The sequence below is a fragment of the Micromonospora sp. NPDC049049 genome, from assembly GCF_040649115.1.
GTDB lineage: Bacteria > Actinomycetota > Actinomycetes > Mycobacteriales > Micromonosporaceae > Micromonospora.
Genome location: NZ_JBEZEX010000009.1, coordinates 1 through 57,671, shown reverse-complemented (window position 1 = coordinate 57,671; position 57,671 = coordinate 1). Strand labels below are relative to the sequence as shown.

Sequence of the window (57,671 nt, the reverse complement as noted above, 5' to 3'; positions counted from 1 at the left end):
CCGCCCGGGCCCGCCCCGCGCCGAGTCGACGCAACCGGATCACCAGTGTCTGGGTCCTCCTCTGCGCCGTCGCTCCGGAGCTCGACGAGTGGTCCCGGTTCTTCGCCGCGGGGGCCAGCAAGCGCGCCGCCGCCGAGGCCGGCATCCCCCGGGTGGTCAGCGCCCGGGAAGCCGACGATCTGCTCCGCGCTGCCGAACAGTTCGTCACGGTGGTGGAAACCGCGCTCGGCGTGGCCCACCAACCGGCCCTGGACGGCCTCGCCGCCTGATCCCGCCGTGCCACCGGCCGCCCCGCGAGGGGAGCCGGGCGGCCGGTGGCACGGCGTGCCGGTCCTGATCTGATCCACAGCAACGACGGGGGAGTTGGTCCAATGGCGGGCCGCATGGTGGCTGGTTCCGCCGCGCTGGCCGATCTGGTGCGCCCGGCGAGCGCGCCCGACCCGGTCGGTGGCCACCGGGTGCTGCCGGTGGTGCCCGAGCTGACCGGTCTGCTGCCCAACCGGGGCCTGCGCCGGGGCAGCACCATCGCGGTCGCCGCCGGCCAGCCCCGCCGCAGCGGTGGCACCTCGCTGATGCTGGCCCTGCTCGCCGAGGCGTCCCGGGCCGGCTCGTGGTGCGCCGTGGTCGGGGTGCCGACGTTCGGCGCGGGCGCGGCGGCTGAGCTGGGCATCGCCCTGGACCGGCTGGCCCTGGTGCCGAATCCCGGCCCCGAGTGGGCCACCGTGGTCGCCGCGCTGATCGACGGGGTGGACGTCGTGGTCACCACCGTGCCGGCCTCGGTCTCCGCCTCGGTCGCCACCCGGTTGGCCGCCCGGGCCCGGCAGCGCGGCAGCGTGCTCGTCCCGTACGGCCGGTGGGACGGCGCGGACGTGACGCTGCAGGTGGTCCGGGGAGTCTGGGAGGGTCTCGGGCTGGGCCGGGGGCGGTTGCGCCGCCGGGAGATCACCGTCTCGGCGCGCGGGCGCGGGGCGGCTGCCCGGCCCAAGGAGATCAAGGTCTGGCTCCCGGGTGACGAGTTGACCCGGGTGATCCCTCGTACGCTGCCGTCGCCCGTGGGCCGATCGGCCGCGCCACTCGCGCTGGTCGGTCAGGGGTGACCGGCGCGCCGGCACGCACGCTGCTGCTGTGGTGCCCGGACTGGCCGGTGCTCGCCGCCGAGATCGTCGACGGGGTGCCGGCGACCGGCCCGGTCGCCGTGCTGCACGCCAACCGGGTGGTCGCCTGCTCCGAGCGGGCCCGTGCCGAAGGGGTGCGTAGAGGGCTGCGCAAGCGGGAGGCACAGGGGCGCTGTCCGCAGCTCACCGTCGTGGAGTACGACCCCGGCCGGGACGCCCGGGCGTTCGAACCGGTGGTCGCCGCAGTGGAGGAGTTGGTCGCCGGCGTCGAGGTGGTCCGTCCGGGCGCCTGCGCGGTGGTCGCCCGGGGGCCGGGCCGTTACCTCGGCGGCGAGGAGGCGGCCGCTGAGCGGATCATCGAGCATGTGGCGCAGTCGTGCCTGGTGGAGAGCCAGGTCGGCATCGCCGACGGGGTGTTCGCGGCCGGGTTGGCCGCTCGCGCCGGCCGGGTGGTGGCACCGGGTGGGACACCGGAGTTCCTGGCCGGGTTGCCGGTCGAGGCGCTCGGGCGGTCGGCGCTCGCCGACCTGCTGCGCCGGCTGGGAGTACGCACGCTCGGTGACTTCGCCGCCCTGCCGGCCGGCGACGTGCTGGCCCGGTTCGGGTTCGACGGTGCGCTGGCTCACCGGCTGGCCGCCGGGCGGGACCACCGCCCACTCGCCGTCCGGCAGCCGCCGGCCGACCTGACGGTGACCGCGGTGCACGACGACCCGATCGACCGGGTCGACGCGGCGGCGTTCGTGGCCCGGGCGCTGGCCGAGCAACTGCACGAACGGCTGGCCGGACACGGCCTGGCCTGCACCCGGCTCGGCATCGAGGCGGTCACTGAGCACGGGCAGGAGCTGCACCGGGTGTGGCGGCACGATGGTCTGCTCACCGCCGCGGCCATCGCCGACCGGGTGCGTTGGCAGCTCGACGGGTGGCTCTCCGGCAGCAACGGCCGGGCCGGTGCCCGACCGGCCCGGCCGACGGCCGGCATCATCCGGCTGCGACTGATCCCGGACGGGGTGATCGCCCAGGCCGGTCTGCAGGCCGGCCTCTGGGGGGAGACCGGCGAGGAGCGGGAACGCGCGCACCGGGCGTTGAGTCGGGTGCAGGGCATCCTCGGCCCGGAGGCGGTGGTCACCGCGGTGCTCGGTGGTGGGCGCGCGCCGGCCGACCAGGTGCGACTGGTGCCGTGGGGCGACGAACGCGTCCCGGCCCGGCCCGAAGCTCCGCCGTGGCCGGGCCGGCTGCCGCCGCCCGCGCCCGCCGTGGTGCTGCCCAGTCCGCTCGCCGCGACCGTGCACGACGCCGCTGGCGAGCCGGTGGTGATCAGCGCGCGGTTGGCGGTGAGCGCCGCGCCCGCCCGACTGGTGGTCGGCACCGGCCAGCCGGCGGAGATCGTGGGTTGGGCCGGCCCGTGGCCGGTGGACGAGCGGTGGTGGGCGCCGGCCGAGGCCCGCCGCCGGGCCCGGTTCCAGGTCAGCCTGGCCGACGGTGCTGCCCTGCTGCTGGCCGTCGAGGCCGGGCAGTGGTTGGTGGAGGCGATCTATGACTAAGTCAGGTCGATCCCTGCCCGGCGTCGGCTGGCTCCGTGCTGGCCGGGGAGCAGATGTCCTGATGAGCGTGATGACTCACAGACATCAAGATGCCTGTGAGTCATCACGCTCATCGCACCTCTCGCCGCCGTCGGGGCGACCGCCGTCGTGTTCGTCGTCGACCCGGTCGCCCAGCATCCCTCGGCCGAGCAGTACCGGGCCGAGCAGTACCGGGCCGAGCAGTACCGGGCCGAGCAACGCGGCCGGAGCGGCCGGATGAGCTTCCACAACCCGAAGATGCCCTGGTCGGAGCTGGAGCGGGTGCTCTCCGGGCGGCCCGGCGGCAAGCGGGGGAGCCGGGGCGAGCGGCACCTGCACGTGGTGGACCCGCTCGCCGTGGACGCCGATGGCGGCGACTCCCCGGCCTGGAGCCGCCGCCGCGAGCAGTACCAGCCACCGGAGCTGACCCGCCCCGACGGCGTGGTGCCCTACGCGGAGCTGCACGCGCACACCAACTTCAGCTTCCTCGACGGCGCCAGCCACCCGGAGGAGCTGGCGGAGGAGGCGGCCCGGCTGGGGCTCACCGCGCTCGCCGTCACCGACCACGACGGCTTCTACGGGGTGGTCCGCTTCGCCGAGGCGGCTCGTACGCTGGGCCTGCCGACCATCTTCGGCGCGGAGCTGTCTCTCGGCCTGCCCGGCCCGCAGAACGGCGAGCCCGACCCGCACGGCGCGCACCTGCTGGTGCTCGCGCACGGCCACGAGGGGTACGCCCGGCTGGCCACCACCATCGCCCGCGCCCAGCTGCGCGGCGGGGAGAAGGGCCGCCCGGATTACGGGGACCTGGAGGAGGTCGCCGCCGAGCTGCGTGACCATGTGCTGGTGCTGACCGGCTGCCGCAAGGGGCACGTGCCGGGGGCGCTGCTCACCGAGGGGGTGGACGCGGCGGCCCGCGAGTTGGACCGGCTGACCGCGCTCTTCGGCGCGGAGACGGTGGCCGTGGAGCTGACCGACCACGGTCATCCCGTCGACGCCGACTGTAACGACGCGCTCGCCGAGCTGGCCGCCGCGGCCGGGTTGCCGACGGTGGCCAGCAACAACGTGCACTACGCCAGCCCCGGCCGGCGTCGGCTGGCCACCACCGTCGCCGCGGTCCGGGCCCGACGCAGCCTGGACGAGATCGACGGCTGGTTGCCCGCGGCGGCCACCGCCCACCTGCGCAGCGGCGCGGAGATGGCGGCCCGGTTCGCCGCGTACCCGGGTGCGGTGGCGCGGGCCGCCGAGTTCGGCGCCGAGTTGGCCTTCGACCTTCAGCTCGTCGCGCCGCAGCTACCGGCGTACCCGGTGCCGCCGGGGCACACCGAGATGAGTTGGCTGCGGAAGCTGACAGCTGACGGGGCACACGAGCGCTACGGGCCGCCGCAGGCGCACCCGACGGCGTACGCGCAACTCGAGCACGAACTGAACATGATCGAGGAGCTGGGTTTCCCCGGCTATTTCCTGGTGGTCTACGACATCGTCACGTTCTGCCGTGACCAGGACATCTACTGCCAGGGTCGGGGTTCGGCGGCCAACTCGGCGGTCTGCTACGCGTTGCGGATCACCAATGTGGACGCGGTCCGGCACCAACTGCTCTTCGAGCGGTTCCTCGCCCCGGAACGGGACGGCCCACCCGACATCGACGTGGACATCGAGTCCGACCGCCGGGAGGAGGTGATCCAGCACGTCTACACCCGTTACGGCCGGGAGCACGCCGCCCAGGTCGCCAACGTCATCTCCTACCGGCCCCGGTCGGCCGTGCGGGACGTGGCCAAGGCGTTCGGCTACTCCCCGGGGCAGCAGGACGCCTGGAGCAAGCAGATCGACAGGTGGGGTTCGGTCGCCACTGTCGATGTCGAGAACATCCCCGAGCAGGTGGTGGAGTACGCCAACGAGTTGCAGACGTTCCCGCGGCACCTGGGCATCCACTCCGGCGGCATGGTGATCTGCGACCGGCCGGTGATCGAGGTCTGCCCGGTGGAGTGGGGGCGGATGCCCGGGCGCAGCGTCCTGCAATGGGACAAGGACGACTGCGCCGCGGTGGGCCTGGTCAAGTTCGACCTGCTCGGCCTGGGCATGCTCTCCGCCCTGCACTACGGCTACGACATGATCGGGTCCCGGCTCGACCTGGGCGACATGACCCTGGACGACCCGGAGGTCTACGACATGCTCTGCCGGGCCGACTCGGTCGGGGTGTTCCAGGTGGAGAGCCGGGCCCAGATGGCCACCCTGCCCCGACTCAAGCCCCGCGAGTTCTACGACCTGGTGGTCGAGGTGGCGCTGATCCGTCCCGGTCCGATCCAGGGCGGTTCGGTGCACCCGTTCATCCGCCGCAAGAACGGCCAGGAGCCGGTGACCTTCGCGCACCCGCTGATGCGCAACGCCCTGGAGAAGACCCTGGGTGTGCCGTTGTTCCAGGAGCAGCTGATGCAGCTCGCCATCGACCTGGCCGGCTTCGACGCGGCCGAGGCCGACCAGTTGCGCCGGGCGATGGGCGCCAAACGGTCGGTCGAGCGGATGACCCGGATCGCCGACCGGCTCTACGCCGGGATGGCTGAGCGGGGCATCACCGGTGAGCTTGCTGACGACGTCTACCGCAAACTCACCGCGTTCGCCAGCTACGGCTTCCCGGAGAGCCACGCGATGAGCTTCGCCTACCTGGTCTACGCCAGCTCCTGGCTCAAGCGTTACCACCCCGCGCCGTTCCTGGCCGCGCTGCTCAACGCTCAGCCGATGGGTTTCTACTCGCCGCAGACCCTGGTCGACGACGCCCGCCGGCACGGGGTGGAGGTCCGTCGTCCGGACATCAACGCCAGCGGGGCGCTGGCGGTGCTGGAGTCCACCCCGGAGACCCGGTGGGGCAGCGGGCCGGGGGAGCCGCCGCACGCCTGGGGGCTGGGCGGCCCCGCCGTCCGGCTCGGCCTGTCCAGTGTGCGCACGCTCGGTGCCGACGTGGCCGAGCGAATCGAGGCCGAACGGGTCGCCGCCGGGCCGTACCGGGACATGCCGGATGTGGCCCGGCGGCTCGGTCTCACCGCCGCGCAGTTGGAGGCGTTGGCCACCGCGGACGCCTTCGCCTGTTTCGGGCTGACCCGGCGGCAGGCGCTGTGGGCCGCCGGTGCGGCGGCCCAGGACCGACCGGGCCGGTTGCCCGGCACGGTGACCGGCGCGGCGGCGCCCACGCTGCCCGGGATGGAGGCGGTGGACCGGCTGGTCGCCGACGTGTGGGCCACCGGGTTGTCGCCGGAGAGCCACCCCGCCCGTTTCATCAGGGGTCAGCTCGACGTGCTCGGCGCGGTGCCGATCGCCCGGCTCGGCCGGGTGGAGCCGGGGCAACGGATCCGGGTCGGCGGCATCGTCACCCACCGGCAACGTCCGGCGACAGCGGGCGGGGTCACCTTCCTCAACCTGGAGGACGAGACGGGGATGCTCAACGTCACCTGTTCGCCGGGGCTGTGGCAGCGCTACCGGCGGGTGGCGCGGACCAGTGCCGCGCTGGTGGTCCGGGGGCGGTTGCAGCGGCACGAGGGGGTGACCAACCTGGTCGCCGACCGACTGGACGCCATCGAGCCACCGGTGCGTCCGGCCTCCCGTGACTTCCGCTGATTCAGTGATCCACATTACGGTTTCCCGAGCCGTCGAGCGGGAGACTCGTCCCGAGCGGGCAGAGCGGCCCGTGATTCGTGAGGGGGAACGACAGTGACGGGAAATCACGCGTACACCGGTGGAATCGCCAACGCCCGGCGGACCCGACTGGGCACCGGCTGGGTGCCGTCGCACCTCGCCGACCCCCGCGAGTACGAGGTGACGAACGGTCCGGTGGCCAACGAGCGCCGGTCCCGGGCGGAGGACGAGGCCGAGGGCACCGAGGCCTGACCGGCCGCCGCGCCACGCACCGATCGGGCGTGTGGTGGGCGCCCCCGCCACACGCCCACACCACCACCGGGCCGAGTGACTAGGCTCGGCCGGGTGGAGCAGACCCGAGGCCGGTTCGCCGAGCCGCCGCTGACACCCCGCACCGCCGTGATCTGGTCGGTGCTCCGTGCCGAGCTGGACCGGCGCGGCGACGCCGAGCTCACAGTGCTGGACGTGGGCGGCGGCACCGGTGGTTTCGCCGTTCCGCTGGCCCGCGCCGGGCACCGGGTCACCGTCGTCGACGCCAGCCCCGACGCGCTTGCCGCGCTCACCCGCCGCGCCGCCGAGGCCGGGGTGGCCGACCGGATCGCCGCCGTGCAGGGCGACGGTGACGCCCTCGCCGGGCTGGTCGAGCCGGCCGGCGTCGACCTGGTGCTCTGCCACGCCGTCCTGGAGGTTGTCGACGACCCGACGCCGGTGGTGACCGCGCTGGCCACCGCGCTGCGCCCGGGTGGCGCGGCCAGTGTGCTGGTGGCCGGCCGGGCCGCCGCCGTGCTGGGCCGCGCGATGAACGGGCACCTGGACGTCGCGACCACAGTGGCCGCCGATCCGGCCGGCACCGCGGGCCCGCGCGACACGTTGCGCCGACGCTACGACGCCGCCGGCGCCGCCGCGCTGCTCGGCGCCGCCGGGCTGGTGGTCGAGGAGATCCACGGGGTACGCGTGCTGGCCGACCTGCTGCCGGCCGCTGTCGCCGACGGGCAGTCCGCGGCCGTGGTCGAGCTGGAGCGTGCGCTGGCCGCCCAACCGCCGTACCGGGACCTGGCCGCCCAACTGCACCTGTTCGCCCGCCGGCCGGCATGATCGCCGAGGCCGGTGGCCAGCCGGCACCGCTGGAGATCCTCGGGCCGGGCCACGGCGGCGGCCGCCTCACCGACGTGCTGCCCAGCGCGCTGGCCGTGCTCGGGGTGCCCGGCTCGACCGACCCGCTCGGGCTCCGACCCGCGCTGGCCGGGGTACGCCGGATCGCGGTGCTGCTCGTCGACGGGCTCGGCTGGTACCAGCTGCCGACCGCGGCGCCGTACGCGCCGACTGTCGCCGGGCTCGCCGCGACGGTGGCCCGGCCGCTCATCGCCGGTTTCCCGTCCACCACCCCGACCAGCCTGGTGTCGCTGGGCACCGGTGTCGCGCCGGGCGCGCACGGCGTGCTCGGCTTCACTGTGCGGGTGCCCGGCACCGATCGGGTGCTCACCCACACCGACTGGGCCGCCGATCCGTCGCCGCTGCGCTGGCAGCCGGTGCCCACCCAGTTGGAGCGGGCCCGCGCTGCCGGGGTCACGACGAGCGTGGTGAGCCGGCCGGAGTTCGGCGGCAGCGGGTTGACAGTGGCAGCCAACCGGGGTGGCGACTTCCGGGGCGCCGCCGGCGCGGAGGCGGTGGCCACCGCCATGCTGGCCGCGCTGGCCGCCGGGGCCGGGCCCACACTGGTCTCCGGCTACCACGCCGACCTGGACCGGCACGGCCACGTCAGCGGCGTCGACTCGGCACCCTGGCGGGTCGCCGCGACCGAGGTGGACGCCCTGGTCGCCCGACTGGTCGACGGGCTGCCGCCGGACGCGGCGCTGCTGGTGACCGCCGACCACGGGCAGCTCGACATCCCTGCCGCGCACCGCTTCGACCTGGACACCGATCCGCGACTGCGCGCTGGCGTGCGGCTGGTGGCCGGCGAGGCCCGGGTCCGCTACCTGCACGTCGAGCCGGGCGCGGTGGACGACGTGCGGGCCGCCTGGTCGGAGGTGCTGGGCGCCACGGCCCGGGTACGCACCCGCGACGAGATGGTGGCCACCGGCTGGTTCGGGCCGGTGGCCGAGGAGCACCTGGGCCGGATCGGCGACGTGGTGGTGATCTGCAACGACACGTACGCGGTCATGGCCAGTCGCACCGAGCGGCCGATGGCGTCGAAGTTGGTGGCCTACCACGGGTCGGACACCGCCGCGGAGCTGACAGTGCCGCTGCTGGTCGTCCGGGGCTGATCCCGGGGGCGGTTCGGCCCGCTGGCCGATGGTGGTGTCGTACCTCCGGGTTAACCTGCCGGGATGGGCCGCAGCCAGTCGTTGCCCCGGGGCGACGATCCGCGCTTCGGGCCGGACGCCGACGACTCCGCCAGCCCGATCCTGCACGTCGACATGGACGCCTTCTTCGCCGCCGTCGAGGTGCGCCGTCGCCCGGAGCTGCGCGGCAGGCCGGTGGTCGTCGGCGGTGTCGGCCCGCGCGGGGTGGTCAGCTCGGCCAGCTACGAGGCCCGCCGGTACGGCGTCCGCAGCGCGATGCCGACCAGTCAGGCCCGGGCCCGCTGCCCCCACGCGGTCTACCTGCCACCGGATTTTTCCGCCTACACGGCCGCCTCCCGGGCCGTCATGCAGATCTTCCGGGACGTCACGCCCCTGGTCGAGCCGCTCTCCCTCGACGAGGCGTTCCTCGACGTGACAGGTGCCCGTCGGCTCTTCGGCTCCCCGGCCACCATCGCTCGGCTGATCCGCCGCCGGGTCGCCGACGAGCAGGCGCTGACCTGCTCGGTCGGGGTGGCGCCGACCAAGTTCGTGGCCAAACTGGGCTCTACCCGGGCCAAGCCGGACGGCATGCTGGTCGTGCCCCCGGGGCAGGTGCTCGATTTTCTGCACCCGCTGCCGGTGGACGCCCTGTGGGGGGTGGGGGAGCGCGCCGCCGAGGCGCTCCGCCGGCTCGGCCTGACCACAGTCGGCGACCTCGCCGAGGCGCCGGTGGGCATGCTCCGCCGAGCCGTCGGTGCCGCTTCGGCGTCGCACCTGCACGAGTTGGCCTGGGGGCGCGACCCGCGCGGGGTCAGCCCCGAGCACGTCGACAAGTCGATCGGCGCCGAGGTGACCTTCGACGTCGACGTGGCCGACCCGTTGGAGATCCGCCGCGCGTTGCTCGCGCTCAGCGCGAAGGTCGGTGTCCGTTTGCGCGGCTCCGGGCAGGTCGGGCGCACCGTCTCACTCAAGGTCCGGCTGGCCGACTTCCGCACGGTCAGCCGGTCTCGCACCCTCGACGTCCCCACCGACACCGCCCGCGAGATGTTCGACACGGTCTGGGCGCTCTACACCGCATTGGACCCGGGCGAGCGGATCCGACTCGTCGGTGTCCGGGTGGAAGGGCTCGCCCCGGCGCAGGGTGCCCCCCGGCAACTCACCCTCGGCGCGCCCGAGCGCGGCTGGCGCGAAGCGGAAGCTGCCGCGGACGCCGCCGCTGCCCGTTTCGGGCGGTCCGTCATAGGTCCGGCCAGTCTGATGGGCGACCGTGATCCCCGTCGAAACGAAAATCCACCCCGCCCATAGGTCGTCCCGCTTTCCGACGCGCGACCCCCCTCGTAGACTTGCGGGTAAGCAGCCGGTTGGCTGCCACGGTCTGACGGCCCGAATGGGCCCGACCAACGTGACCGGGGAGGAGTGCCGTGCCGCTCTCGGAGCACGAGCAGCGGCTGTTCGAGCAGATCGAGCGGTCGCTTGCCGAGGACCCCAAATTCGCCTCGGCCGTGCGCGCCAGCGATCCGCGCTTCCATGCGCGGCGTCGCCTGCTCGTCGCCGCCGGCGTCATCATCGCTGGCTTGGCTCTACTGGTCTATGGCGCGGTGATCAAGACTCCACCACTGGCGGTGGCGGGCTTCGTCGTCATGCTGGCGTCGGCCGCGTTCGCGGTGCAGTCGCACCGGCGGGCGCAGTCACCCGACCTGCACGTGGTGGGCGGCACGACGAGTCGTCGTCGTCCCCGCGGTGGCCGATCCGGTCGCCGGTCGTCAATCCTGGACCGCATGGAGGACAGGTGGCGGCAGCGCCCGGAGGGGCACCGCTGAGCCGGTCCCGCCGCTGAGGCGGACCGTACGCCGCGACGAGCGGTCGCCGGGCACAGCCCCCGGCGACCTCCGTCGTATCCGCACGCCCTCTACCGCTGCCCGCCCCGCCGGCTCCCGGCTCGCGCCGTGCCGCCGGCTCCCGGCTCGCGCCGTGCCGCCGCGCTGGGCGTGCCGCCGCGCTGGGCGTGCCGCCGCGCTGGGCGTGCCGCCGCGCTGGGCGCGCCGCACGCCGGCAGCCCTCGCATGATCAGGTGATGAAAAGTAGCTCTCTGGGACGTTCCGTGCCTACTTCTCATCACCTGATCTTGCTTCTCATCACCTGATCTTGGAGACGCTGAGCCGGGCGCAGGGATGCCGGGCCGGGCTGGGACGGCGGCGGGTGTGCCGCCGTCCCCTGCCAGGGAACCGGTCGGTCAGCGAGCTGCCCGGCCGGCCAGCAGCCGTCGAGGGTTCCACCGCAGCAGTCGGTACCGGGCCTGCCCGGTCAGCGCCACCATCCGGCTGGAACTGTCGGCCATCGTGGTGCGCCAGCGCAGCAGCACCGAGGGCGGCAGCACGGCGGCGCGCAGGCGGGTCCGTCGGTCCGCCCGTGTCGCGAGCGCCGCACGGACCGCGCGCAGCGCCGGCAGCAACGGCTCACCGGTCAGCGGATCCCGCGCGTAGCGGGCCCGCTCCTCTGCCCGGCCGAGCAGCCGCGCCGACCCGATCGCGTCGTCATCGTCGAGGGAGTCCCGGACCAGCCGGTCCGCGGTCGCCCTGGGCGTCTCGGTCGGATCGACCGGGACCCGGAAGTCCACAAGCGTGTCGAGCAGCTCCGCCCAGGCGGCGTGCGCGTCCGCGCGGGCCCGGTTGGCGTCCGCGCTGACCACCACCGGACGTGCCCCCGGCTCGCTGTCGCCGTCGACCCTGGCGGAGGCCATCGCCCCGCTCGCCGCGCGGCCACTGCGTCGGCGGCGCAGGGCCATCCGGCGCAGCGCGGGCACCGCGAGCAGCACCAGCAGGGCCACCAGCCCCGCTGCCCACCAGGGCCAGACCGGTGGCTGCTCGTTCGGCGTCGTCCCGCCGAGAGAGAGCCCGTCGTCGGTGTCCCGGTCGGAGTTGTCCGGGCCGGTCGGCTCCGTCGAGGTGCCCGGGTCCGTCGGGGCGCTCGTGGCGCCGGAGCTAGGGCTGGTCGCCTCCGGCGCGTCAGTGTCCGGTGCCCAGGCCGAACGGGTGGAGCCGGGCACCCCGTACGCCGGGGTGGCGTCGAACGGCACCCAACCAGCCCCGTCGAAGTAGACCTCGGTCCAGGCGTGCAGGTTGAGGTTCGTCAGCGTGAAGGTGTCACCGTCGCGCTTGCTGCCGTTGGTGAACCCGAACGCCACCCGGGCAGGAATGCCGGCCGAGCGGACCAGCCAGGCCATCGCGGCGGCGTACTGCTGGCAGTAGCCCACCTTGTTGGTCAGGAAGTTGACGATGTCCTGACCGCTGCTGCCGCTCTCGGTGCTCAACCGGTAGCTGAAACCGTTGTCCGCCGAGAAGTGCTGGTAGATCGCCAGCACCCGGTCGTAGTCCGTGCGCTTGCCCTGGATCAGCCCCTTGACCAGCTCCTCCACCTCGGGCACCGGCCCGGGGGTGGCGGTCATCTGTCGGCGTACGGGGTGCTCGGTCGGCAGTGATCGCGCGGCCCGCAACGCCTCGGGCGTGAAGGTCGAGCGAACGTAGTCGAAGGAGTACTTCCGACCGCGGGAGTTCTCCCGGTTGGAGAAGACGACCTGCTGGTTGGCGTCGTAGAGCCAGTTGTCGCTGAGGTCGTCGGCGCGGGTCGGTTCGGCGTACACGGGCATCAGCGCCATGCTCAGACTCTTGGTGACCTCGACGGTCGCCTGGTAGGTGGTCTGCTTCACGCCGGGACCGGCCCGGTCGGCCGGGTTCGGCAGATCCCGGTTGACCGACCGGCCGCTGGGGTTGCGCGCCTGGAAACCAGCGGGTCGTAGCTCGTCGGCGACCGCGTAGCGCAGGTAGAACGGGTTCTGCTCGGACGTCTTGACCTTCACCAGGTCGGCTACCTGGGACTGGTTGAGCTGCCCGGCTAGCGAGGCGAACAGGTCGATCCGACCCGACGTCCCGCCCGAGCCGGACCCGTTGCCGTTGCCGTTGCCCGGCCCTCGGCTGAGCGAGTCGAGCAGCCCGCCGGTCATGCCGGGCACCGCCAGCGGCAGCACCACCGCCAGGGCCACCCCGACCGCCGCGAGCCGGCGGCCGGCGGATGCCAGCGGAGAGGCCTCCCACACGTCGACGTCGCGCCCGTCACCGGTGAACCGCCGCCCGAAGCGGCGCACCCGGTCGACGTTGTCGGTGACCAGCAGCCAGAGGTAGCCAGCGGCGCCCACCACGAACGGCACGGCGGGGACGCTGTCCACGTAGACGGCGACCGGCACCGAGTAGATGGCGAGCATCGGCAGCCCCGCCAGCGCGGGCCGGCGCAGCCCTACGGCCAGCACGTCCACCAGCACGGCGACCCCGCCGACGCCGAGCACGGCGATGAACAGCAACGGGTCGGTGTCCGGGACCTCGACCCCGTACGAGCGCATGTCCTGCATGGAGCCGGCGAGCAGGTCGCCGAAGTAGCCCAACGTGCCCGGCGTGGGCAGGATCGCGAACAGCTCCTGGCCGCTGGGGAACAACCAGGTCAGGGCGAGCATCAGCCCGGCCAGCATGCCCAGCACCTGAGCCCACAGCGGTGCCCGGGCGAGGCGGGTCAGCGCGGCCACCCCGGCCACCACGGCGACCGCGATGATGGACTCGATCAACCACGTCCAGCCCTGAAAGATGGCCGACAGCGGCGCGGCGGCCAGCAGCGTGGCAGCGGCCGCCACCAGGCCGATGTTCCGACTGCTGATCATGAGGGGAGCCTTCCGTTCATCGCACACCGCCGGCGACCGTCTCGGCCAGCGCGGCCCGCAGGGCGAACCCCTGGGCGCCCCGACCGACCTGCGGCCACAGCGCCGGCAGCCGGCCGCCGTGGTCGACGCCGACCACCCGCCAGCCACTCTGCAACATGGCGAGGACGGCGGCGGCGTGGGCGTGCTCCGCCTCGTTCCGCGCCTTCTCCGGCAGGCTGAGCCAGGTGGAGCTGTTCAGGAGGAAGCCGACACAGGTGGCGCCGTTGCCCCGCAGCCCGGCCAGCACCTCCGCCTCGGCGACGCTCACCGTGCCGAACAGGCCGATGATCAGACCGCCGTCGGCGCGTTGGCGGACCCGCTGCACGAGGCCGGTGACCTCGGCACGCTGGTCCAGTCGGACCTCCGCGAGGTGATCGAGCAGCGTGCCGTCCCCGCCGGCCTCCGAGGCGTCCACATCTGCCCCCGAGCCGGTGACCAGGCGCAACTTGTAACCGGCCTGCCGCAGGTGGACGGCGATGCTCGCGGCGGCCGAGACCGACCACTCGAAACTGGCGGTCGGCCCCTCGCCCCGGTGGCCGTACGCCCGGGTGTCCAGGACGACGGTGGCCCGGCTCTCCCACGGTTGCTCCTCGCGGCGCACCATGAGCTCACCGGTGCGGGCGGTGGACTTCCAGTGCACCCGGCGCAGGTCGTCGCCGCGCCGGTACTCCCGGGTCGCCGCGTCGTCCTCGCCGTGCACCGCCACCGAGCGGGCCCGGCTGTCGCCGCTGCCCGCGTACTCCCCGGGGAGCCGGACCGACGGCAGCGGGGTGACCTGCGGGATGACCGTCAGGTGGTCGGTGCTGGGAAAGGAGCGGGTGAGTTCACAGAGGCCGAACGGGTCGGTCATCCGGACGACCAGCGGGCCCACGTCGTAGCGGCCCCGCACGTCGGCCCGCACCGTGTACGCCACCGAGCTGGCCTGGTGTGCGCCGAGCCGCTCCAACACCACCCGGGGCCGGCTGCCCAGTGCGTAGGGCAGCCGGTCCTCCAGGAGCAGGGTGCCGGTCGGCAGCCGGGAGAGGTTCTGTAGGCGCAGCACCACCCGGGAGTTGGCGCCGACCGGAACCCGGTGCGGGTCCAGCGAACGGTTGCAGGCCAGCTTGTAGCGGCTCCGCCCGACGTAGGCGGCGGCCAGCAACGGCAGGATGGCCAACAGCACAGCCACCCGGAGCAGGTCCTTCTCGCCGAGGATGCCGGCTGAGATCGCCGCCGCGACCGCAGCGGCAAGGAAGGACCGCCCGCGGGTGGTCAGCCCGCGTAGCCCGGCACGCACGTCATGGCCTCCGCGGCTCGTAGGGTGCGCGACCGTTGCCGGTGGCGGGGGGCCGGGTGTCGTACGGATTGCGCTGCCTGTCGTGTGGTAGCGGCAGGCGGTGCACCAGCTCGGAGACGATCGCGTCGGTGGTGCGCCGGGCGAGCTGCGCGTCGGCGGTCGGGATGATCCGGTGGGCCAGCACCGGCACCGCCAGGGCCTGCAGATCGTCGGGGAGAACGTAGTCGCGGCCCTCCAGGGCGGCGACCGCCCGGGCGGTGCGCAACAGTTGCAGGGTCGCCCGGGGGGACGCGCCGAGCCGGAGGTCGGGGGCCTCGCGGGTGGCGGTGACCAGGTCGATCGCGTACTGCTTGACCGCGTCCGCCACGTGCACCTGCCGGACGGTGGCGATCAGCTGTCGGACGATGGCCGCGTCGGAGACCGCGCGCAGCTCGTGCAGCGGGTCGGTGCCGCCGTGCCCGTCGAGCATGGCCAGCTCGGCGTTGGAGTCCGGGTAACCCATCGCGATGCGGGCGGTGAACCGGTCGCGCTGCGCCTCCGGCAGCGGATAGGTCCCCTCCATCTCGATCGGGTTCTGAGTGGCGATCACCATGAACGGGGTCTGAAGCTGGTACGTCACCCCGTCGACGGTGACCTGCCGCTCCTCCATGCACTCCAGCAACGCCGACTGGGTCTTCGGCGAGGCCCGGTTGATCTCGTCGCCGACCACCAGGTTGGCGAACACGGCACCGGGGCGGAACTCGAAGTCGTGCGTCTCCTGGTTGTAGACGCTGACCCCGGTGACGTCGCTGGGCAGGAGGTCGGGGGTGAACTGGATCCGTCGCACCGTGCAGTCGATGGACCGCGCGAGGGCCTTGGCAAGCTTGGTCTTGCCGACACCCGGGACGTCTTCGATCAGGAGGTGACCCTCGGCGAGCAGGACGGCAAGGGCGAGCCGCACTGTGGCGGTCTTACCCTCGATGACCTGCTCGATGTTGGCCACGATGGCCTCGCTGGCGGCTCGGAACTCGTCGTGCGGCAACAGGCCGCCCACCTCGTCCCAGGTCTGTTGTGTCACGGGCCTCCTCCTCGTCGCCGTCACGGCAGCTCTGTAGAGAGCACCTGGACCCGCCGTTGGGTTCGCGACGTCGAGCCTCGTTTGCCGCAGGAATCTCACTAGTCTCTCAGGCTAACCATGTTTGTCGTTATCGCCGACCCCCGCAGGTAGTCCGTCGGTTACGCACCGATATTCGCCAGCTCGGGGGAACGGGTTCGACACTGCCCGGGGGCCGGCAGGGCTCACCGTGGAAGAGGTACACTGCGGGCATGGCCGGAGTCTTCCTGCTTCTTACCGGGCCGTGCTGATGCGCTGAACCCAGCGACAGCACGGCGGCCCCTCCTGCGCGAGGGGCTTTTTTGTGCCCTCCGCCGGCCCGGCCCGGTGGTGCCGAGACGAAGCGAAGCGAAGCGAGGAGAGACGATGAGTGAGGCAGCCGCACCGGCGGGCGACATCCCCCCGTTCCGGTACACCGCGGCCCTGGCCGACGAGATCGAGATTCGTTGGCAGGACACCTGGGCGCGCGAGGGCACCTTCCACGCACCGAACCCGACCGGCCCGCTGGCCGATCCGACCCACCCACGCGCCGGCGCGGAGAAGCTGTACGTGCTGGACATGTTCCCGTACCCCTCCGGAGCGGGCCTGCACGTCGGCCACCCGCTGGGCTACATCGGCACCGACTGTTACGCCCGCTACCAGCGGATGGCCGGCCGCAACGTGCTGCACGCGATGGGCTTCGACGCGTTCGGCCTGCCGGCCGAGCAGTACGCGGTGCAGACCGGCACCCACCCCCGGACCACCACCGTCGCGAACATCGAGCGGTACAAGGCGCAGCTGCGCCGGCTGGGGCTGGCGCACGACGAGCGCCGCTCGGTGGCCACCATCGACACCGACTTCTACCGCTGGACCCAGTGGATCTTCCTGCAGATCTTCAACTCCTGGTACGACAGCGACGCTGGCCGGGCCCGTCCGATCGCCGAGCTGATCGCCGAGTTCGAGGGCGGTAACCGGCCCACCCCGGACGGCCGCGCCTGGGCCGAGCTGAGCGTCGCCGAGCGTCGCCAGGTCGTCGACGACCACCGCCTGGCGTACGTCTCGCAGGCGCCGGTGAACTGGTGCCCGGGGCTGGGTACCGTGCTGGCCAACGAGGAGGTCACCGCCGACGGCCGTTCCGAGCGGGGCAACTTCCCGGTCTTCAAGCGCAACCTGAAGCAGTGGATGATGCGGATCACCGCCTACGGTGACCGGCTGCTGGACGACCTGGACAGCCTGGACTGGCCCGAGCCGATCAAGCTGATGCAGCGCAACTGGATCGGCCGCTCCCAGGGCGCGCACGTCGACTTCCCGACCAGCGCGGCACCGGTGCGGGTGTTCACGACCCGTCCGGACACCGTCTTCGGGGCCACCTACATGGTGCTGGCGCCCGAGCACGAGCTGGTCGACACACTGGCCCCGGTTAACTGGCCGGACGGAACGAGGGACGCCTGGACCGGTGGGCACGCCAGCCCTCGGGAGGCCGTCGAGGCGTACCGCAAGGCGGCGGCCGCCAAGACCGACGTCGAGCGGCAGTCCGACACCAAGGAGAAGACCGGCGTCTTCATCGGCGCGTACGCCACCAACCCGGTCACCGGTGGGCAGATCCCGATCTTCATCGCCGACTACGTGCTGGCCGGCTACGGCACCGGCGCGATCATGGCGGTGCCGGCGCAGGACGAGCGGGACTGGGCGTTCGCCGAGGTCTTCGAGCTGCCCATCGTGCGTACCGTGCAGCCGGCGGAAGGCTTCGACGGCAAGGCGTACACCGGGGACGGTCCGGCGATCAACAGCGCCGCGCCCGAGCGCGGCCTGGACCTGAACGGCCTGGGGGTCGCCGACGCCAAGGCGGCGATCATCGCCTGGCTGGAGGCGAACGGGCACGGCACCGGCGCGGTGACCTACCGGCTGCGCGACTGGCTGTTCTCCCGGCAGCGTTACTGGGGCGAACCGTTCCCGATCGTCTACGACGAGACCGGCGCGGCCATCGCCCTGCCGGAGGAGATGCTGCCGGTCGAGCTGCCGGAGGTGGACGACTTCTCCCCGAAGACGTTCGACGCCGACGACGCCGGCAGCAACCCGGAGACCCCGCTGTCGCGGCGGCGCGACTGGGTCGAGGTCGAACTGGACCTGGGTGACGGGCCGAAGCGCTACACCCGGGAAACCAATGTGATGCCGCAGTGGGCCGGCTCCTGCTGGTACGAGCTGCGCTACCTGGACCCGACCAACAGCGAGCGGTTCGTCGACGCGGAGAACGAGCGGTACTGGATGGGCCCGCGCGGCGACGGCGACTGCGGCGGCACCGACCTGTACGTGGGTGGCGCCGAGCACGCCGTGCTGCACCTGTTGTACGCGCGGTTCTGGCACAAGGTGCTGTTCGACCTGGGGCACGTGTCGTCGTTCGAGCCGTTCCGCAAGCTGTTCAACCAGGGCATGATCCAGGCGTACGCGTACACCGACTCGCGCGGCAGCTACGTGCAGGCCGAGGACGTCATCGAGCGCGACGGCGCGTACTACCTGGAAGACCTGGTGGTCAATCGCGAGTACGGCAAGATGGGCAAGTCGCTGAAGAACGTGGTGACCCCCGACGACATGTGCGCCGCGTACGGCGCTGACACCTTCCGGGTGTACGAGATGTCGATGGGCCCGCTGGAGGTGTCCCGCCCCTGGGAGACCCGGGCGGTGGTCGGGTCGTACCGGTTCCTGCAGCGGGTGTGGCGGGCCGTCGTCGACGAGCAGACCGGCGCGCTGCGGATCACCGAGGACCCGGCCGACGAGGCGACCCGCCGGCTGCTGCACACGGTGATCGACGGGGTCCGTGGTGACATGGACGGCATCCGGTTCAACACCGCGATCGCCAAGCTGATCCAGCTGACCAACGGGCTGACCGGCCTGTCGGCCACGCCCCGCGAGGTGGCCGAGCCGCTGGTGCTGATGGTGGCGCCGTTCGCCCCGCACCTGGCCGAGGAGCTGTGGCGCAAGCTGGGCCACGACACCTCGCTGACGTACGCGGACTTCCCGACGGCCGATCCGGCGCTGCTGGTGGCCGACACGGTGACCTATCCGGTGCAGGTCAACGGCAAGGTCCGCGGCCGCGTCGAGGTCCCCGCCGACGCCTCCGAGGAGAGCGTGCGCGCGGCGGCCCTGGACGCGGTGGCGACGACCCTGAACGGCAAGGAGCCGCGCAAGGTCATCGTGGTCAAGGGCCGGATGGTCTCGGTAGTCGCCTGACAACGGTGCCCCGCGTCGTGAGCGGCACGCACCGTGACGTCCGCCGAAGCGAACACTTGGAACGAGCGTGATGACTCAGAGACATCAATATGCCTCTGAGTCATCACGCTCCGACTCGTCCGCCGTCCGTCTGACGCCCGGCGGCGACTCCTCGGTCAGGAGCACGAGGGCAGCGGTGCCAGGCAACAAGCAGCGCCCCACCCGCGACCTCCAAGTGGACGTAGTCGGCGGTCAGTCGCACGTACGAGCCGGTCCGCAGGTCGGCCACGTACCCGCCCTGGTGGTAATCGAACCCCAGGCTGTCGCCAGACGCTCAGGGTGCGACCGTCTCGCGACACCCAGGCCGTGGTCTGGCCGTCGGTGGTCACGTGGGTGGGGGCATCCGGCCGCGGACTCGGCTGCGGCACAGATGCAGCCTCCTGGTTCGGGCAGAGCGCGTTCAGGCGGCCCGTGGCGCGATCGAACCAGAGCAGGTCGAGGCCCTGGGCGCCGACGAGGCGGCCGGTGAATCACCCGGCGTGCACGCCGCGAGCAGCGCCGCCGCGAGGTCGCGACGAGGGCGACGGCCCGGGAGCCGATCCTTGCTCGGGGCAGGGGCTTCATGGCCGCAGCGTTAGATCGCGCCCGCGCTGCCCGATGCCCTGCCGGCGAGATCGTCGTCCGGCCGTTACCACCGCCGAACCGACAGCATCTGGTCATCGACGTCCGCAGCCGGCCCGGGTCTGCTCGGCCCTCCGCCGCGGGGTCAGACCGGCATGCGACGGCGGCGGCGTTCGGCGCGCCACCACTGGTGGATGAGGACGAGGCTGGCGATCAGGCCGAGGCTGGCCGGGGCGGCGGCGTACCAGTTGACGTGGCCGGGGGAGCTGACCGCAGCGCCGATTGCCGCGTACCCGAAGGCGGTCGGCGCGGACGCGATCACGCTGCCGGCCAGGAACGGCAGCACTCGGGCGCCGGTCGTGCCGTAGCCGTAGCTGACCAGGCCGAAGCCGGCGATCGGCAGCAGCCGGACGGTCACCACACCGAGCACGCTCTGCCGGGCGAACCAGCCGTCGAGGCGGGCCAGTCGACCGCGGACGCGTTCGGCCACGAACTCCCGACCGAGCAACCGGCCGACAGTGAACCCGATCGCCGCCGCCACCAGCGCGGCGCCCAGGGCGTACGCGGCGCCTTCCAACGGACCGAAGATCGCCCCTGCGGCGAGCGTGATGAAGGTCCGGGGCACCAGCGCGACAAGCAGCAGCGCACCACCGAGGATCGCCGCCACCGGGGCGAGGTCGCCCAACCGGTCGGCGACCAGCGGCAACTGCGCCGGATCCGGCCGGGGCACCAGCAGCAGCAGTAGACCGCAGCCGCCGATCAGCAGCACGAGCAGGGCGAACCGGGCGGCCGACGGCTGCCGGAGCAGCCGCCGGACGGCACGGATCATGCCCGAGCGGCGGCCACCGCGGAGCGGCGCTCGTTGCGGAGCCGGTCCGACCAGGTGTCGTCCAACGGCGGGAGCTGGTGTGCCCCGGTGGCCCAGCGCAGCAGCAGGTCGGCCAGGGCCGGGTTGCGAGCCAACGCCGGCCCGTGCGAGTAGGTGCCCAGCAGCTTGCCGCGCCACGCACCCTCGGTGGCGCTGTCGTTGCCGACCCCGGCGGTGACCCGAGCCAGCGGGGAGACCTCCGGACCGAGGTGGGTGCGGCCGCCGTGGTTCTCGAAACCAGTCAGCGGGGGCAGGCCCAGCCGGGGGTCGATCTCACCGGCCAGCTCGCCCACGGCCCGGCTCTCGCCCCGGTCGGAGTGAAGGTCGAGCAGCTCCAGCCCGCGGCACTGCACACCCTTGGCGAAGAACGAGGTGCCGAGCAGTTGGTAGCCGGCGCAGACGCCGAACACCACCGAGCCCTGCGCGACGGCGCGGTGCAGGCCGCCGTCGGCCAGCAGCCGCTGGGCGCCGAGCGCCTGCGGGCCGTCCTCGCCGCCACCGACCAGGTAGATGTCGGCGGTCGCGGGCAGCCGTTCGTCGGAGCGCACCTCCAGCACCTCGACCGGCATCCCACGCTGACGGGCCCGCCGGGCGAGGATCAGGGCGTTGCCCCGGTCTCCGTACGTGGAGAGCAGGTCGGGGTAGATCCAGACGATGCGCAGACTCTCAGATGACACGGTCCAACTCCGCTCGGATGTCCTGGAACGCGGTGTAGTTCGCGATGACCTCCAGCCGCCCGGGCGGGACCGACCGGAGTGCGTCGTCGAACGTGCGGACGTGCTGGAACGGCACGTCGTTGACGTCCAGTCGAACCGCCAGGTCGTATGCCCGGTCACCGGTGATCAACACCTGCCGGCCCCGGAGCGGGGCGAAGTCGACGTCGTAGAGCCAGGAGGTGTCCAGACCGTCGGGATCGCGCGCGTTGATGGAGAGCAGGGTCGGCGCGTTGTCGGCCATGTCGAACGCCTCCAGCCAACTGGCCGGGTTCTTGGCCAGCAGCAGCCGGATGTTGCGCCCGTCCTTGTCGACCTGCGCGTAACGGCCGGCCACCGAGGTGACGATGCCGAGGCGGGACACCGCGTCGACCGGGCGGACGCCGAACTCGGCGGCCACCGCCAGCGCTGTCGCCGCGTTGCCGAGGTTGACCTTGCCGGGCAGTTGGAGGGAGACCTTGTGCCAGGCACCGGTGGGATCGAGCACGCCCTCGTCCTCGACGACCCAGTGCGGCTCCGGTCGGCGTAGCGGACAGCCGGTGCACCACCACTGCTCGCCGGAGCGCTGGATGGTGGAGCCGCACTCCGGGCAGACCCAGGAGTCGTCGTGCCACCGTTGGCCGGCACTGAACCACGTCACGTGCGGCGGGTTGATGCCCCGGGCGGGGTCACCCGGTGGGGTGGCGGCCCACACGACCAGCGGGTCGTCGGCGTTGGCCACCACCCGTACGTTGGTGTGCCGGACCAGCGCCGCACGCCAGAGCTGCGCCATCATGGCGACCTCCTTGGCGCGGTCGAGCTGGTCGCGGGAGAGGTTCAGCAGCGCGACCACGTGCGGCTCGGTCGCCTCCAGCACCTGCGCCAGGTAGTGCTCGTCGACCTCCAGCACCGCGTACGGGGTGCTGCCGGCCTTGGCCAGCGCCGAGGTGTGCCCGCTGGGCATGTTGGCGCCGAACGAGTTGGTGGCGACCCGGCCGAGCACGCCGACCGCGGCGGAGGTCAACCGCGTGGTGGTGGTCTTGCCGTTGGTGCCGGAGACGAGCGCGATCGCGCGCCCGGCCGACAGGTGGGCGAGCAGGTCCGGGTCGATCTTGAGGCCGATCCACCCGCCGATCACTGAACCGTCGCCACGGCCGGCCGCCCGGGAGAGCGCCGCGGCGGTCCGTGACACGGAGCTGGCCACCTTGGCCCGTAGGGGCATTTTCGCGTCCGTCACGCGAGCGAGGTTACCGGACCGCCGGCATCACCAGATCGCCGCCGACGGTGAACCGTTCGGCCGTGGTGACCGCGCGGGCGGCCGGGTCGGCGTCCCCCGGACGGAGTCGATCAATGTCGGAAAGCGGACCACGCCGAGGGGCGGCTGAAGCCCTCCACTCCGCTCCACCCCCTGTGACGTGCGGTTTTGCCCCCGGGTAGGGCGCGCCACGCGGGCGAATTTGGTTGCGGGTGGAGGGAAGTGGAGTAGAGTGGGGACCAATGGTGAGGCCGGGAGGGCTCACCGGCCCGGGGGGTCAGCGGCGCCGCGAACGCCGCTCAAGGGCGAGGGGGTTGGGCCGATGTTTCTCGGCACCCACACTCCGCGCCTGGACGAAAAGGGCCGGTTGATCCTTCCGGCCAAGTTTCGGGATGAGCTGGCGGGGGGTGTCGTGGTCACCAAAGGGCAGGAGCGCTGCCTCTACGTCTTCCCGACCCCTGAGTTCCAGCGGATCGCGGAGCAGTTGCGCGCACAGCCGATGACCCACAAGGCGGCCCGGGCCTACAGCCGGGTCTTCTTCGCCAGCGCGCACGACGAGGTTCCGGACAAGCAGGGCCGGGTGACCATTCCGGCTCACCTGCGTGCCTACGCCGCGCTGGACCGCGAGTTGGTGGTGATCGGCGCGAGCACGCGGGTGGAGATCTGGGACAAGGTCGCCTGGGAGACCTACCTCGCCGAGAGCGAAGACGACTTCGCCGACATCGAGGAGGGGGTGCTGCCCGGCGGTCTGTAGGGCGGTAACGGCGCCCGACGTACTGCGAGATCTCCAGCCGCTTTCGAGTTCCTGGCATCACTTCCCCGGTGCCAGGCGCACGATCCAGTCATTGGGCGACGGTCCGGTGTCAGGCGGGAGCGGATGGGGATCTGGCGGTACGACGGCAGCGCCGTCCGACGACAGGCGCACGAGAAGAACGGACGTTTCAACCAGTGGGGGTCATCATGGGGGAGTTGCGCGGCACGCACGTGCCGGTGCTGCTCGAGCGGTGTCTCGAGCTGCTGGCCCCCGCGCTGGGTCGAGGCGGCCGGACGGTCCACGTCGACGCGACGCTCGGTCTGGCCGGGCATGCGGAGGCGGTGCTCGAGGCGCATCCGGAGACGGTCCTGATCGGGCTCGACCGGGACACCGAGGCGCTCGCTCACGCGCGGGTCCGGCTGGCCCGGTTCGCCGACCGGGTGCACCTGGAGCACGCCGTCTACGACGAGTTGCCGGACGTACTGGACCGGCTGGGCTATCCGGCCATCGACGGGATCCTGTTCGACCTGGGTGTCTCGTCGTTGCAGTTGGACGCGCCCGACCGAGGGTTCGCCTACGCCCAGGACGCGCCGTTGGACATGCGGATGGACCAGACCCGGGGGGTGACCGCCGAAGAGGTGGTCAACACGTACGCGCATCCGGACCTAGCCCGGGTGCTGCGGGTCTACGGCGAGGAGAAGTTCGCCGGCCGGATCGCCTCGGCGATCATCCGGCAGCGGGAGCGGGCCCGGATCACCTCGTCCGCGCTGCTGGCGGAGCTGGTTCGGGATTCCATTCCGGCACCAGCCCGACGAACGGGCGGGCACCCGGCAAAGAGAACGTTTCAGGCTTTACGGATCGAGGTAAACAGAGAGCTGGCAGCGCTGGAGACAGCGTTGCCATCTGCACTCGACGCACTGACCGTGGGCGGTCGCATGGTGGTCCTGTCCTACCACTCGCTGGAGGACAGGCTCACCAAGGCGGCCCTCACGGACCGGGTCCGCAGTAAGGGCCCGATTGACCTCCCGGTCGAGCTCCCCGGGTCCGGTCCGACGTTCCGGCTGCTCAGCCGGGGCGCCGAACTGCCGGGGGAGGCGGAGGTCGCCGCGAACCCGCGAGCCGCCTCGGTGCGGCTGCGGGCCGCGGAGCGACTCGATCCGAACGCGACAGAGCAGGGGCGGACCGACCGCGAACGGTCTCGCCGACGGGTGAAGGGAATGCACCAACCGGGCACGGGGTCCGCCTGATCCGTGGGGGGTCAGGGGCACCGGGACGGCTAGAGGGACGGACGTTGAGGGGGAGGGACATGAGCATTGACAAGCGCGACCGCCGGGACGTCACCGGCGGCGGGCAGCGCGCACCGCGGTCGGGGGGCCGGACCGCGGCGGAGCGGGCTCCGCGCCTCGGTAACGGTACGTCACGCATCGATCGAACGAATCGGCAGGGGGAGACTCGCGCCCGGGGGGCGCGCGAGTTCCCGACTCAGGGCACCGCCGCACTGCGACCGGTCGAGAAGGCCGCCAGCGCCACCAGTGCCCGGCCGCCGCGGCTGCGGGTGGCGCCGCCGCCGCCGATCTCGGTGCCGCGTGCGCCGTTCGCGGCGCTGATCGTGGTGCTGGTGGTCGGCGGGGTGCTGGGCATCCTGGCGGTCAACACCAAGATCAATGAGAACGCGTTCCGGCTGGAGCGGTTGCAGCAGCAGCAGGCTCGACTGGACCTGGAGAAGCAGGAACTGGACAAGCAGATCGCCGACTTCGAGGCGCCGGGCAACCTGACCGCCGAGGCACGGCGGCTGGGCCTGGTCGACGCCGGCGAGCCGGGCTACATCCGGCTGCCGGACGGCAAGACGATCGGTGTGCCGCAGCCGGCGAACGGCCAGCCGTCGGTGACCAGCCAGGGTGCGGGAGGCTGACCGGTGCCACCAAGGTCGGACGAGCCGCGCCGGGACCCTACGGGGTCCCGGCGCGGTTCTGCGCGTGACGCCAGGCCCGCCGACGGTGAGCCGCGCACCGGCGAGCCGGGCATCGGGGGCATCTCCGGCGCCCGGGCGTACACCCCGAGGGGCCGGACCGTCCGGGAGGAGCGCGGCACGCCGGCGCGCGGCCAGGGCGCCGAGCAGCGGCGTACGCCGCGCAGCACCCGGTCCGGCGACCCGTTCCGGCCGGCTTTGCAGGTGCTCGACGGCGGTCGGGCCGCCGCCCGGGCCGGCCGGCGCGACGCTCCGGCCGCCGGACGCGGTGGGGTGGTGCGCACCGTCGTACCGCGTACCCCCCGTGGCCCGGGTGGCGACGAGCCGCCGCCGCGTCGCCGGACCACGCCACGCGCGCCGCGGCGCACCGACCGACCGGCGGCCCGGCGGCCCGCGCGAAAGCCACGACGTCCGCCGAAGCTGGCCGACTCGCGGCTGCGGCTGCGGCTGGGCACAGTGCTCGCCCTGACGCTCTTCGCCACCATCGGGATCCGGCTGATCTTCCTCCAGACGGTCGACGCTCCGGCGTACGCCGGGGGCGGCATCAGCGACCGCCTCCGCACCGTCGAGCTGCCGGCGCCGCGGGGCGCGATCTACGACAGCACCGGCGCGCCGCTGGCCCGCAGTGTCGAGGCACGGTACGTGTACGCCGACCCGACCGAGGTGGAGGATTCGGCCGCCGTCGCCAAGGCGCTCTCCCCGCTGCTCGGCATCGCGGTGTCGAAGCTCGTCGAGCAGATGAAGCCCCGCAAGCTGGACGACGGCAAGCCGTCCCGATTCGTGTACCTGGCGCGGGGAGTGGAGATCTCCACCGCCAAGCGGGTGCAGGCGCTGGAACTGTCCGGCATCGGGGTGCACCGCGACGAGCGCCGTGAGGTGCCCGGTGGTGACCTGGCGGCCAACCTGATCGGCTTCACCAGTCAGGACATGGTCGGGTTGGAAGGGCTGGAGGCCCGCTACGACGACGTGCTCGCCGGTCAGGACGGCAAACGGGTGTACGAGGCCGGCCTCGGCGACCTCGCCGCGCCGATCCCCGGTGGCTACAGCCGGACCACTCAGGCCAAGCCGGGCAGCTCGCTCGCTCTCACCCTCAACCGCGACCTTCAGTTCCGAACCCAGCAGATCCTCAGCGCGGGCATGGCCAAGGCGCCGGGCGGCACCGGCGCGGCAGTGATCATGGAGATTCCCTCCGGCGCGGTCCTGGCGCAGGCCAGCAACCCGACGTACAACGCGGCGAAGCCGACGCCCAGCGACCCGGTGGCCCGGGAGGACGCCGCGACCAGCTTCGTGGTCGACCCCGGCTCGGTGCACAAGGCCATCACCTACGGCGCGGCGTTGCAGGAGGGCGTGATCACGCCGGACACCACGCTGCCGATCGCCAACAGCATCGAGATGGGCGACACCTGGTTCTCCGACACACACCCGGCCGACGGCAGGCGGATGAGCGTGCCGGGGATGCTCGCCTACTCGTCGAACGTCGGCACCATCACCATCGCCGAGAAGCTCGGCCGGGACCGGTTGATCGACTACCAGAAGCGGTTCGGGCTGGGTAAGCCGACCGGCGAGGGGATGCCCGGGGAGGCCAGCGGGCGACTGCTTCCGGCCGACGAGTGGAGCGGGTCGTCGCGCGGGTCGGTGCCGATCGGGCACAGCGTCGACGCCACGCCGTTGCAGATGGCCGCCGCGTACGCCGCCATCGCCAACAACGGCACGTATGTGCAGCCGCACCTGGTCAAGGAGGTGATCGGCCCGGACGGCAAGCGCACCCCCGCGCCGGCCCCGGTGACCCGGTCGGTGCTCAGCCCGCAGAACGCGGCGGCCCTGCGCACCATGCTGGAGGCGGTCACCACCGTCGACGGCGCCACCGGTGTCACCGCAGCGGTCCCCGGTTACCGGGTCGCCGGCAAGACCGGGACCGGGTGGCGGCTGGTGAACGGCAAGAAGCAGCCCGGTGAGGTGTCCTCGTTCATCGGCATGGCCCCCGCCGAGAACCCCCGCTACGTGATCGCCGTCTTCGTCTACGCGCCCAACGGCGGGGGCGCGGCGATCGCCAATCCAGCGTTCCGCGACATGATGCAGTTCACTCTGCGTCACTACCGCGTGCCACCCTCGACCGGCGGATCCGCGCCCAAGTTCGTGGTCTATCCGCGCTGAGCAGCGATGGCGGGACATCATCGGTGAGTGCCGACGAACCACCGGGGCGGCTGTGCGGCCGGAACCGGACGACCGGGTAGGGTCTGACGCCGTGCCCGGCAATCCACGTCCACGTACCGTGACCGGAGTCCGGCTCGGTGATCTCGCCGTCCGGCTCGCCGTCGACCTTCCGGCGGACGCCGCCGCGGTGGTCGTCTCCGGGGTCACCCACGCCAGCCAGGAGGTTCGCCCCGGCGACCTGTACGCGGCGCTGCCCGGTGCCCGTCGGCACGGGGCGGAGTTCGCCGCCGGTGCCGTCGAGGCGGGTGCCGTGGCGCTGCTGACCGACCCGGCGGGTGCGGAGTTGGCGGCGGGAACCGGCCTGCCCGCCCTGGTGGTGCCCGACCCGCGTGCCGTGCTCGGCGAGCTGGCCTCGGCCGTGTACGGCGACCCGACCGCCGACCTCACGGTGATCGGGGTGACCGGCACCGCGGGCAAGACGTCCACCGCGTACCTGATCGAGTCGGGGCTGCGGGCCGCCGGGCACACCACCGGGCTGGTCGGGACTGTGGAGACCCGCCTCGGTGATCTGGTGATCGACAGTGTGCGCACCACTCCCGAGGCGACCGACCTGCACGCCATGCTGGCCACCGCCCGCGAGCGTGGGGTCACCGCCGTGGTCATGGAGGTCTCCAGCCACGCGCTGGCCATGGGCCGGGTGGGCGGGGTCCGGTTCGCCGTCGGTGGTTACACCAACTTCGGCTCCGACCACCTGGACTTCCACGCCGACAGCGACGACTACTTCGCCGCGAAGGCCCAGCTCTTCGACGGGCGCTGCGCGGTCGAGGTGCTCAACCACGACGACCCGGCGTTGAAGCCGCTGCTCAAGCCGACCACCGTCACCTACTCGGCGGCCGGTGAGCAGGGCGCTACCTGGTGGGCGGACGGTGTGGGCGGCGAGGGGTACGCGCAGCGGTTCACCGCACACGGCCCGGACGGCGTGGCAGTGTCCGCCGGTGTCGCGCTGCCCGGCCGGCACAACGTGGCCAACGCGCTGCTGGCCATCGCCGCACTCGTCGGCGCCGGGGTGGACCCGGTGACCGCTGCGACCGGTGTGGCTGCCTGCGGGGGCGTCCCGGGCCGGCTGGAGCTGGTCGACGTCGCCGCGCCGGTGCGCGGGGTGGTCGACTACGCCCACAAGTCGGACGCGATAGTGGCCGCGCTTGCCGCGCTGCGCGAGTTGAGCGCCGGCCGACTGATCTGTGTGATCGGCGCCGGTGGGGACCGGGACCGGGGCAAGCGGCCGGTGATGGGTGCCGCCGCGGCGGAGGGAGCCGACGTGGTGCTGGTGACCGACGACAACCCGCGCACCGAGGATCCGGGGGAGATTCGCGCCGAGGTGCTGGCCGGGGCGTACCGGGCCGGCACGGCCGCCCGGATCATCGAGGTGGCGGGCCGCCGCGCCGCTATCGACGAGGCGGTGCGGCTGGCGGAGCCGGGCGACGTGATCGCGCTGCTCGGCAAGGGCCACGAGCGCGGCCAGGAGGTGGCGGGTCAGGTGCTTCCGTTCGACGACAGCATCGAGTTGGCCGAGGCGCTGCGGGCCCGCTTCGGGGACCTGGCGGGCCAGCGGTGATCACGCTGAGCCTGGCCGAGGTGGCCGCGGCGGTCGATGGGCGGCTGGTGGCCGCCGACCCGGCCACCACAGTGACCGGTTCGGTGGAGTTCGACTCGCGCAAGGTGGGGCCCGGCTCGCTCTTCGTGGCCTTCCCGGGGGAGAAGGTCGACGGGCACGACTACGCGGCAACCGCGATCCAGGCCGGCGCGGTGGCGGTCCTCGGCAGCCGAGAGGTGCCCGGGGTGCCGATGGTGCTTGTCGACGACGCCCTGACCGCGATGGGCCGACTGGCCCGCGCGGCGGTGGACCGGCTGACCGGGCTGACCGTGATCGGCGTGACCGGCTCGTCCGGCAAGACCACCACGAAGGACCTGATCGGGCAGCTCACCTCCCGGCTCGGGGCCACTGTCGCGCCACCCGGCTCGTTCAACAACGAGCTGGGGCACCCGTACACCGCCCTGCGGGCCGACCCGGACACCCGTTACCTGGTGATGGAGAAGGGCGCGCGCGGGATCGGGCACGTCCGTTACCTGTGCGAGCTGGTGCCGCCCCGGATCTCCGTGGTGCTCAACGTCGGCACGTCGCACATCGGCGAGTTCGGCTCGCAGGACGCCATCGCCGTGGCCAAGGGCGAGCTGGTCGAGGCGCTGCCGCCGGACGGGCTGGCCGTGCTGAACGCCGACGACCCTCTGGTGGACGCGATGGCGGGCCGCACGCAGGCCCGGGTGGTCCGCTACGGCGAGGCGTCCGACGCCGACGTGCGCGCCGAGGACGTCACGCTCGACGTGCGGGGACACGCGTCGTACACCCTGGTCACCCCGGAGGGACGCGCGCCGGTGCGGCTCCGACTGGCCGGCCGCCACCAGGTCTGGAACACCCTCGCGGCGGCGGCGGTCGCCCGGGAGCTGGGCATGCCGCTGGCCGAGCTGGCCACGGCCCTCGGCGAGCTGGGGCTGGTCTCGACCCGACGGATGGACGTCTTCGACCGCCCCGACGGGGTGACCGTGATCGACGACTCGTACAACGCGAACCCGGCCTCGATGGCGGTAGCGGTGCGGGCGCTGGCGAGCATGGGCCAGGGGCGGCGTACCGTCGCGGTGCTTGGTTACATGGCCGAGCTGGGCCCGTTCGAGTACGACGGCCACGCCGAGGTCGGCCAACTCGCGGCCGAGCTGGGTGTCGACCGGCTGCTCGTGGTGGGTGAGCCGGCCGCGCCGATCCACGAAGGCGCGACAGCGGTAGCAAACTGGGGAGGAGAGTCGGTGCTGCTCACCGATCAGGCGGCGGCCGTCGAGGTGCTGCGCAGCGAGCTACGACCGGGCGACGTCGTCCTGGTCAAGGGCTCCCGGTACCGGACCTGGGAGGTGGCCGACGCACTGCGCGCCGACGCCGGTGGGGAGCCGACCCGATGAGGGCGGTCATCGTCGCCATCGGGGTGGCCTTCCTCGTCTCGCTCTTCTGCACCCCGATCGCGATCAAGGTGTTCACCCGGCTCAAGGCCGGTCAGCCGATCCGGTCGGACGGCCCCGCCATGCACCAGGGCAAGAAGGGCACGCCCACGATGGGTGGCGTGGTCTTCATCCTGGCCACTGTGATCGCGTACGTGGCCGGGCACCTCGCCCTGACCACGCTGCCGGATCAGCAGATCGCCCAGGTGGAGCCGACCATCACCGCGCTGGTGCTGCTGGGGCTGATGGTCTTCTCCGGCGCCGTGGGTTTCCTCGACGACTTCCTCAAGGTACGCAAGCGCAACAGCGCCGGGCTGAACAAGCGCGGCAAGTTGCTCGGGCAGATCCTGGTCGGTGCGGTCTTCGGGGTGATCGCGCTGTGGTTCCCGAGCACCATGACAAACGGTTCGGGCCTGGCGACAAACACCGAGACGGTGGGCAGCACCACGCTGAGCTTCATCCGGGACATCGACTTCCTGGAGGTCAGCAAGGTCGGCGCGGTGATCATCTTCATCTTCGTGGTGATGGCCGCGACGAACGGCGTCAACCTCACCGACGGCCTGGACGGCCTGGCCACCGGCGCGTCGGTGATGGTGCTCGCCGCGTACGCGCTGATCGCGTTCTGGCAGTACCGGCACTGGTGCGCCGACCCGAACTACACCCAGCCGTACTGCTACGAGGTCCGCGACCCGTTGGAGATCGCGTTGATCGCCGGGGCGGCGGCGGGAGCCTGTGTGGGCTTCCTCTGGTGGAACACCTCCCCGGCGCGGATCTTCATGGGCGACACCGGGGCGCTGGGGCTGGGCGGTCTGATCGCCGGCATGGCGATGTCCACCCGCACCATCCTGCTGCTGCCGATCATCGGCGGGCTCTTTGTGATCATCACGATGTCCGTGGTGATCCAGATCATCTCCTTCAAGACCACCGGTAAACGGGTGTTCCGAATGTCCCCGCTCCAGCACCACTTCGAGTTGGCCGGCTGGAGCGAGGTCAACATCGTGGTGCGCTTCTGGATCATCGCCGGCATCGGCGTGGCCATCGCCCTGGGCCTGTTCTACAGCGAGTTCCTCGCCAACATGACCTGAGCCGCAGGGACCAACACCCCGCGCCCATCCCCTCATCCCGTCGATCTTGCACTTTCGGCTGGCGGAACGTCCTCTCCTGGGTGTTTTGCCGGTGCACAAAGTGCAAGATCGACGCGGGAGGGCGGCGGGAGGGCGGCGGGAGGGCGGCGTGGGGGCGGGTTCGACACGCCCGGTGAGGCGTTGTGGGGCGGTGGGGCGTGTTCAGCGGTGATGATGTCGGGGTGGGGGAGGAAATCGGCACTGAGGATGAGACTGTCGGACGACCGCGACGGTCGCCGAGCGCGGCGCGTACACCGGTGGCTGCCGGGGCGCGCGGTTCGGAGCGCGGCGCGGCGGCCCGCGAACCCGGACCCGGGGCACGGGAGCCCGGGGCGGCGGGACGGGGGCCGGAGGCCGTAGCGGCGACACCGCCGCGCGGGTTCGACGCGGCCGGCGGGCTCGCCGCGCTGCGCGGCCTGCTGGACCGGCCGCTGACCTCCTACTACCTGCTGCTGTCCTGCGCCGGCCTGCTGCTGCTGATCGGGCTGACCATGGTCTTCTCGGCGACCAGCGTGAAGGACTACGCCGAGGACGGCAACGCCTCGGCCTCGGTGACCAAGCAGGCCATCTTCGCGGTGATCGGCATCGGCGCGTTCTGGGTCTGCCAGCGCCTGCCGGCCAGCACCTACCGCTCGCTGGGGCGGCCACTGCTGTTCGCCTCGGTCGCCCTCCTGGTGGTGCTCAACCTGCTTGTCGCGATCGCCCGCCTGACCAAGCAGGAGTCGGCCAGCTTCGGGCCGGTCGAGGCCCGGCTGAACTGGCTGTTCGTCGGCGGAATCCAGCTACAGCCCTCTGAGTTGGCCAAGTTCGCGATGGTGCTCTGGGGTGCGCACCTCGTCGCCCGAAAGGGCGCCGCGCTCGGGTGGTGGCGCGAACTGGCCACCCCGCTCTTTCCGGTCGTCGGCCTGCTCTTCGTCCTGGTCGGCTACAACGACACGGGCACGATGCTCTGCCTGCTGGCCCTGGTCGTGGGCCTGCTCTGGGCCGCCGGGGTGCGGATGCGGGTCTTCGGGGCCCTGGCCGCGGCCGGGCTGGTCGGGATCGGCCTGCTCGTGGCGGTGGCCTCACTGGGCGCCGGCTCCGGCGAGCGCGGCGCGGACAACTACCGCCTCGCCCGGCTGGACATGTTCTTCAATCCACCGGACCCGGAGACCTGCAAACTCAACGACTGCCTCCAGTTCTACCAGGGGCGGCTGGCCATCGAGCACGGTGGCTGGTTCGGTGTCGGGCTGGGCAAGGGCAGCCTGAAGTGGGACTGGCTCCCCGAGGCGCACAACGACTTCATCTTCGCGATCATCGCCGAGGAGCTGGGCGTGATCGGGTGCGTCGTGGTGCTCAGCCTCTTCGCGGTCCTCGCGTACACCGGTTTCCGGATCGCCCGGCGGGTCGACGACCCGTTCCGCCGGCTCGCCGCAACCGCCGTGACCACCTGGCTGGTCAGCCAGGCCGTGATCAACATCGGTGGGGTGGTGGGGCTGCTGCCGATCACCGGTCTGCCGTTGCCGTTCATCTCCGACGGCGGAAGTGCCCTGGTGGTGACGTTGGCGGGCATCGGCATGCTGGCGTCCTTCGCCCGCGCCGAACCCGATGCGGCCAGAGCACTGCATGCCCGTCCGCCGGCCCGGTGGGTCCGACTACTCTGGGCCCCGTTGCCGCCGCTTCCCGGCCGGCGTCGCCGGCCGGCGACGCCGCCCGCTGGCCGAGGGTCCGTACCCCGGTCCCGCGAGCGGCGCCATGACGATCAGGCCGCGCCGCGCGGGGTCCGACAGGACCGAAGCCGCGGTGGTACGGCGAGCGAGAGGAGACGCTGATGGGTCCGCTGCGTTCGGTGGTGCTCGCGGGAGGTGGCACCGGGGGGCACGTCTACCCGCTGCTCGCCTTCGCCGACTGCCTGCGCCGACACGACCCGGGCGTCCGGATCACCTGCCTCGGCACACCACGGGGCATGGAGAACGACCTGATCCCGCCGCAGGGCTACGACCTGCGGCAGATCCCGGCGTACCAGCTGCCCCGGTCGGTCAACATGAACCTGGTCCGCACCCCGGGTCGGATGTGGACCGCGGCCCGCGCCGCGGGCAAGGTGATCGACGAGGTGCGCGCCGACGTGGTCGTCGGCTTCGGTGGGTACGTCTCGGTGCCGGCCTACCTGGCCGCGTGGCGCCGCGAGCTGCCCATGGTGATCCACGAGGTGAACGTGCCACCGGGCGTGGCCAACAAGCTGGGCATGAAGTTCACCAAGAACGTGGCCGTCGGCTTCCCGAACCAGCCGAGCCAGGCCGAGTCGCTGCGGGACGCCACAGTCGTCGGTGTGCCGCTGCGCCGCGCCATCGCCGGTCTGGACCGGTACGCGCTGCGTAACGCCGCCCGCGCCCACTTCGGGCTCCGCCCGGACCTGCCGGTGCTCTTCGTGTCCGGCGGCTCGTCCGGTGCCCGCTCGATCAACCTGGCGGTCTCCGGGGCAGCCAAGGAGCTGGCCCGCAACGGCGTGCAGGTGCTGCACGTGATGGGCGCCCGCAACGAGCCGGTGCCGATCCCCACCGACCTGCCGGTGCCGTACGTGACGCTGCCGTACCTGTCCGAGATGGAGCTGGGCTACGCCGCCGCCGACCTGATGCTGGCCCGGGGCGGGGCGATGACCGTCGCCGAGGTGGCCGCGATCGGGCTGCCCACGATCTACGTGCCGTACCCGCACAGCAACCAGGAGCAGCGGCGCAACGCGCTGCCCGTGGTGGAGGCCGGCGGTGGGCTGCTGGTCGACGACGCGGAGCTCACCCCGGACTGGCTGGAGCGCACAGTCATCCCCCTCATCCGTGATCCACAGCGGCTCTACAACATGGGTGCCGCCGCCGGGTCCTACGGCCGGCGCGACGGCGACGAGGCGCTGCGTTCCTTCGTGCTGGCGGCGGTGGCCCGATGACCGCGCAGTTCACCCCGGCCGGCACGCTCACCGCCGAGGACCTGGGCGCCGTCCACCTGATCGGAGTGGGTGGGGTGGGCATGCTCGGCGTGGCCCGGCTGCTGCTCACCCGCGGTATCCGGGTCTCCGGCAGCGACCTGCGGGAGTGGCCCTCGCTGGCCGGCCTGCGGGCGCTCGGCGGCACCATCCACCTCAGTCACGAGGTGAGCAACCTCGACGGCGTGGACACGGTCGTCTACTCGTCGGCCATTCCCCAGGACCACCTGGAGCTGGTCGAGGCGCGTCGGCGCGGCCTACGCGTGCTGCACCGCTCGGAGGCGCTCGCCGCGGCGATGACCGGCCGTCGGGCGGTGGCCGTCGCCGGTACGCACGGCAAGACCACCACCACCTCGATGGTGACGATGGTGCTCCAGCAGGCCGGTGTGGACCCGTCCTTCGTGATCGGTGGGGAGATCTCCGAGGTCGGTTCGGGCGCCCACCACGGCACCGGCGAGCACTTCGTGGTCGAGGCGGACGAGAGCGACCGCTCGTTCCTCATCTACCGCCCGTACGTCTCGATCATCACGAACGTCGAGGCGGACCACCTGAACACCTACGGCGACTACGCGACGCTGGAGGCGGCGTTCGTGGAGTTCGCCCGCCTCACCGACCCGGACGGGTTCATTATCACCTGCGTCGACGACCCGGGCGGTCGGCGGTTGGCCGAGAGCCTGCGGTCCGAGGGACGACGGGTGTTCACCTACGGCGAGGCCGCCGACGCCGACCTGCGGTTGACCGAGATGGTCTCCTCCGCGCGTGGAGTGCGCTACCTGGCCGCGATCGACGGGCGGTCGCTGGGCGAGTTCCGACTGCCGGTGCCGGGCCGGCACATGGGGCTGAACAGCGCCGCCGCGGTGCTGGCCGCGTACCTGCTGGAACTGCCGCTGGAGGCGGCGGAGGCCGCGCTGGCGGTCTTTCCCGGGGTGCGACGGCGCTTCGAGCGCAAGGGTGTCGCGGACGGCGTGCTGGTCTACGACGAGTACGCCTACCACCCGACCTCGATGACGTTGGCGAACCAGACGTTGCGCGAGGTCGCCGGGGATGGCCGGCTGATCGTCGTCTTCCAGCCGTACCGGCTGTACCGCACCCGCGACAACCAGGCGGAGATCGCCGAGGCGTTGGCCATCGCGGACGAGGTGGTGCTCCTGGAGGTCTTCGGGCCGGGTGAGTTGCGTCAGCCCGGCGAGGGCTCGGCGGCACTGATCGCGGCGGTGGATCTGCCCGCCGACCGCAAGGTCTTCGTGGAGTCGTGGGAGCAGGCCCCGATCGAGGTGGCCCGTCGCGCCCGCTCCGGGGACGTGGTGGTCACCATGGGCGCCCCGCCGATCTCGCTGATGGGCGACGAACTGCTGGCGGCCCTGGGTGAGCGTGCGGCCGGCTCGGCACCGACAGCGACCGTCGACCCGGTGGCCACCACCCCGGCGATCGGTGATCCGGTGCCGGGTGGGGCGACATCCGGCGGCGACGGTGCGGCTCTCGGTGGCACTGCCGTGCCCGGCGGCTCGGCGCCCACCGCCGGATGAGTCCCGGCCCGGCCCGAGGGCGGACCAGCGCCGCCGACGGTGGCGCTCAGCGCCGCGGTCCGGCCCGGCGGTGGCAGTTGGTCCGGGCGGGCCGCGACGCGGTGCCGCCCTCGACCCGCCGGTTCATGGCCCGTGCCCGGCAGCGTCGCATGCGTGCGGCGCTGCCGTGGGCGGTGGCCGCCGGCGTGCTCGCCCTGGCCGGGCTGGTCGCCTGGACGGTGCTCGGCACCGGGCTGTTCGGTGTGCGGGAGGTGCGCGTGGAGGGTGCCGACCTGGTCACCCCGGTGCAGGTGCACGACGCGGCAGGGGTGCCGGACGGAGTGCCGCTGGCCCGGGTGGACCTGGCCGCAGTCGCCCGTCGGGTCGGTGCGCTGCCGGCGGTGGAGCGGGCCGCGGTCTCCCGGGACTGGCCCGGCGCGCTGGTGGTGCGGGTGACCGAGCGGACAGCGGTGGCGGTGGTGCCGCAGGGCGAGGTGTTCGCCCTGATCGACCGGAGCGGGGTGGCGTTCCGGACGGTGGAGCGACGCCCGGCGGACCTGCCACAGGTGACTGTGGCTCGCCCGGCCGCCGACGACCCGGGCACCCGGGCCGCGCTGGAGGTGCTCGTCGCGCTGACGCCGCAGCTGCGCGCGGAGCTGGTGGACGTGAACGTGGCGGGGCTGGCCCGGATCAGCCTGCGGTTGCGCGGCGACCGAACGGTGGTCTGGGGCGACGCGACCCGGGGTACGGACAAGGCTCGGGTGGCCACCGCGCTGCTCGACGAGGACGCCGACCGGATCGACGTGAGCGCGCCGGATGTGGTGACCTTTCGTTGACCAGGGAGCGTGCGCGGCGTGACCCGTGGCGCTCCGCGCGGCGACACGCCGCCCGGGTCCTTGGCTCATGGCGCGGTGGCGCTTACGTTGCCCCGAAGAGCTTCAGTGGTTGACATAACTGTAAGCCTCTAGTAGAGGGTTAGGGTTCACCCCTGATCCTCGTTGGAGACAGCTGTCGTCGGCCGCTGGTCTGGCCACGCCGTAACCGGTCGGCCGAAGCCAATCTCGAAGGAAAGGACCGGAGATGACACCTCCGCACAACTACCTGGCGGTCATCAAGGTCGTCGGCATCGGGGGTGGCGGCGTCAACGCCGTCAACCGGATGATCGAGGTTGGGCTCAAGGGCGTCGAGTTCATCGCGATCAACACCGATGCGCAGGCGCTGCTGATGAGCGACGCCGACGTCAAGCTCGACGTTGGTCGGGAGCTGACCCGTGGCCTGGGGGCCGGGGCCAACCCGGACGTCGGGAAGAACGCCGCCGAGGACCACCGCGACGAGATCGAAGAGGTGCTCAAGGGCGCCGACATGGTCTTCGTGACCTGCGGCGAGGGCGGCGGCACCGGCACCGGCGGCGCGCCCGTGGTGGCCAACATCGCCCGCAAGCTCGGCGCGCTGACCATCGGGGTGGTGACCCGGCCGTTCTCCTTCGAGGGCAAGCGCCGCCAGGTGCAGGCCGAGACGGGGATAGACGAGCTCCGCAACCAGTGCGACACGCTGATCGTCATCCCGAACGACCGGCTGCTGGCCCTGGGCGATCGCAACATCAGCATGATGGACGCGTTCCGTACGGCCGACCAGGTGCTGCTCTCGGGTGTGCAGGGCATCACCGACCTGATCACCACCCCGGGTCTGATCAACCTGGACTTCGCCGACGTCAAGAGCGTGATGAGCGGCGCCGGCAGCGCGTTGATGGGCATCGGCAGCGCCCGCGGCGAGAACCGCGCGGTCGAGGCGGCCGAGGCGGCCATCTCCAGCCCGCTGCTGGAGCAGAGCATGGACGGCGCGCGGGGCGTGCTGCTCTCCATCGCCGGCGGCTCCGACCTGGGCCTGTTCGAGATCAATGACGCCGCCCAGCTGGTCACCGACGCGGCTCACCCGGACGCCAACATCATCTTCGGCGCTGTCATCGACGACGCGCTCGGTGACGAGGTTCGGGTGACTGTCATCGCGGCGGGCTTCGACGGCGGCACGCCCGCGTACAAGGCGGCCGAGCCGACCCGCAAGACCAACACCAACCAGCCGGCACCGCAGAGCACCCCGGCGCCTGCGCCGGCCACCAACCCGGCTCCGGCCCAGTCGCCGCGTCGCGTGCTCTTCGACGACGTGGACGTTCCCGACTTCCTCAAGAACGGGTCCTGAGCACCGCCGATGACCGACAGCTCAGCCACGGTACGACCAGATCGGCACGCCGAACTCGCGGCCGGTCTGGCCCAGGTCCGGTCCCGGGTCGATGACGCCTGCGCGCAGGCCGGCCGGGACCGTTCCGAGGTGACCATGATCGCGGTGACGAAGACCTACCCGGCCAGTGATGTGTTGGCGCTGGCCGGGCTCGGGGTGACCGACATGGGGGAGAACCGCGACCAGGAGGCAGCCGGCAAGGCCACCGAGGTGGCCGCCGCCGGGGTGCGTCCCCGCTGGCACTTCATCGGCCAGTTGCAGCGCAACAAGGCCCGCTCGGTGGTCCGCTACGCCGACGTGGTGCACTCCGTCGACAGTGTCCGGCTGGCCCGGGCGTTGGCAACCGCGACAGCGGACCGGCAGGAGCCGCTCGACGCTCTGGTCCAGGTGAGCATCGACGGCGACACGGCCCGGGGCGGTGCCCTGCCCGGCTCGGCGGATCCGGCCGCCGGTCTGGAGCCGGTGGCCGAGGCGGTCGCCGACGCGTCGGGGTTGCGTCTGGTCGGCCTCATGGCTGTCGCTCCGCTGGGGTGGGAGCCGGAGCGGGCGTTCGCCCGGCTCGCGGAGGTCGCCGACGCGTTTCGGGCTGTCCATCCGGGAGCCACCGCGCTGTCGGCCGGTATGAGCGGGGATTTCGAAATAGCGATCCGTTACGGCGCGACACATGTCCGCGTCGGTAGCGCGTTGCTCGGAATGCGTCCCACGCTGCGGTAGCCTGACCGCGAGACAAGCAAATTACATCAGTGTTGTTTCAGGGGCGGGCGTCTCCCGGTTGGGGGTCGTGGCGCGCGACGCGAATCGCGCGCCGGGGGGATTGCTGTTCCGGTCCGATGGGCATGGTTGTCCACTCGCGACGGGCGACATGGCACGGGGGCGCGTGCCGCACGGCGGACGGAAGGGCGCGGGATGGGTGCACTGCGCAAGGCGGGGGTCTGGCTCGGTCTGGTCGAAGAAGACGACGAGCGGGCCTACGACGACGGTGGCTACGACAAGGGTGGCTACCGCGACTCGCGGTACCGGCAGAGCCGGTACGCCGAGGAGTTCGCCGACGACGACGAGGACGACGCCGAGGAGCCGCCGGCTCCCCGGCCGCGCGACAGCGGGCGGGGCCGACTCTCCGAGCGGTCGAGCACGCGGTTGAGCGAGTCCGAGCGCGGCGACGGTGAGCGGCCGGAGCGGATCGAGCGGTCCAGCGTCCGGTCTATCACCCGGTCGTCGGCGGGCGAGACCTCCGGTGCGCTGACCTACCACACTCGGGACAACCTGGCCCTCGCGCCGCAGGTCACGTCGCGTGAGCGGGCCCTGCCCGAGGAGGAGCAGCGTTACCAGATCACCACGCTGCACCCCACCACCTACCGGGAGGCGCGCACCATCGGTGAGCACTTCCGCGACGGTGTCCCGGTGATCATCAATCTCACCGAGATGGATGAGGCGGATGCCCGCCGTCTGGTGGACTTCGCCGCCGGGCTGGCGTTCGGCCTGCGCGGTACGATCGAGCGCGTGACCAATCGGGTGTTCCTGCTCTCACCGGCTAACGTCCAGGTCACCGCAGAGGACAAAGCCAAGATCGCTGAGGGCGGCTTTTTCAGTCTGAGTTGATCCCGCCCGACCCGAGGGACGTCGCTGACCGTGTTGTCGATCTTACTGCAAGTGCTGTACCTGATCCTTTATGTCTTCCTGCTCCTTCTTCTGTCCCGGTTCGTGTTGAGCGCCGTCCTCCAGTACGGCCGTCGCTGGCAACCGGGGCGTGGAGCATCGGCAGGATTGGAATCCGTGTGGAGCGTCACTGATCCCCCTCTCAACGCGTTGAGGCGTGTGATCCCTCCGCTGCGAATTGGTACCGTGAGCATCGACCTGGCCTCCCTTGTGCTCCTGGTTATCCTGTTCGTGCTGATGGAGTTCGTGTTAGGGCCGTCGATCAGGGCATCTGCCTGATGACCGACGCGCTTTCGCGGCCGCAACTGACCCGAGGAGTTTCGATGCCGCTGACCCCGGCCGACGTCCACAACGTCGCCTTCAAAAAGCCGCCGATCGGCAAACGGGGGTATGACGAGGAGGAGGTCGACGCCTTCCTGGATGAGGTCGAGCGCGAGCTCGCCCGTCTCATCGAAGAGAACAACGAGCTGCGCGCCCAGGTGGAGCGCGGCGGCCGTGGCGGCGCCCCCGCCGGCCCCGGCGGCGACGCCCGACTGGCGGCGGAGCTCAACGATGTCAAGGCCCAACTGGACCGGGTGCAGCGCGACAAGTCGGCGGCCGAGCAGGCTGCCCGCGCGATGCAGGCCGAGCTGGAGCAGGTCCGCTCGACCGGCGGCCCGGCCGGCGGCGTCACCGGTGACGGTGAGCAGCAGGCCCTGCGCGTGCTGATGATGGCCCAGCGCACCGCCGACGACCACGTGTCCGACGCTCGCCGCGAGGCCGACCAGCTGTTGTCCGAGGCTCGCGGCAAGGCCGAGGAGGTGACCCGGGAGGCGCGCGCCAAGGCTGACGCCCTTGAGCGGGACGCCCGCCAGCGGCACCAGGAGGCCATGGGCGGCCTGGACGCCAAGCGCACGGCGCTGCAGAAGCACATCGAGGAGCTCAAGCAGTTCGAGCGCGAGTACCGCACCCGGCTCAAGGCGTACCTGGAGAGCCAGCTGCGTGACCTCGACGGTCGTGGCCAGGGCCTCGAGGCCGAGATGACCCGCTCCGAAGCCGGCCGGGTCGCTGGCGGCAACGGGCTGGCCGCAGCGGGTCTCGCTGGTTCGTACGGCGGCGGCGGGCGCTCCGGCGCCCTCGAAGCCGGACGCTGAGCACCGGCCGGCGATCGCTGTCCGCCAATGGTGACGGTCGCCGGCCAGGCCTGGACGGTTCGACGCGGCGGGGGTGAGCCGTGATAGTCGCAAGTCTCCTGCTCATCCTCGTCGCGGTGGTGCTACTGGTGCTCGGCCTGGCCGGTGGCTCCAGCTTCTTGTTGGTCATCTCCATCGCGGCCAGTCTGCTGGCCGCCGTGGCGTTGGTGGTGGGGGCCCGCCAGGCAGCCGCCAACCGCGCCATGGCGGATCCCGGCCGGACCGACCGGCGGAATCCCGATGCGCCCCGTACGGCCAGCCAGGCCACACCGGGTGTCGCGTACGGGCCGCCGCTGGTCGAGCCGGAGGTGCCGGTCCAGCACGTGCCCACGACGTTTGGTACCGGCGGCACCGGGTGGCGGCAACCACCCGAGCCGCCGGTCGACCATGCGCCGCCGATTGATGAGGTGTCGCCGGTCGACCCGCCGCACGTCGAGGACGCGTCGCCGATGGTGAGTGCCGCGGACGAGGTGCCCGCGCGGGCCCGGCCGGTGAGCCCGGCGTCGCCCCTCGCGGCGTCGACCGGCGACGTGTTCGACCCGGCGGTCGCGGCGGTCGACGAGCCGGCCGCCCAGCAGATCACGCCCGCCGAGGCGGCCCGGGTGGCCCGACTGCTCGACGCTGTCGAGGTCGTCGACGGCCGCCCCCGTTACCACCTGGACGGCTGCCCCCACCTGATTGGCTGGCAGCCCGAGACGTTGCCGGTCGCCGAGGCCGTGGACCTCGGTTTCACCCCGTGCGCGCACTGCGCGCCGGCGACCGCTCTCCTCGCCGACGCCCGTCCGATCTGAAGCGGTGCCGGTGCCCGCGCAGGACACGCTCACAGTGGCGGTACGGGTGAAGCCCGGCGCATCCCGGGACCGGGTGGGTGGCCGCTTCGACGGCCCGCACGGGCCCGCCCTGGTGATCGCGGTCCACGACCCGGCCGTCGACGGGCGGGCCACCGAGGCCGCCCGGCGGGCGTTGGCCGGCGCGTTGGGCGTCCGGCCGGCCGTCGTGTCGCTGCGCGCCGGCGCGGCCAGCCGGGACAAGCTCTTCCTCGTCGATCGACCCGGCCCGGACCTGCCCGAGGTGCTGCGCCGTCTGCGCGACGGATCCGCCGAGTGAGGACAGCCCAGGCAAGGCAGCCGTGACTCCCGGGTTGGACATCGCCCTGCTGCTCGGTGCGGCAGTGCTGCTGGTCGCTGTCGGCGCGGTGCGACTCTCCACCCGGCTGGGTGTGCCCAGCCTTCTGGTCTACCTGGCTCTGGGCGTGGCGATCGGCGAGGGCGGGTTGGGCATCCGTTTCGACGACGTCGAGCTGACCCGGACCCTCGGCTTCTGCGCGCTGATCGTGATCATCGCGGAGGGCGGGCTCACCGCCCGGTGGACCACGCTGCGCCCGGTGCTCGGGCTGGCCTCCGCACTCTCCACTGTCGGCGTGGTCGTCAGCATCCTTGTGGTCGGCGTGGCCGTGCACCTGCTGCTGGGGCTGGACTGGCGGTTGGCGCTGCTCTACGGGGCGGTGCTCTCGTCCACCGACGCGGCGGCCGTCTTCGCCACTCTGCGCCGACTGCGGTTGCCGCCCCGGCTGGTGGCGACCCTGGAGGCCGAGTCGGGGATGAACGACGCCCCGGTGGTGCTGCTGGTGGTGCTGCTGTCCCACCGGGGTTTCGCGCACCCGTGGTGGTACGAGGTCGCGCTGGTCTGTTACGAGCTGGGCGTCGGTGCGGCGGTGGGCGTTGCCGCTGGCGTCGCCGGCACCTGGGCGCTGCGCCGGGCCGCGCTGCCCTCGGCCGGGCTCTACCCGATCGCCGCGGTGGGCATCACGGTGCTGGCGTACGCCGCGGGGGCCGTTCTGCACGCCTCGGGCTTCCTCGCCGTCTATGTGGCCGGGGTGTTGCTGGGCAATGCCCGCCTGTCGCACCGGCAGGCGATTCTCGGTTTCGCGGACGGGTTGGCCTGGCTCGCCCAGATCGGGTTGTTCGTGCTGCTCGGGTTGCTGGCCTCGCCGGGCCGGCTGGACGCGGCGGTGCTGCCCGCGGTGGTCGCCGGGCTGGCTCTGGTGCTCCTGGCCCGACCGTTGTCGGTGGCCGTCTCGGCGTTGCCGTTCCGGGTCGGGCTTCGGGAACAGGCGTTCCTGTCCTGGGCCGGGCTGCGCGGGGCGGTGCCGATCGTGCTGGCCACCATTCCGCTCTCCGAGCGGGTGCCCGGCGCGGAGCGGCTCTTCGACGTGGTCTTCGTGCTGGTGGTGATCTTCACGTTGGTGCAGACCGGGACGTTGGGGCCGTTCGCCCGCCGGTTGCGGGTGACCGCGCCGGCCGAGGCCGCCGAGATCCACGTGGAGACCGCGCCGCTGGAGCGGATGCGGGCGGACCTGCTCCAGGTGGAGGTGCCACCGGGCTCACGACTGGCCGGGGTGCACGTCGACGAACTGCGCCTTCCGCTGGGCGCGTCGGTGACCCTGGTGCTGCGCGACGGCGTGGGCTTCGTGCCCGCACCCGACACCCGGTTGAAGACCTGCGACAGTCTGCTGATCGTGGCGACCGCAGGGGTGCGGGACGCGGCGGAACGGCGGCTGCGGGCGGTCAGTCGGCGGGGTCGTCTGGCCCGATGGTTTGGTGAGTACGGAGATGAGGTGCCCAATTGATCTGCTAGCGTTCCCTTTGCCCCAGTTAGGCAGGGCTAGGGGCTGTTAGACGGTGCGACGGTGCGGCACGTTGTCGGACGCCTGTACGTTCCGTATTCTTGCCAACCTCGGGAGTGCGCGGCCATCGTCGCCGTGCGCCCCTTTTCGTCCATAGGGGACGCCTTTGTCGGCGCCCCCTGACCAGGCGCCGCGGACCGCGCGGTTCCCCGGCCTAGGGAGCGACCCATGGCGAAGCCATCCGACACCAGGACCGCCGGGCGCAAGCCGGTGGCGAAGGCCACCCGCAGCACGGCGGAGACCGAGAAGATCCGTGCGGCGCTGGCGGCGCGGCGGGACGAGCTTCGTGCCGAGTACGATCAGACGCTGAGTGAGATCACCGAGCTGCAGCGCGATCGGCTGACCGACTCGGCCGGGGATGACCAGGCCGACACGGGCACCAAGACGCTCGAGCGGGAGCAGGAGATCTCTCTCGCCAACAGCATTCTGGAACGGATCACGCAGGTCGAGCGCGCTCTGGAGCGCCTCGACGAGGGTGGTTACGGCTGGTGCGAACGGTGCGGCAACCCGATCCCGGTCGAGCGCCTCGCCGCCTTCCCGTCGGCCACCCTGTGTGTGACGTGCAAGCAGCTGGAGGAGCGTCGCTGAGGTCCGTTCCCCGGCGGCGATGAGACGGTGAGCGATCACCGCCAAGACTGTCGATGGGGAGCGCATGACCGCAGTACCGTCCGCCGAACCCGGCCGCACCGATCCGGGCGGCGGCACCCGCCGGCCCCGGGCCGTCGCGATCCTCGCCGGGGTCGCCCTGGTGGCCCTGCTGGCCGACCTGGTCACCAAGCACCTCGCGCTGGCCGCGCTGACCGACCGGGAGCCGGTCCGGCTGCTCGGCGGGTTCGTCTACCTGAGCCTGACCCGCAACAGCGGCGCGGCCTGGAGCATCGGCGCGGACCACACCTGGGTCTTCCCACTGATCACCATCGGTGTGGTCGGCTGGATCGTCTGGATGGCCCTGCGGCTGCGTTCGCTGCCCTGGGCGGTCTCGCTCGGCCTGGTGCTCGGTGGCGCGTTGGGCAACCTCGTCGACCGGATCTTCCGCGCGCCGTCCCCGTTCCACGGGCACGTGGTCGACATGATCAGCCTCTTCGACCCGTACGGCCAGGTCTGGCCGGTGTTCAACCTGGCGGACAGCTCGCTGGTCTGCGGCGTGCTGCTGGCCGTCCTGTTGGAGCTGACCGGCCGCCAGCGTGACGGCCGGCGGGCGGGGCGCGACGGCGACCCGGCCACGACGGACGCCGCCGCGCCGGGCACCGAGCAGCGGGAGCGGGCATGACCTCGGCGTTCGCCGCTGGCGGCGACCACCGTTCCCTTCCGGTTCCGGACGGCCTCGACGGCATGCGCCTGGACCAGGCCGTGTCCCGCCTGTTCGGGCTCTCCCGCACCGCCGCCGCGGCCCTGGTCGACGCCGGGGACGCGCTGGTCGACGGCTCCGCCCGGCCCAACTCGCACAAGGTCAAGGCCGGCTCCTGGCTGGACGTCACGCTGCCCGCCCCGGTCGCACCGCCGACCGTGGTGCCGCAGGCGGTGCCCGGCCTGCGGGTCGTCTACGCCGACGACGACATCGTCGTGGTCGACAAGCCGGTCGGGGTGGCCGCCCACCCGAGCCCCGGGTGGACCGGGCCGACGGTGATCGGCGCGCTCGCCGCGATCGGGCACCGCATCTCCACCAGTGGCGCCGCCGAACGCCAGGGCGTGGTGCACCGGCTCGACGTGGGCACCACCGGGATCATGGTGGTGGCCAAGAGCGAGCAGGCGTACACGGCGTTGAAGCGGGCCTTCAAGTACCGCGAGGTCGACAAGGGCTACCACGCGGTGGTGCAGGGTCACCTGGACCCGCTGCGGGGCACCGTCGACGCGCCGATCGACCGGCACCCCACCCACGACTACCGCTGGGCTGTGGTGTCCGGCGGCAAGCCGAGCATCACGCACTACGACACCCTGGAGGCGTTCCCGGCGGCGAGTCTGGTCGACGTCCGGCTGGAGACCGGCCGGACCCACCAGATTCGGGTGCACTTCTCCACCCTGCGGCACCCCTGTGTGGGTGACCTCACCTACGGCGCCGATCCCACCCTCTCGGCCCGTCTCGGCCTGGCCCGACAGTGGCTGCACGCCCGCGAACTGAGCTTTGTGCACCCCCGAACGGGGGACGAGGTCCGGTTCGTCAGCGACTACCCTGACGACCTGGAACGTGCGCTTCAGATCCTGCGTGACTGAGCGGCGACCGCCCGACACCGTTTCACAGAGGGGATCCCGCCCGTGCGCGCCGGCAACCTGCTGCGGCAGCTGGACCAGCGGTTGCTGCCGCCGCTGACCCGGGCGGTGGCCCGGCTGGCCGACCGGTCGGCGCGCTCCGGCGTGCTCAGTTGGGCCGCGGTGCTCTCCGCGGCGGCGGTGTTGGGCACTGCCGTCTGGGCTGTCGACGACAGCCCGGTCGGCGACCGAACTGTCGGCGAGGTCACCCGGGTCGGCGTTGCCGACGGCGACTCCGTTCCCGGCTACCTGCGGTCCGCCGCGGCCGACCTGGCGGCGCTGCCCGCGTCCGCCCCGGCCGCCGAGGGCGGGACGTACGCGCTGGTCACGCTCGACGCCTACCTGCCTCCGCAGCGGCTGGCGACGGTGCTCGGCGACGTGGGGGTCTCCACCGTCTTCGGGCGGGTTCCGCTGCCCGGCCGGCAGACCGAGATCGTCAAGATCCCCGCGCTGCGGGTGCCCGACGACGTGGTCGCCGGCATGGAGCAGGTGGCGGCCCGCAAGGAGACCGAGGCCGCCGACTACCGGGCCAGGGCGGCCGCCGTCGACGGCGACGGGGTTGGCGAGCGGGAGTTGCGGGAGCAGTACGTCAGCGGCGCCGACGTGGCCGCCGCCGAGGCCGCCGCGTACCGCACCGGCTGCGCCTGCGTCTACGCGGCGGTGGTTCGCGCGACGCCGGTGGCGCTGCGCGGTGTGGCGGCCCGGCCGGACGTACGGGCGGTCGACCCCGCCCCCGAGGTCTACCGGCTGGACCGGACGGTCTTCACGCCACCCCTGCCGGAGCAGCGTGACGTGGTGCGCCCTCCGGCCGACACGGGGCCGAGCCCCGTACCGACCCGGTCCGAACGGCCAGCGCCGATGATCAGCGCCCCGGCACCGTCGGCCTCCGTGGGCGAATCGTCGGAACCCGCACCAGTCGTGACGATTCCGTCACCCGAACCGTCGACGCCGGAGCCCACCGAGTCGACGCCGCCGAGTGTCACCACCTCGCCGGACGCCACCCTCGCCGAGCCGTTGACGCCATCGCCGTCGTCGTGATCTGCGCCGGCTGGTGTGCGCTCTGAGGTGTGGTCCGAATAGGGTTGGGTTCGTAGCCTGTCAGACAGAGATCGATGGCGCTGGGAGGGCGGGCCGTGGAGGGCAGTGAGACCGGCTGGGGCCGGCCGGCCGAACCAGCGCCGCGGTGGCGCGCGTTGTTGGACCGTGCCCGGCTGGGCGGTCGCGGCGCGGAGCAGACCGAGCCGGAGCGGCGTGGCGAGGAACCGCCGCCGGACCCGCTGCCACGGCGTGCGGCCCCCAACGGCTACGCCGGGCGGGCACCTGCCATCGGGCATCCGGCGGACCTGTCGTACGGCGCGGAGCCTGCTTACCGGGCCGAGGCGACCTACCGGGTCGACCCCGCGTACCGGGCCGAGCCGGACTACCGGGCCGAGCCCGCGTACCGGGCCGAGCCGGGTTATCGGGCCGAGCCGGACTATCGAGCGGAGCCGGCGTACCGGACCGAGCAGCCGGACTACCGCGCCGAGCCGGGTTACCGGGCCGAGCCGGGCTACCGCGCCGAGCCGGAGTACCGCGCGACGCCCGGCTACCGGGCCGAGCCGGACTACCGGGCGGACCCGGCTTATCGGGCCGAGCCGGGTTATCGGGCCGAGCCGGACTACCGCGCCGAGCCGGCGTACCGGGCCGAGCCCGAGCCGCCGGCACGCGGCCCCGACCCGGTCCCGTCGCGCTACGCGTTGCTGGACAATGGCTACCGACCGGGCGACCCGTCGGTGGAATCGCGGTACGCCCTGCTGGAGACCGGCTACCAGCCGGAGACCGGCTACCCGGCCGCCCCGCCGCCGCCCCCGCCGGTCGCCCCGCCGCCCCCGCCCCCGCCGCCGGTCGCCGTGCCCGTCCCGCCACCACCCGCCCCGGCGGTTGGCTCGGCGGTCGCCGAACGTGCCTACCCGGCCCGGGTCGAATGGCGCCCACCGGCCGTCGACCAGGAGCAGGAGCGCGCCAACGGGGTGCTCCAACGGGACCTCGGCACGCCCCGGGTGTTCGCCTTCGCCAACCCCAAGGGCGGAGTGCACAAGACGACCGCCACAGTGCTCGCCGCGGCGACGGTCGGCAGTGTGCGCGGCAAGGGTGTGCTGGCCTGGGACGACAACGAGTTGCGCGGCACCCTCGGCCTGCGCGCCGGCAGCGCCCGGCACGCCCGCACGATCCGGCACCTGATCAGCGACCTGGCCCAGATCGAGATCCTGGAGGGCGCGACCCTGCTGGACCGGCTGGACGACTACCTGCGGCACGCCTCCGACGGCTCGTACGACGTGCTGGCCGGCGAGGAGAGCCCGCGCTTCGCCCAGCGACTGGACCAGTTCACCGTCCGACGGGTGCTGGAGCTGCTGCGGCGCACCCACGACGTGGTCTGCGTCGACACCGGCAACAACGTGGAGAGCCCCAACTGGCGCACTGTGATGCAGGCCGCCGACCAGCTGGTGGTGACCACAGTGCCCCGGGAGGACGCGGCGTTCAGCGCGGACTGGATGCTCGACCTGCTGCACGAGGAGGGCATGGGCGAGTTGGCGGACAACGCGATCACCCTCATCTCCTGCCCGACCCCGGGTCGCTCGACGCTCCAGGACGACCTGGAGCGGCACTTCGCCACCCGTACCAGGGGCGTTGCCGTCGTACCGTACGACCCGGCTCTGGAGACCGGATCGTCGATCGAGTACCACCAGCTCCAGCCGGAGACCCGGCAGGCGTGGCTGCGGGCCGCCGCGATGATGGTGGAGCCGTTCGCCCGGTGAGCTGGTCTGCCGCCACCGGAGCCCCGGCCGGGCACCGGGCCTGAGAGGATCATCGGGTGAGCCCGGACAACCCCGACCGTGAGCGGCCCGTCGACGAGCCCGACCAACCCACGCCACCCCGTACGCCGGACGCGACACCGCCGGAGGTCGACCCGTCGGCCGGTACAGCGCCGGGCGAGTTCGGTCCGGGTCACCTGCCGCCCTCGGCGGCGTACGGGAGCTCGCTGGAGCTGCGGTTCGACGAACCGCGTCGTCCGCTGCGTGCCCTGGCGACGGTGCTGGGCGCCGTGCTCGCGCTCGCCGCGCTGGGTGTTCCGCTCGGGCTGCTCTGGGCCGCGCTCGCGCCGGACACCCCGGTGCTCAAGACCGCCGAGGGGGCGATCTACGCCGAGCCGCAACCGGAGCAGCCGATCGCCGCCGACGGCTGGTTCAGCCTGCTCGGGCTCGCCTTTGGGCTGCTTGTGGCCCTCGCCCTGTGGTTCGTGCTGCGACGGCGGCGCGGCCCGGTCGGGTTGCTCGCCGCGGTGCTCGGCACCCTGGTCGCCGCGCCGGTGGCCTGGCAGGTGGGACGGCGGATCGGTCTGGCCACCTTCGAACGGCTGCTGGCGACCGCCCCGGCCGGGCAGGCCTTCAGCAAACCCGCCGACCTGCGTGCCGGTGGCGTGGACTGGCTGCTCGGCGTGCTGCCGGTGCCGCACGGCAACCTGCTGCTGCCGGCGTTCGGGGCCGCGGTCATGTACACACTGCTGGCCGGCTGGTCGCGGTGGCCGGGGCTACGCCCCGAGCCCGAGCCGGGGGAGTTCAGTTGGGTGTCGGCGGGGACGCCAGCTCCGACAGCGGCACCGGAACCGCCCGCACCTGACGCAGCAGAGCCGCCTCGCGGTTGAGCAACCGCAGCTCGGCGCGGAGCCGGGAGGCGGTGTCGTCGATCGCCAGCAGCCGTTGCCGGTCGTCGACGGTGAGCGCTGCGGTCGCCGCCACCAGGTGTGAGAGCACTGTCGGGTCCTCCGGCAACTGCTCGGAGATCTCCTCCGGGTCGGACCGGATCAGGCCGAGGTACTGCCGGAACACCGCGATCACCCGGGCGGCCAGCAGATCGGCCACCTCGTCCGGGCCGCCCGGGTCGGGCAGCCACTCGACGTCGGCGGTCAGGTAGGGCTCGGCGCTGTCGTCGACCTCGGCGATCCGGAAACGACGCCGACCGACAGTGACGATGTCGAAGCCACCGTCGGTCAATTCGGTCACCTGGCGCAGCTCGGCGGTGCAGCCCACCTCGTGCAGCGTCACCTCGCCGACGCCCGACGTGGCCGGGGCGCCGGCGGGACCGGCGGGCGCGACCTCCCAGCCGGCCTGGATGGCCACCACGCCGAACTCGCGCGGGGCACCGTCGGGCAGGCCGACCAGGTGTCGGACCAGCGCCCGGTAGCGCTCCTCGAAGATGTGCAGCGGCAGCACCAACCCGGGAAAGAGCACCGTTGCGAGCGGGAACACCGGCAGCCGTGCGGTCACATGGTCGAGCCTAACCAATCTCGCCCGCGGTGGCGTGGCCCGGCTCACCGTCCCGGCGTACGGGCGGCTCGGGTGGGCGTCGGGTGGGCCGCCTAGACTCGCAAGGGTGCTGAATCGGATCGACCTGCGCGACGGTCTCGGTGACCCGCGCCGTCTGCTGCCCCGTGCCCAGCTCGACGTGTCCGTCGCCGTCGAGCGCATCCGTCCTCTGGTGGAGGCGGTCCGTGAGCATGGGTACCCGGCGATCCGGGAAGCGAGCGAACGGTTCGACGGCATCTCCCCGGAGGTGCTGCGGGTGCCGGTCGAGGCGATCACCGAGGCGGAGGGGGTGCTCGACCCGGCGGTGCGTGCCGCGCTGCTGGAGTCCATCGCCCGGGCCCGCCGGGTGCACGCCGACCAGCGGCGCACCGATCACGTCACCCAGGTGGTGCCCGGCGGCACTGTCACCGAGAGGTGGCTGCCGGTCGACCGGGTCGGCCTCTACGTGCCCGGTGGCCTGGCGATGTACCCGTCGACGGTGGTGATGAACGTGGTGCCCGCCCAGGCGGCCGGGGTGCGCTCGCTGGTGGTGGTCAGCCCGCCGCAGAAGGACAACGGCGGCCTGCCCGATCCCCGGGTGCTCGCCGCGTGCGCGCTGCTCGGCGTCGACGAGGTGTACGCCGTGGGCGGGGCCCAGGCGGTGGCGATGCTGGCGTACGGCGCGGCGGTGGACCCGGCCGGTGAGCTGCGGTGCGACCCCGTCGACCTGATCACCGGCCCAGGCAACATCTGGGTGACGGCCGCCAAGCGGCTGCTGCGCGGCGTGGTCGGCATCGACGCCGAGGCCGGGCCGACCGAGATCGCCATCCTGGCCGACGACACCGCCGACCCGGCGCACGTGGCCGCTGATCTGATCAGTCAGGCCGAGCACGACCCGCTCGCCGCGAGCGTGCTGGTCACCCCGTCGGTGGCGCTGGTCGAGGCGGTCGAGGCGGAGCTGGCCCGGCAGGTGCCGGCGACCAAGCACACCGAGCGGGTCACCACGGCGCTGACCGGTGAGCAGAGCGGCGTGGTCCTGGTCGACGACCTTGAGGCCGGGCTGCGGGTGGTCGACGCGTACGCGGCCGAGCACCTGGAGATCCAGACGGTCGACGCCCGGGAGTGGGCGCTGCGGGTCCGCAACGCCGGGGCGATCTTCGTGGGCGCCTGGTCGCCGGTGTCGCTCGGCGACTACTGCGCCGGCTCCAACCACGTGCTGCCCACCGGCGGCTGCGCCCGGCACTCCTCCGGCCTGTCCGTGCAGTCCTTCCTGCGCGGTGTGCACCTGATCGAGTACACCGAGGCCGCGCTGCGCGACGTGGCCCCGCACGTGGTCACCCTCGCGAACGTGGAGGACCTGCCCGCGCACGGCCAGGCGGTCCAGGCCCGTTTCCCGGGAGGGTCGGCGTGACCAGTCTGGACGATCTTCCGATCCGCGACGACCTGCGGGGGCTGTCGCCGTACGGGGCGCCGCAGTTGGACGTGCCGGTGCGGCTCAACACCAACGAGAATTCCCACCCGGTTCCGGAGCCGGTGGTCGAGGCGATCGGTAAGGCGCTCGCGGGCGAGCTGCGCGAGCTGAACCGCTACCCGGACCGGGACGCGGTGGCGCTCCGCGCCGACCTGGCCGACTATCTCGGGCACGGGCTCACCGTCGAGCAGGTGTGGGCGGCCAACGGCTCCAACGAGATCCAGCAGCAGCTGCTCCAGGCGTTCGGGGGGCCGGGGCGCACCGCGCTCGGCTTCGTTCCGGCGTACTCGATGCACCCGCTGCTGGCCCTCGGCACCGGCACCCGGTGGGTGCCCGCCGCGCGCGGCGTCGACTTCGGGTTGACCGCCGAGGAGGCGGTCGCCCAGGTCCGGGAGCACCAGCCGGACGTGGTCTTCCTCTGCTCGCCGAACAACCCCACCGGCACCGCACTGGACCCGGCGGTGATCGCTGCGGTGCTCGACGTCGCGCCCGGCATGGTGGTAGTGGACGAGGCGTACGCCGAGTTCGCCCGTCCCGGGACGGTCAGCGCCCTCGCGGTGCTGCCCGGCCACCCGCGGCTGGTGGTCACCCGGACGATGAGCAAGGCGTTCGGCTTCGCCGGTGGCCGGCTGGGTTACCTGGCCGCCGACCCGGCGGTGGTGCGGGCGGTGCAGCTCGTCCGTCTGCCGTACCATCTCTCCGCGCTCACCCAGGCCGCCGCACGCGCGGCGGTGGCGCACCGCGACGCCCTTCTCGGTACGGTGAGCGCGATCATGGCGCAGCGGGACCGGATCGTGGCGACGCTGCGCGAGCGGGGGTTGCGGGTCGCCGACAGCGACGCCAACTTCGTGCTCTTCGAGGTGGGCGGCGACCAGGCCGTCGTCTGGAACGCCCTGCTGGCACAGGGGGTGCTGGTTCGTGACGTCGGCCTGCCCGGCTGGCTGCGGGTGACCGCCGGCACCGCCGCCGAGACCGACGCCTTCCTTTCTGCAATGGAGACTTCGCAATGAGTCGGACCGCCCGGGTGGAACGGATCACCAAGGAGACCAAGGTCCTCGTCGAGATCGATCTCGACGGCACCGGTGCCGCCGAGATCAGCACCGGCGTCGGCTTCTACGACCACATGCTGCACCAGATCGCCCGGCACGGCGGCTTCGACCTGACCGTGCGCACGGTGGGTGACCTGGAGATCGACGCGCACCACACGATCGAGGACACCGCGTTGGCGCTGGGTGCCGCGTTCGACCAGGCGCTGGGCGACAAGGCCGGCATTCGGCGGTACGGCTCGGCCACGGTGCCGATGGACGAGGTGCTGGTCCGGGCCGCCGTGGACCTCTCCGGTCGGCCGTACGTGGTGCACGACGAGCCGGTGCTCGCCCCGTACATCGGGCCGGTGTACGCGACCAGCATGACCCGGCACATCTGGGAGTCCTTCGGTCAGGCGGCCCGGGTCACGCTGCACGTCGACGTGCTGCGGGCGGCCCGTCCGGGTGGTCACCCGGACGCGCACCACGTGGTGGAGGCGCAGTTCAAGGCGGTCTCCCGCGCGTTGCGCGAGGCCACCTCGATCGACCCGCGTTCCGCCGGAGCGATCCCGAGCACGAAGGGCGCGCTCTGATGAGCGCGAGGAGTGCAGCGCAGCGGAGCCCCGCAGTCGCGAATGGAAGGCGGCTCTGATGGGCGCCGCGTTGCCGACGTTGCTGCTGATCCTGGCCGGGGTGCTGGTGGGCGGCACCTGGTCGCTCTACCGGCAGGGCGCGCCGAAGGCCGCCGTGCTGATCACCGCGGTGCTCGCGGTGCTCGCCACTGTCGCCGGCGTGCTGCGGCTGCTGCCGGAGAACGGGTGATCGGGGTGACGACATGAGTGACGTGGTGGTGCTCGACTACGGCTCGGGCAACCTGCGCTCGGCGGAGCGGGCGTTGGCCGCCGCCGGAGCGGACGTCCGGGTGACCGACGACCTGGCCGCGGCGGCTGCCGCCGACGGTCTGGTGGTGCCGGGTGTGGGCGCGTACGCGGCGTGCATGGCGGGGATCGAGGCGCTGGGCGCCGGTCCGGTGATCGCCGAACGGGTGGCTGCCGGCCGGCCGGTGCTCGGCATCTGCGTGGGCATGCAGGTGCTCTTCGAGCACGGTGACGAGCATGGCGTGGTGACCAAGGGGCTGGGGCTGCTGCCCGGCGGGGTGACCCGGTTGGCCGCCGCCCGGTTGCCGCACATGGGCTGGAACACGGTTCGGGCTCCGCGGGAGTCGGTGCTGTTCGCCGGGTTGCCGGAGCAGAGCCGGTTCTACTTCGTCCACTCGTACGCGATGGGCGACCCGGCGGCGTTGGTCGCTGCCGGTGCCACTGTGACCACCGCCCACCACGACACGGATTTCGTCGCGGCGGTGGAGCGTGGCTCGTTGTCGGCGGCCCAGTTCCACCCGGAGAAGTCCGCCGACACCGGTGCCGCGCTGCTGCGCAACTGGCTCGCCACGTTGCCCAGCGGTGACTGAGCGCCGTCGCGCGGTGCCCGAGCAACGGGCGTCGCGGTGAGCCGGGAGCGCGCCCGCCGACGGGCGGAGCGGGAGGCGGAGCAGGCCCGGGAGCGGGCGGTCCGGCAGCGTCAGGTCGCCCGCCGGCAACGCCGTCGCGCGGTGGTCCGCAGTTTGACGCCACGGCTGCGGCGGGGTCGCTCCGGCCGGCTGGCCCGGCACACTAGGGGTGAGCGGGCCGCGATCGTGCTGCTCACCGGCGCGGCGTTGCTCCTGATCTGGACGTTTGTCGACAACCTGGCGTTGCGTATCGCGCTGATCGCGCTCTTGCTGCTCGTACTGCCGGCGATCGTGGTGATCGCCCTGGACCGTCGTACCTGATCGAGGAGAAGACCTTGAGCCTCACCCTGTTACCCGCGGTGGATGTCGCTGACGGCCGGGCCGTCCGGCTCGTGCAGGGCGCCGTCGGAAGCGAGAGCATCTACGGCGACCCGTTGGACGCGGCGCTGGCCTGGCAGCAGGACGGCGCGGAGTGGATCCACCTGGTCGACCTGGACGCGGCGTTCGGTCGGGGCACCAACGCGCACCTGCTCGCGGAGGTGGTGCGCCAGTTGGACGTGAAGGTGGAGCTCTCCGGGGGCATCCGTGATGACGAGTCGCTGCGCGCGGCGCTGGGCACCGGAGCGGCCCGGGTGAACATCGGGACCGCCGCCCTCGAGGACCCGGTCTGGTGTGACCGGGTGGTCGCGGAGTACGGCGACCGGGTGGCCATCGGGCTGGACGTGCGGGGCAACACCCTGTCGGCGCGGGGTTGGACCCGCGACGGTGGTGACCTGTACGAGGTGCTGGAGCGGTTGGACAAGGCGGGCGCGAGTCGGTACGTGGTGACCGACATCACCAAGGACGGCACGATGCGCGGGCCGAACCTGGATCTGCTGCGCGAGGTGTGTGCCCGTACGGACCGGCCGGTGATCGCCTCGGGTGGGGTGTCCACCCTGGACGACCTGCGGGCGTTGGCGACCCTGGAGTCGGCCGGGGTGGAGGGCGTGATCGCCGGCAAGGCGCTCTACGCGGGTGCCTTCACTGTGGCCGAGGCGTTGCGGACGCTGGCCGAGGCATGACGACGACGCGGCTGGGGTCGGGCGGCCCGTGGGAGCAGCGCTACGGGTACTCCCGGGTGGTCCGGGCCGGTGAGTGGGCCTGGACGGCCGGTTGCACGGCGACTGTGGACGGCCGGGTCGTGCACGTCGGTGACCCGGCCGCGCAGATGGCGCAGGCGCTGCGGATCGGGCTGGCGGCGCTCGCCGAGGTGGGTGCGGAGCCGGGGGACGTGGTCCGGACCCGGATGTACGTGACGGACCGGCTGCACGCCGACGAGGTGGGCCGGGCGCACAACGCTGTCTTCGGCGCGGTCCGGCCGGCCGCCACCCTTGTGGTGGTGGCCGGTCTGCTGGACCCGGAGCACCTGGTCGAGGTGGAGTTGGAGGCGTACCTCGGCGATCGCTGAGGTGACCGCCCTCGCGGCCCGCCGGGTGATCCCGCAGGCCGATAAGTTGTGCACAACTTAATTGTGGGCTACGGTTCAGTGGTGACGGATGACCTGGTGCTGCGCCGGCAGGTGTGCTTCGCGCTCTACGCCGCGTCGCGCGCACTGACCGACGTCTACCGGCCGATCCTCGACGAGGTCGGGTTGACCTACCCGCAGTACCTGGTGCTGCTGGTGCTCTGGGAGCGTCCCGACGACGCCCCGACGGTGTCCGAGTTGGGCGCCGAGCTGCGGCTGGACTCCGGCACGCTCTCCCCGCTGCTCAAGCGGCTGGAGGGGGCGGGCTTGGTGGTGCGGCGGCGGTCGGCCCGCGACGAGCGGCGGGTCGAGGTGGGCCTCACCGAGCAGGGCCGGGCGCTGCGCGAGCGGGTCTGCGATGTCCCGCTGCGGATCGCGCAGGCCACCGGGCTGGGCTTCGACGAGCTCGTCGCGCTGCGCGACACCCTCACCCGGGTCACCGACACCATCCACCGACAGAAGGAGCAGTGACCACCATGCAGGTTGTCTACACCGCGTCCGCGACCGCCACCGGCGACGGCCGGGACGGCCACGTCGAGACCTCCGACGGCACGTTCGCACTCGACCTGGCAGTGCCGAAGGAGATGGGCGGCGCGGGTGGCGCGGCCAACCCCGAGCAGCTCTTCGCCGCCGGTTACGCGGCCTGCTTCCACAGCGCGCTGCGGCTGGTGGCCCGCCGGGCCAAGGCCGACGTGACCGGTTCCGTGGTCGGCGCCGAGGTGGGCATCGGCCCGAACGGCAGCGGCGGCTTCGGGCTCACCGTGCAGCTCGTCGTCGACCTGCCCGCCGCGCCCCGCGAGGTCGCCGAGCAGATCGTCGAGCAGGCCCACCAGGTCTGCCCGTACTCCAACGCCACCCGTGGCAACGTCGACGTCACCCTCACCGTCCGCGAGACCCTGGCCGCGTGACCTCGCGGCCCCAGGCCCCCATCCGCGGACGAGAGGACGACCACCCCGTGACCAGCAACCGCGAGATCCACCTGGCCAGCCGCCCCCAGGGCTGGCCCACCGAAGACACCTTCCGGCTCGTCGAGACCGAGGTGCCGACGCCCGGACCGGGCCAGATCGTGGTCCGCAACCAGTACATGTCCGTCGACCCGTACATGCGCGGACGGATGAACGACGTCAAGTCGTACGTGCCGCCGTTCGCGCTCGACGCGCCGCTCGACGGTGCCGCGATCGGTGAGGTGGTGGCCAGCGAGGCGGCGGACGTCGCCGTCGGGACCACAGTCCTGCACGGGCTGGGCTGGCGGGAGTACGCGCTGCTCGACGCCGCCGCGGCCCGCCCCGTCGACCCGAGCATCGCCCCGGCCAGCGCGTACCTGAGCGTGCTCGGCATGATCGGTTTGACCGCGTACGCCGGGCTGCTGGAGGTGGCCGCGATGAAGCCCGGCGAGACGGTCTTCGTCTCCGCCGCGGCCGGCGCGGTGGGCAGCCTGGTCGGCCAGATCGCCAAACTCAAGGGCGCCGGCCGGGTGATCGGCAGTGCCGGCTCGCCGGCCAAGGTCGAACGGCTGCGGGCGCTGGGCTTCGACGCCGCCTTCGACTACCACGACGGGGTCCGCGAGTCGCTGCGGGCGGCAGCCCCGGACGGTGTCGACGTCTACTTCGACAACGTCGGCGGCGACCACCTGGAGGCCGCCATCTCGGTCATGAACCTGCACGGTCGGGCCGCCATCTGCGGCATGATCTCGCAGTACAACGCCACCGAACCGTCGGCCGCGCCGCGCAACCTGGCGCTGGTCATCGGCAAGCGGCTCACCCTGCGCGGCTTCCTGGTCAACGACCACAACGACGTGCGGGCGGCGTTCGTGCGCGACGTCTCGGGCTGGCTGCGCGACGGCACGCTGTCCTACGACGAGACGATCGTGGACGGCATCGAGAACGCCCCGTCGGCGTTCCTCGGCCTGCTGCGCGGCGACAACCTCGGCAAGATGCTCGTTCGCGTGTGACGCAGACCTCTCTCGCGGCGGGGGGCCCGGACGGGGCGGCCGCCCGGGCGCGGGGGGGGGGGAGGGGGGCGGGATG

At 72.7% G+C, this 57,671-nt stretch carries 52 protein-coding genes and 1 pseudogene (1 of these 53 running past the window's edge); 46 read left to right on the top strand and 7 right to left on the bottom strand.

Annotation, left to right across the window (positions count from 1 at the left end; genetic code table 11):
* The 9 genes from AB0B68_RS11935 to AB0B68_RS11895 all read left to right on the top strand — a co-directional run.
* Positions 1-269 carry the 3' portion of an SAV_6107 family HEPN domain-containing protein gene (locus tag AB0B68_RS11935; RefSeq protein WP_007463070.1) on the top strand. Its footprint begins 181 nt before the window's first position, so only the last 269 of its 450 coding nucleotides appear in the window; its start codon lies off the left edge, out of view; its stop codon occupies positions 267-269.
* Between the two features lie 102 nt (positions 270-371).
* Positions 372-1,097, top strand: coding sequence for a hypothetical protein (locus AB0B68_RS11930; protein WP_355007688.1), 726 nt, complete (start codon positions 372-374; stop codon positions 1,095-1,097).
* Positions 1,094-2,656: a DNA polymerase Y family protein gene (locus tag AB0B68_RS11925; protein WP_357206960.1), complete on the top strand. Its 1,563-nt coding sequence runs from the start codon at positions 1,094-1,096 to the stop codon at positions 2,654-2,656. The genes AB0B68_RS11930 and AB0B68_RS11925 overlap by 4 nt, the downstream gene beginning before the upstream one ends.
* Positions 2,657-2,911: 255 nt before the next feature.
* The gene (locus AB0B68_RS11920; protein WP_357259771.1) at positions 2,912-6,280 is read left to right on the top strand and encodes an error-prone DNA polymerase; all 3,369 of its coding nucleotides are present in this window, start codon (positions 2,912-2,914) and stop codon (positions 6,278-6,280) included.
* A gap of 93 nt (positions 6,281-6,373) precedes the next feature.
* Entirely contained in the window at positions 6,374-6,550 is a 177-nt protein-coding gene (locus AB0B68_RS11915; protein ID WP_167492956.1) for a hypothetical protein, read from the top strand.
* Between the two features lie 75 nt (positions 6,551-6,625).
* The gene (locus AB0B68_RS11910; protein ID WP_357206958.1) at positions 6,626-7,393 is read left to right on the top strand and encodes a methyltransferase domain-containing protein; all 768 of its coding nucleotides are present in this window, start codon (positions 6,626-6,628) and stop codon (positions 7,391-7,393) included.
* A complete protein-coding gene (locus tag AB0B68_RS11905) occupies positions 7,390-8,562 on the top strand; it encodes a nucleotide pyrophosphatase/phosphodiesterase family protein (RefSeq protein ID WP_357206957.1) in 1,173 nt (390 codons plus the stop codon). The genes AB0B68_RS11910 and AB0B68_RS11905 overlap by 4 nt, the downstream gene beginning before the upstream one ends.
* A 63-nt stretch (positions 8,563-8,625) precedes the next feature.
* On the top strand, positions 8,626-9,885 hold the full coding sequence (locus AB0B68_RS11900) for a DNA polymerase IV (protein ID WP_357206955.1): 1,260 nt from the start codon (positions 8,626-8,628) through the stop codon (positions 9,883-9,885).
* A gap of 116 nt (positions 9,886-10,001) precedes the next feature.
* Positions 10,002-10,400 carry a DUF3040 domain-containing protein gene (locus AB0B68_RS11895; RefSeq protein WP_030334542.1) on the top strand — a complete coding sequence of 133 codons (399 nt, stop codon included), beginning with the start codon at positions 10,002-10,004 and terminating at the stop codon, positions 10,398-10,400.
* Between the two features lie 413 nt (positions 10,401-10,813).
* Here AB0B68_RS11895 and AB0B68_RS11890 read toward each other — a convergent pair whose 3' ends face one another.
* From AB0B68_RS11890 to AB0B68_RS11880, 3 genes are read right to left on the bottom strand one after another with little or no spacing between them, the layout of a single operon-like run.
* Positions 10,814-13,285: a DUF3488 and transglutaminase-like domain-containing protein gene (locus AB0B68_RS11890; RefSeq protein WP_357206161.1), complete on the bottom strand. Its 2,472-nt coding sequence runs from the start codon at positions 13,283-13,285 to the stop codon at positions 10,814-10,816.
* Between the two features lie 16 nt (positions 13,286-13,301).
* Positions 13,302-14,600 carry a DUF58 domain-containing protein gene (locus tag AB0B68_RS11885; RefSeq protein WP_357206159.1) on the bottom strand — a complete coding sequence of 433 codons (1,299 nt, stop codon included), beginning with the start codon at positions 14,598-14,600 and terminating at the stop codon, positions 13,302-13,304.
* Position 14,601: 1 nt separating this feature from the next.
* The gene (locus AB0B68_RS11880) at positions 14,602-15,657 is read right to left on the bottom strand and encodes a MoxR family ATPase (RefSeq protein ID WP_355007681.1); all 1,056 of its coding nucleotides are present in this window, start codon (positions 15,655-15,657) and stop codon (positions 14,602-14,604) included.
* 402 nt (positions 15,658-16,059) lie between these two features.
* Here AB0B68_RS11880 and leuS point away from each other — a divergent pair, with 402 nt between their 5' ends.
* Positions 16,060-18,900 (top strand): leucine--tRNA ligase, encoded by a 2,841-nt coding sequence (leuS, locus tag AB0B68_RS11875; protein ID WP_357259638.1) that lies wholly within the window; start codon positions 16,060-16,062, stop codon positions 18,898-18,900.
* A 745-nt stretch (positions 18,901-19,645) separates the two neighbouring features.
* On the opposite strand, the gene AB0B68_RS11870 is transcribed toward leuS, so the two are convergent.
* The 3 genes from AB0B68_RS11870 to AB0B68_RS11860 are packed head-to-tail and all read right to left on the bottom strand — an operon-like array spanning position 19,646 to position 22,282.
* Positions 19,646-20,329, bottom strand: coding sequence for a VTT domain-containing protein (locus AB0B68_RS11870; RefSeq protein ID WP_357259635.1), 684 nt, complete (start codon positions 20,327-20,329; stop codon positions 19,646-19,648).
* Positions 20,326-21,045 (bottom strand): glutamine amidotransferase, encoded by a 720-nt coding sequence (locus AB0B68_RS11865; RefSeq protein WP_355007678.1) that lies wholly within the window; start codon positions 21,043-21,045, stop codon positions 20,326-20,328. Before AB0B68_RS11865 ends, AB0B68_RS11870 begins: the two co-directional genes overlap by 4 nt.
* Positions 21,035-22,282 carry a MurT ligase domain-containing protein gene (locus tag AB0B68_RS11860; RefSeq protein WP_355007801.1) on the bottom strand — a complete coding sequence of 416 codons (1,248 nt, stop codon included), beginning with the start codon at positions 22,280-22,282 and terminating at the stop codon, positions 21,035-21,037. The genes AB0B68_RS11865 and AB0B68_RS11860 overlap by 11 nt, the downstream gene beginning before the upstream one ends.
* Before the next feature lie 355 nt (positions 22,283-22,637).
* On the opposite strand from AB0B68_RS11860, the gene mraZ reads away from it, so the two are divergent.
* The 25 genes and pseudogenes from mraZ (at position 22,638) to AB0B68_RS11735 (ending at position 49,497) form a co-directional block, all read left to right on the top strand.
* Positions 22,638-23,069 carry a division/cell wall cluster transcriptional repressor MraZ gene (gene mraZ, locus AB0B68_RS11855; RefSeq protein ID WP_030488958.1) on the top strand — a complete coding sequence of 144 codons (432 nt, stop codon included), beginning with the start codon at positions 22,638-22,640 and terminating at the stop codon, positions 23,067-23,069.
* 206 nt (positions 23,070-23,275) lie between these two features.
* Positions 23,276-24,386 (top strand): annotated as a pseudogene (gene rsmH / locus AB0B68_RS11850) (16S rRNA (cytosine(1402)-N(4))-methyltransferase RsmH).
* Positions 24,376-24,981 (top strand): hypothetical protein, encoded by a 606-nt coding sequence (locus tag AB0B68_RS11845; RefSeq protein ID WP_357259632.1) that lies wholly within the window; start codon positions 24,376-24,378, stop codon positions 24,979-24,981. The pseudogene rsmH and the gene AB0B68_RS11845 overlap by 11 nt, the downstream one beginning before the upstream one ends.
* A gap of 3 nt (positions 24,982-24,984) precedes the next feature.
* Positions 24,985-27,192: a penicillin-binding protein 2 gene (locus AB0B68_RS11840; RefSeq protein ID WP_357259629.1), complete on the top strand. Its 2,208-nt coding sequence runs from the start codon at positions 24,985-24,987 to the stop codon at positions 27,190-27,192.
* Positions 27,193-27,244: 52 nt separating this feature from the next.
* Entirely contained in the window at positions 27,245-28,807 is a 1,563-nt protein-coding gene (locus tag AB0B68_RS11835; protein WP_357259625.1) for a UDP-N-acetylmuramoyl-L-alanyl-D-glutamate--2,6-diaminopimelate ligase, read from the top strand.
* On the top strand, positions 28,804-30,201 hold the full coding sequence (gene murF / locus AB0B68_RS11830; RefSeq protein ID WP_357207568.1) for a UDP-N-acetylmuramoyl-tripeptide--D-alanyl-D-alanine ligase: 1,398 nt from the start codon (positions 28,804-28,806) through the stop codon (positions 30,199-30,201). The genes AB0B68_RS11835 and murF overlap by 4 nt, the downstream gene beginning before the upstream one ends.
* Positions 30,198-31,322 carry a phospho-N-acetylmuramoyl-pentapeptide-transferase gene (gene mraY / locus AB0B68_RS11825; RefSeq protein ID WP_030334519.1) on the top strand — a complete coding sequence of 375 codons (1,125 nt, stop codon included), beginning with the start codon at positions 30,198-30,200 and terminating at the stop codon, positions 31,320-31,322. The genes murF and mraY overlap by 4 nt, the downstream gene beginning before the upstream one ends.
* Before the next feature lie 446 nt (positions 31,323-31,768).
* A complete protein-coding gene (locus AB0B68_RS11820) occupies positions 31,769-33,172 on the top strand; it encodes a putative peptidoglycan glycosyltransferase FtsW (protein WP_357259768.1) in 1,404 nt (467 codons plus the stop codon).
* A complete protein-coding gene (gene murG / locus AB0B68_RS11815) occupies positions 33,172-34,278 on the top strand; it encodes an undecaprenyldiphospho-muramoylpentapeptide beta-N-acetylglucosaminyltransferase (RefSeq protein ID WP_355007673.1) in 1,107 nt (368 codons plus the stop codon). Before AB0B68_RS11820 ends, murG begins: the two co-directional genes overlap by 1 nt.
* Complete coding sequence (gene murC / locus AB0B68_RS11810) at positions 34,275-35,840, top strand: UDP-N-acetylmuramate--L-alanine ligase (RefSeq protein WP_357202571.1); 1,566 nt, start codon at positions 34,275-34,277, stop codon at positions 35,838-35,840. The genes murG and murC overlap by 4 nt, the downstream gene beginning before the upstream one ends.
* Positions 35,837-36,655, top strand: a complete 819-nt coding sequence (locus AB0B68_RS11805) for an FtsQ-type POTRA domain-containing protein (RefSeq protein WP_357202568.1) — start codon at positions 35,837-35,839, stop codon at positions 36,653-36,655. The genes murC and AB0B68_RS11805 overlap by 4 nt, the downstream gene beginning before the upstream one ends.
* Positions 36,656-36,899: 244 nt before the next feature.
* On the top strand, positions 36,900-38,015 hold the full coding sequence (gene ftsZ / locus AB0B68_RS11800) for a cell division protein FtsZ (protein ID WP_091407710.1): 1,116 nt from the start codon (positions 36,900-36,902) through the stop codon (positions 38,013-38,015).
* 9 nt (positions 38,016-38,024) lie between these two features.
* Positions 38,025-38,768 carry a YggS family pyridoxal phosphate-dependent enzyme gene (locus tag AB0B68_RS11795; protein ID WP_357202566.1) on the top strand — a complete coding sequence of 248 codons (744 nt, stop codon included), beginning with the start codon at positions 38,025-38,027 and terminating at the stop codon, positions 38,766-38,768.
* A 192-nt stretch (positions 38,769-38,960) separates the two neighbouring features.
* Entirely contained in the window at positions 38,961-39,653 is a 693-nt protein-coding gene (sepF, locus tag AB0B68_RS11790) for a cell division protein SepF (protein WP_357202563.1), read from the top strand.
* Positions 39,654-39,683: 30 nt separating this feature from the next.
* Positions 39,684-39,989 (top strand): YggT family protein, encoded by a 306-nt coding sequence (locus AB0B68_RS11785; protein ID WP_030334503.1) that lies wholly within the window; start codon positions 39,684-39,686, stop codon positions 39,987-39,989.
* Between the two features lie 44 nt (positions 39,990-40,033).
* Positions 40,034-40,843: a DivIVA domain-containing protein gene (locus AB0B68_RS11780; RefSeq protein ID WP_355007668.1), complete on the top strand. Its 810-nt coding sequence runs from the start codon at positions 40,034-40,036 to the stop codon at positions 40,841-40,843.
* An 80-nt stretch (positions 40,844-40,923) separates the two neighbouring features.
* On the top strand, positions 40,924-41,673 hold the full coding sequence (locus AB0B68_RS11775) for a hypothetical protein (protein ID WP_357202559.1): 750 nt from the start codon (positions 40,924-40,926) through the stop codon (positions 41,671-41,673).
* Positions 41,674-41,683: 10 nt separating this feature from the next.
* Entirely contained in the window at positions 41,684-41,989 is a 306-nt protein-coding gene (locus tag AB0B68_RS11770; RefSeq protein ID WP_355007667.1) for a DUF167 domain-containing protein, read from the top strand.
* A 22-nt stretch (positions 41,990-42,011) separates the two neighbouring features.
* The gene (locus AB0B68_RS11765; RefSeq protein WP_357202555.1) at positions 42,012-43,511 is read left to right on the top strand and encodes a potassium/proton antiporter; all 1,500 of its coding nucleotides are present in this window, start codon (positions 42,012-42,014) and stop codon (positions 43,509-43,511) included.
* A gap of 225 nt (positions 43,512-43,736) precedes the next feature.
* Positions 43,737-44,156 (top strand): TraR/DksA C4-type zinc finger protein, encoded by a 420-nt coding sequence (locus tag AB0B68_RS11760; protein WP_091407724.1) that lies wholly within the window; start codon positions 43,737-43,739, stop codon positions 44,154-44,156.
* Between the two features lie 64 nt (positions 44,157-44,220).
* Positions 44,221-44,838, top strand: coding sequence for a signal peptidase II (gene lspA, locus AB0B68_RS11755; RefSeq protein ID WP_357202549.1), 618 nt, complete (start codon positions 44,221-44,223; stop codon positions 44,836-44,838).
* Positions 44,835-45,779 carry an RluA family pseudouridine synthase gene (locus AB0B68_RS11750; RefSeq protein WP_357202546.1) on the top strand — a complete coding sequence of 315 codons (945 nt, stop codon included), beginning with the start codon at positions 44,835-44,837 and terminating at the stop codon, positions 45,777-45,779. Before lspA ends, AB0B68_RS11750 begins: the two co-directional genes overlap by 4 nt.
* Positions 45,780-45,821: 42 nt before the next feature.
* Positions 45,822-46,853 carry a hypothetical protein gene (locus AB0B68_RS11745; protein WP_357202543.1) on the top strand — a complete coding sequence of 344 codons (1,032 nt, stop codon included), beginning with the start codon at positions 45,822-45,824 and terminating at the stop codon, positions 46,851-46,853.
* A 74-nt stretch (positions 46,854-46,927) separates the two neighbouring features.
* Positions 46,928-48,610 (top strand): AAA family ATPase, encoded by a 1,683-nt coding sequence (locus AB0B68_RS11740; RefSeq protein WP_357259621.1) that lies wholly within the window; start codon positions 46,928-46,930, stop codon positions 48,608-48,610.
* A 194-nt stretch (positions 48,611-48,804) separates the two neighbouring features.
* Complete coding sequence (locus AB0B68_RS11735) at positions 48,805-49,497, top strand: DUF2567 domain-containing protein (protein ID WP_357259764.1); 693 nt, start codon at positions 48,805-48,807, stop codon at positions 49,495-49,497.
* Here AB0B68_RS11735 and AB0B68_RS11730 read toward each other — a convergent pair.
* Entirely contained in the window at positions 49,412-50,119 is a 708-nt protein-coding gene (locus AB0B68_RS11730; protein WP_357202537.1) for an LON peptidase substrate-binding domain-containing protein, read from the bottom strand. The two genes, AB0B68_RS11735 and AB0B68_RS11730, sit on opposite strands and share 86 nt — an antisense overlap.
* Before the next feature lie 106 nt (positions 50,120-50,225).
* On the opposite strand from AB0B68_RS11730, the gene hisD reads away from it, so the two are divergent.
* The 11 genes from hisD (at position 50,226) to AB0B68_RS11675 (ending at position 57,595) form a co-directional block, all read left to right on the top strand.
* Entirely contained in the window at positions 50,226-51,548 is a 1,323-nt protein-coding gene (hisD, locus tag AB0B68_RS11725; protein ID WP_357259618.1) for a histidinol dehydrogenase, read from the top strand.
* Positions 51,545-52,618, top strand: coding sequence for a histidinol-phosphate transaminase (locus AB0B68_RS11720; protein ID WP_357259614.1), 1,074 nt, complete (start codon positions 51,545-51,547; stop codon positions 52,616-52,618). Before hisD ends, AB0B68_RS11720 begins: the two co-directional genes overlap by 4 nt.
* Positions 52,615-53,226, top strand: a complete 612-nt coding sequence (hisB, locus tag AB0B68_RS11715; RefSeq protein ID WP_030334475.1) for an imidazoleglycerol-phosphate dehydratase HisB — start codon at positions 52,615-52,617, stop codon at positions 53,224-53,226. Before AB0B68_RS11720 ends, hisB begins: the two co-directional genes overlap by 4 nt.
* A gap of 58 nt (positions 53,227-53,284) precedes the next feature.
* Positions 53,285-53,455 (top strand): hypothetical protein, encoded by a 171-nt coding sequence (locus AB0B68_RS11710; RefSeq protein ID WP_357259611.1) that lies wholly within the window; start codon positions 53,285-53,287, stop codon positions 53,453-53,455.
* A 13-nt stretch (positions 53,456-53,468) separates the two neighbouring features.
* A complete protein-coding gene (gene hisH, locus AB0B68_RS11705; RefSeq protein WP_357202529.1) occupies positions 53,469-54,101 on the top strand; it encodes an imidazole glycerol phosphate synthase subunit HisH in 633 nt (210 codons plus the stop codon).
* A 36-nt stretch (positions 54,102-54,137) separates the two neighbouring features.
* Complete coding sequence (locus AB0B68_RS11700) at positions 54,138-54,461, top strand: hypothetical protein (protein ID WP_355007656.1); 324 nt, start codon at positions 54,138-54,140, stop codon at positions 54,459-54,461.
* Positions 54,462-54,475: 14 nt separating this feature from the next.
* Positions 54,476-55,201 (top strand): bifunctional 1-(5-phosphoribosyl)-5-((5-phosphoribosylamino)methylideneamino)imidazole-4-carboxamide isomerase/phosphoribosylanthranilate isomerase PriA, encoded by a 726-nt coding sequence (priA, locus tag AB0B68_RS11695; protein WP_357202526.1) that lies wholly within the window; start codon positions 54,476-54,478, stop codon positions 55,199-55,201.
* Complete coding sequence (locus AB0B68_RS11690) at positions 55,198-55,587, top strand: RidA family protein (RefSeq protein WP_357202523.1); 390 nt, start codon at positions 55,198-55,200, stop codon at positions 55,585-55,587. Before priA ends, AB0B68_RS11690 begins: the two co-directional genes overlap by 4 nt.
* 81 nt (positions 55,588-55,668) lie before the next feature.
* Positions 55,669-56,115 (top strand): MarR family winged helix-turn-helix transcriptional regulator, encoded by a 447-nt coding sequence (locus tag AB0B68_RS11685; protein WP_357202520.1) that lies wholly within the window; start codon positions 55,669-55,671, stop codon positions 56,113-56,115.
* Positions 56,116-56,120: 5 nt separating this feature from the next.
* Entirely contained in the window at positions 56,121-56,552 is a 432-nt protein-coding gene (locus AB0B68_RS11680) for an organic hydroperoxide resistance protein (RefSeq protein WP_355007798.1), read from the top strand.
* Positions 56,553-56,599: 47 nt separating this feature from the next.
* Positions 56,600-57,595 carry an NADP-dependent oxidoreductase gene (locus AB0B68_RS11675; RefSeq protein WP_355007653.1) on the top strand — a complete coding sequence of 332 codons (996 nt, stop codon included), beginning with the start codon at positions 56,600-56,602 and terminating at the stop codon, positions 57,593-57,595.
* The last annotated feature ends 76 nt before the right edge of the window (positions 57,596-57,671 follow it).

Coding starts and splice junctions, on each gene's coding strand:
- AB0B68_RS11805 (WP_357202568.1), top strand. CDS start 35,837: ATGAGTCCCGGCCCGGCCCGAGGGCGGACCAGCGCCGCCGACGGTGGC.
- AB0B68_RS11930 (WP_355007688.1), top strand. CDS start 372: ATGGCGGGCCGCATGGTGGCTGGTTCCGCCGCGCTGGCCGATCTGGTG.
- murG (WP_355007673.1), top strand. CDS start 33,172: ATGGGTCCGCTGCGTTCGGTGGTGCTCGCGGGAGGTGGCACCGGGGGG.
- AB0B68_RS11870 (WP_357259635.1), bottom strand. CDS start 20,329: ATGATCCGTGCCGTCCGGCGGCTGCTCCGGCAGCCGTCGGCCGCCCGG.
- AB0B68_RS11900 (WP_357206955.1), top strand. CDS start 8,626: ATGGGCCGCAGCCAGTCGTTGCCCCGGGGCGACGATCCGCGCTTCGGG.
- mraZ (WP_030488958.1), top strand. CDS start 22,638: ATGTTTCTCGGCACCCACACTCCGCGCCTGGACGAAAAGGGCCGGTTG.
- AB0B68_RS11795 (WP_357202566.1), top strand. CDS start 38,025: ATGACCGACAGCTCAGCCACGGTACGACCAGATCGGCACGCCGAACTC.
- AB0B68_RS11860 (WP_355007801.1), bottom strand. CDS start 22,282: ATGCCCCTACGGGCCAAGGTGGCCAGCTCCGTGTCACGGACCGCCGCG.
- AB0B68_RS11710 (WP_357259611.1), top strand. CDS start 53,285: ATGGGCGCCGCGTTGCCGACGTTGCTGCTGATCCTGGCCGGGGTGCTG.
- AB0B68_RS11680 (WP_355007798.1), top strand. CDS start 56,121: ATGCAGGTTGTCTACACCGCGTCCGCGACCGCCACCGGCGACGGCCGG.
- AB0B68_RS11740 (WP_357259621.1), top strand. CDS start 46,928: ATGGCGCTGGGAGGGCGGGCCGTGGAGGGCAGTGAGACCGGCTGGGGC.
- leuS (WP_357259638.1), top strand. CDS start 16,060: ATGAGTGAGGCAGCCGCACCGGCGGGCGACATCCCCCCGTTCCGGTAC.
- AB0B68_RS11690 (WP_357202523.1), top strand. CDS start 55,198: ATGACGACGACGCGGCTGGGGTCGGGCGGCCCGTGGGAGCAGCGCTAC.
- lspA (WP_357202549.1), top strand. CDS start 44,221: ATGACCGCAGTACCGTCCGCCGAACCCGGCCGCACCGATCCGGGCGGC.
- hisH (WP_357202529.1), top strand. CDS start 53,469: ATGAGTGACGTGGTGGTGCTCGACTACGGCTCGGGCAACCTGCGCTCG.
- AB0B68_RS11905 (WP_357206957.1), top strand. CDS start 7,390: ATGATCGCCGAGGCCGGTGGCCAGCCGGCACCGCTGGAGATCCTCGGG.
- murC (WP_357202571.1), top strand. CDS start 34,275: ATGACCGCGCAGTTCACCCCGGCCGGCACGCTCACCGCCGAGGACCTG.
- AB0B68_RS11780 (WP_355007668.1), top strand. CDS start 40,034: ATGCCGCTGACCCCGGCCGACGTCCACAACGTCGCCTTCAAAAAGCCG.
- AB0B68_RS11920 (WP_357259771.1), top strand. CDS start 2,912: ATGAGCTTCCACAACCCGAAGATGCCCTGGTCGGAGCTGGAGCGGGTG.
- hisB (WP_030334475.1), top strand. CDS start 52,615: ATGAGTCGGACCGCCCGGGTGGAACGGATCACCAAGGAGACCAAGGTC.
- AB0B68_RS11760 (WP_091407724.1), top strand. CDS start 43,737: ATGGCGAAGCCATCCGACACCAGGACCGCCGGGCGCAAGCCGGTGGCG.
- ftsZ (WP_091407710.1), top strand. CDS start 36,900: ATGACACCTCCGCACAACTACCTGGCGGTCATCAAGGTCGTCGGCATC.
- AB0B68_RS11750 (WP_357202546.1), top strand. CDS start 44,835: ATGACCTCGGCGTTCGCCGCTGGCGGCGACCACCGTTCCCTTCCGGTT.
- sepF (WP_357202563.1), top strand. CDS start 38,961: ATGGGTGCACTGCGCAAGGCGGGGGTCTGGCTCGGTCTGGTCGAAGAA.
- AB0B68_RS11890 (WP_357206161.1), bottom strand. CDS start 13,285: ATGATCAGCAGTCGGAACATCGGCCTGGTGGCGGCCGCTGCCACGCTG.
- mraY (WP_030334519.1), top strand. CDS start 30,198: ATGAGGGCGGTCATCGTCGCCATCGGGGTGGCCTTCCTCGTCTCGCTC.
- AB0B68_RS11845 (WP_357259632.1), top strand. CDS start 24,376: ATGAGCATTGACAAGCGCGACCGCCGGGACGTCACCGGCGGCGGGCAG.